Genomic DNA, 57,671 nt, shown 5'->3' on the forward strand with positions numbered 1-57,671 from the left:
GTATAACGAGCTTTTTGACGACCGGGAGAACCGGCTGGAGGACTTTTTCTTCCTGCCGGGCAGGTCATGAAAGCAGCCGCGGAACGGCCCCCTCACCGTTCCGCGGCTGCTTTTTTATATTTTGATCGGCAAGAGCGGCCTTCGAGCAAATGTTACCCGGCAAGTCTTGCTACCGGCTGCGTTTCTCCGGGTGCTCAATGGCCGCCGTCGGTGCAATTTTTTATTATTATCTCTCATTTTTATTAGCGTTGGCTGGTTCCCAGTACCTCTGCAATATCAGCATAAAGTAAATCCCTGTCTTCACGCAAAGTACGAAGCCCATAAAATATATGTTATTATTTCCCAACCAACGCAAAGGCTTCAAACACCTTGTTTAAAATATCTTTTGCAATTTTAAATTGTTCTGGCGCTAAGCGTTTCATGCGTCCAGCAAGTAATTCTGCCTCACTGTTCTCATCCGGAGATTCAAAAAGTATCCTATCGCTCGAAATAGATAAGGTCTCGCATATTTTTTGTAGTGTGGTCAGGGAAATGCCAACCGCACCGCGCTCAATTGCAGAGATGTTTTTTGCGCTCAACGAGAGCAATTCCGCAAATTTTTCCTGTGTCAGTCCCGCCTTCTCCCTGGCATTTTTGATTCGTTCTCCAACCTTTATATTTATATCCTTTTTCTCTTTCATTCAACAACACCACCTTTTAGCATTAGTTTATGTAATGCTGATAGAAAGGGGTTGGTAAATAATGAGGACTTGGGACGATCTTTTGCAGGATATGGGCTATGCCCGCAGGCGTGCGCAGAGATTCTGGCGCGGGCGGAGACCTTCGCGGATGGAGCTGCGCTCATTTCACTTCCTGTTCCAGATCATTAAACTCAGAAGTATTAAAAAACTCTCCGAGTGTAATCCCTAGTCCATCACAGATCATTTTAATCGTCAATAACTTGGGATTCTGGCTTTTCCCATAAAGAATGTTTTTCACAGAGGAAGGAGGTAATGCCGAAACTGTTGCAAGGGCGTTAATTGTGAGACCATGTTCCTCACATAATCTTAGAATACGATTTTTAACAGCCTGTATCGTGTCCATTACACGCACCTTTTTATTTTCTTCTCTCATGTTTATGGGGTCGCTGGTCACCTTCTCCTATTCGTCATCCTCAGCTGAATCTTCCTCAAAAGTCATTTCATTCATCTCTTTAAAATCAAGGAATTCCGATACTGTCATATTAAGTCCATAGGCAATCTTGTGTAGTGTCATAATACGAGGATTTCTTGAAACTCCACGGACGATATTATCGACCGTGGACTGATTGACGCCACTCATACTCGCAAGTTTATTAATTGCAATACCACGTGCATTGCACAAATCCAAAATGCGCTTAGCAATCACTTCATTATACGTCATAACCGCCCCTGCCCGCTTTCTCTATTTTTATCATCGTAACAGAGAAAACAGGCCAGATTACCCATATATAGGTTGACTTATCACCCAAAGGCTGGTAGTTTGTAATTACCCATATATAGGTTATCCAGTTTAATGCCTTTTACAGGCATAGGGGGTAAAAACGTGGAAAAAACCTGGGACGATCTTTTGCAGGATATGGGCTATGCCCGCAGGCGTGCGCAGAGATTCTGGCGCGGGCGGAGGCCCTCGCGGAGCGAGGGCGCATCATGCGCAACCGGCGCTGTGAGGAGGCGGGATTCACCGCCCTCCTGGGCGCAGAGACGGGGCAGGCGGATTTGGAGGAGGCCTTGGAGCGCGCCCTGCGGGAGACCGCCGGAGACTATTACTGCCCCGCTCCGGGCGGGTTCTGATTCTGGCCGACCGCCTGTACGCCCAGGCTCTGGCCCTGCAGTATTTTCTGTTCCGCTGTACAGCCCTGGACGTGGCCGGGGTGGCATGGGACGGGAACAGCGCGGAGCGTCTTCTTGCCGGGGGACCGGCGGGCCTGCTGATTATGGCGGGTCTGCAGGAGGACGACGGCAGCTATGACCTCATCCCCGACCTGCAGAGCAGATTCGGCGCCCGCTCCCTGCTGTGGGCCGGTCAGGACCGTTCCACGGCCCTCGTCTGCACAGAGAAGAAGATTACCTGCCGCTGCGACCGCCACGCCCCCTTCCCGCTCCTGGTCTCTTTCATCATCAGAACGCTCCCACGGCCGGCCCGCAGGATATGAGGTGGGGGCGAAAAAACGCGGCGCATACGGCAGAGCTGCCGTATGCGCCGCGGGGGTTATTCCAGGGTCAGGGTGTCCGGCCCCTCCAGGTCCATCCGCCGCTTGCGCCCGGCGGAGTGGGCCAGCTTGTCCGAGAGGGCCTTGACATCCCCGGAGGCCAGGGCCTCCCGGTAGGCGTGGAGGTTCTCCTCCAGGCGGTCCACCGCCGAGAGCAGGGCGGGGGAATTCATGGAGAAGAGCTCGGTCCAGAGGGACACGTCCAGCGCCGCCACCCGGGTGCAGCCCCGGAAGGAGCTGCCCTCAAAGCCCTTGCAGGCAAAGAGCTGCTCGTCGTCGCAGACCGAGAGGGCGATGATGTGCATCATCTGGCTGGTGTAGGCCAGGATGGCGTCGTGCTCCTCCGGGGTGGTCTTCACCACGTCCTTACAGCCGATGTACGCCCCCATGCGCTCCATGAGGGAAACGTGCTCCGGGGTGCTGGACGGGCGGGGTGTGAGAATCAGGTGGGACTTCTGAAACATCTCGGCGAAGGCGTGCTCAATGCCGGAGAACTCGGTGCCCGCCATGGGGTGACAGCCGATGAAGTCCACGCCCTCCGGCAGAATCTCCGCCCCGGCCATGATGGAGGTCTTCACACCGCAGACGTCGGTGACCAGGCTGCCGGGCTTGAACACGTCCCGGTACTCCCCCAGAAAACGGACGATGCCCCGGGGGTGGAGACAGAGGACGGTCACGTCGGCCCGGGGGACGACCTCCATGGCGTCGGCGGTAACGGCGTCACCCACGCCGTGCTCTGCTGCGAAGCGCAGGGTGGGCTGGGACACATCCACGCCCACAATCTCAAAATCCTCAAAGCCCTTCAGCGCCAGGGCCAGCGACCCGCCGATGAGACCCAGGCCCACGACGGCGATGGTTTTTTTCATGGTGATGACCTCCAGACGAAAAATGCTGCGGGTTGACTTCGGCGGGGCAGGCCCCCATCCAGCGGGGGGCCTGGTTCCCGCCCGGCCTCTTCCTACACGCTCCGGCCCACGCAGGCGGCGATGGTGCCCACCTTGCCCATCAGGTCCCCGAACTGGGCGGGCGTGATGGACTGGGCGCCGTCGCACAGGGCGTTCTTGGGGTCGTTGTGGACCTCCACAATGAGGCCGTCGGCCCCGGCGGCGATGGCCGCCAGGCTCATCCGCTCCACCATCCAGGCCTTGCCGCAGGCGTGGGAGGGGTCCACCACCACGGGGAGGTGGCACATCTGCTTCACCGCCAGCACGGCGGAGAGGTCCAGGGTGTTGCGGGTGTAGGTCTCAAAGGTGCGGATGCCCCGCTCGCAGAGGATCACGTTGGGGTTGCCCCCGGCCAGAATGTACTCGGCGGACATGATCCACTCCTCAATGGTGGAGGAGAGGCCCCGCTTCAGCAGGATGGGCTTGCTGGTCCTGCCCACCTTTTTCAAAAGGTCGAAGTTCTGCATATTCCGCGCGCCTATTTGAATCACGTCCACGCACTCCTCGAAGAGGGGGAGCTGGTCGGCGCTCATCAATTCCGTGACGATGGGCAGGCCGGTGGCCTCCCGGGCCTCCATCAGGAAGTCGATGCCCTTGGTGCCCATGCCCTGAAAGGCGTAGGGCGAGGTGCGGGGCTTGTAGGCCCCGCCCCGGAGGGCGGAGGCCCCGGCGGTCTTCACGTCCCGGGCCACGCCGGTGATCTGCTCCTGGCTCTCCACCGAGCAGGGGCCGGCGATGACGGCCAGCTTCTGCCCGCCCACGCGCACGCCCGGGCCTATTTCAATCACCGAGTCATCGGGGTGGAACTTGCGGTTGGCCTTCTTGAAGGGCTCGCTGACCCGCATCACCCGCTCCACGCCGGGGAGTTGGGAGAGAAACTCCTCATCCAGACGGCTGGCGTCGCCCTCGGCGCCCAGAATCGTGGTCTCGCTGCCCCTGGACACCATCACCTTGACGCCGCCCGCCTCCATGCTGCGGACAGCCTCCTCCATCTGCTCCAGGGTGAAATTCTGCTTTAAAATGACTACCATATTGACGCTCCCTTTCTGTCGAACGATTTCCTTCGCCCTGCAAGCCCCGCTCCGGTCCAAGCTCCCCTGTTCGGCGGCTCGGCGCTTCTGCAAACAAAAAACCACGGCGGCCCAACAGGCCGCCGTGGTTTACGTCCGCTCATATCAAATATGAGGACCGCTCCCTGGCAAACCGGTTATGGGCAGGCAAAGTAACCGCTAAAGTAATAGCGGTAATAGCCGTATCCATAACCGAAGTTTCTGCACATAGGATGAGGTCCTCCCTCTGCTTGGTTGTTCGTACTTTACTACTTTTTGGCGCTAAAGTCAAGCACTTTTTTAACCCGCCTTCAGGTCCAGCATGCCGTTGGAGGCGTCGGAGAGCTCCGGCACCGGACATCTTCTGTCGCACCGTCATGTCTGCCGCTCCATTCTCCGGACATTCATTTAACTTGTCAAGCGCATTCTCCAGGTTTTTTAGCTTGAATCCCTAGAAAACCCGTGGTATTATAATATATAACCCAAAAGACACTTCCTGAGCGGAGGAATGCGGATATGAAAATTTCCACCAAGGGGCGCTATGCCCTTCGGCTCATGCTGGACCTGGCCATCCACGCCAAGGGCACGGCCGTCCCCCTGCGGGACGTGGCGGAGCGGCAGGAGATCTCCGACAAGTACTTAGAGCAGATCGTCACCCAATTGGCCCGGGGCGGACTGGTGCGCAGCGTCCGGGGCGCGGGTGGCGGCTATCTGCTGACCCGGGAGCCCGTGGACTACACCGTGGGCGAGATCCTGCGGCAGCTGGAGGGCAACCTCGCCCCGGTGAGCTGCGTCTCCGGCGGGGACTGCTGCCAGCGGGCGGACCAATGCGTTACGCTGGAGGTCTGGCAGAAGATCCAGGCCGCCGTGGACGGTGTGGTGGACCACATCACTCTGGAGGATCTGGTGGCGCGCTACCATGAGAAATGCCCCAACGGGGATTGATGGGACGGGAAACAAAAACCCCTTGGCCGCGGCGGACGCGCGGCCAGGGGGTTTTTGCCGGGATGGGGCGCGGCTTTTGGGCGCGCCGTCTGCCGTTTTATCGCAATGCCTTAGAATCCCAGGCGGACGGCAATCCGGTCGGGCAGGGTGTCGCGGTTAAGCCGATTCACCTCTATGATCTCCACCTTGGGGTGCTCCGCCACGGCGCGTGTCCAGCCGGGGAAGCCCTCCCGAACCACGCCCAGCACGGGGACCTCCCCCGCCAGCGTGTCCAGGACCGCCCGCTGAAACGCCAGGGCGTCCCGCTCCAGCCGTCCGCACTCGTCCATGATGATGAGCTGCGGGGGCCGGTCGAAGGCGAGGCAGGCCGTGCCCAGGGCATCAAACCGCCCGGGCAGGGGCGTGGGACGGCAGGCCGCTATCCGGGCCACTGCCCGGGACTCGTCATAGACGGGCGGCTCCCCGGCCCGCCAGAGATAGAGCAGCCGGTCCGGCTCCCCGCGGTCCGGGCCGAAACCGGTGCGGAAGCCGCCCACGGACGGCTTGACACGCTCCAATACCTTATCGACAACTGTGCTCTTACCGCACTGAACGGCCCCGGTGAGAAAAAGATGCATTCCCCGCACCTCCAAAAAGATTGACAGTTGGACTGAAACCTAGTATGATGCTACCAGTATAATCCTGAACAGCCAACAATTCAATTCTTTCTCCGAGCCCGCGCGCCTAAGGGTCACTAGGGTGCGCCGGCCGGGACCGTCCAGAACGGTCCTTCGGGTCCACGCCGGAAACGGCGGGGCCTTCCGTGTTTGAAAAGGAGAGGTTACGAGGGTACCGTGCCGCTTTGACGGCAGGGTGCTTCCGTTCCGTACCTCCGCCTTTTCGGCGGGGGTATTTTTCTTTCCATTTTTCGTGAGAGGAGGCGGCGCTTACGGGCAGTCTGATCCAGAGCAACCGCAAAAAGGCAGGGCTGATCTGGGGGATGGCCGCTACGCTTCTGGCTGCGGTGGTCTTTTCCTTCTCGCTGGGGCGCTATTCCATCTCCCCGGCCGAGCTGTTCGGCATCGTATGTTCCAAAGTCTTTCCCATCGAGCCCTACTGGGTGCCCAATATGGAGACCATCCTCTTCAACGTCCGCCTTCCCCGCATCCTCCTCTCGTGCATGGTGGGCTGCTCCCTGTCGGCGGCGGGCGCCGCCTATCAGGGGATTTTTCAGAACCCCATGGCCTCTCCGGACATTCTGGGGGCTACCAAGGGTTCGGCCTTCGGCGCCTCCCTGGCCATCATCGCCGGCATGGGCACCCGGGCCACCATGGTCTCCGCCTTTTTGTTCGGCGTCGTGACCGTGGCCCTGGTGTGGCTGGTGAGCAGCCGGGCCAAGGGCAAGCGGGTGATGAGCCTCATCCTGGCAGGCATCGTCGTCAGCTCCATTTTCGAGGCCGGGACCTCCTATCTCAAGCTGGTGGCCGATCCCAATGAGGCCCTGCCGAAAATCACCTACTGGCTCATGGGCAGCCTGTCGGGGGCCAAAATGGACGCGGTGGTCTTCGCCTGCGTGCCCATGCTGGCGGGGCTTCTGGTCCTCTTTCTCCTGCGCTGGCAGCTGGGGGTCCTCACCATGGGGGACGAGGAGGCCAGGGCCATGGGCGTCAACGCCAAGGCGGTGCGGCTCATCGTCATTCTGGCCGCCACCCTCATCACCGCCGCGGGCGTGGCGGTGTGCGGGGCCATCGGCTGGGTGGGGCTGGTGATCCCCCACCTGTGCCGTAAGCTGGTGGGCAGCAACTACCGCTATCTCATGCCCGCGTCCATGGTGCTGGGGGCCCTCTTCCTCCTCATTGTGGACAATATCTCCCGCAACCTCTACGCCACCGAGCTGCCCATCGGCATCCTCACCGCCTTCGTGGGCGCGCCCTTCTTCCTCTACCTGATGATGAAGGGAGGGGACGTGACATGATTGAGGTGCAGAACCTCTCCTTCTCCTATGGGGAGCGGCCCGTCCTCCGGGATGTGAGCTTCGCCCTGGATCGGGGCACCCTGCTCTCCGTCCTGGGCCCCAACGGCGTGGGCAAGAGCACCCTGTTCCGCTGCATTCTGGGGCTTCTCAAGGGCTACACCGGCTCCATCACGGTGGACGGCCGGAGCGTAAGGGACCTGGGGGCCAGGGAGCTTGCCAAGCGGGTGGCCTACATTCCCCAGTCCAACTACCCAGCCTTTAACTACAGCGTGTTCGACATGGTGCTCATGGGCACCACCTCCCAGACCGGGGCGCTCACCCCGCCGGGGAAAAAGGAGGAGCGCGCTGCCCACGAGGCCCTGGAGCGGCTGGGCATTGAGGCCCTCGCCCAGCGGTCCTATACGCAGCTCTCCGGGGGAGAGCGGCAGCTGGTCCTCATCGCCCGGGCCCTCGCGCAGCGCTCGCCGGTGCTCCTCATGGACGAACCCACCGCCAACCTGGACTACGGCAACCAGCTCCGGGTCCTCACAAAGGTCCGTGCCCTGGCCGGGGAGGGGTACGCCATCATCCAGTCCACCCATAACCCCGAGCAGTCCTACCTCTTCTCCCACCGGATTCTCGCTATGCGGGACGGGCAGGTACTGGCCCACGGCGCGCCCCGTGAGGTGCTCACCGCCGGGCTGGTACGAAGCCTCTACGGCGTGGACGTGGAGGTGGAGTCCCTCCGCGGCGATCAGATGCGGGTGTGTATCCCAAAGGATATCTTGGAATAGCAACTCCCGGCGAACCGCCTTCCCTTCCGCCACGCACCATTTTGTAAGGAGGAATTACAATGCAAAAGAAAGCCCTGTCTCTGCTCCTCGCTCTGGCCATGGTATTCTCCCTGGCCGCCTGCGCCCAGACCCCCGCCCAGCCCGGCACAGATCCCACCCCGTCCGCTTCCGGCTCCCCCTCCCCCAGCGCGGCCCCCTCCGCCGAGCCCTCGGTGGAACCCACCGCCGCCGGCACCCGTTCCTTTACCGACTCCTGCGGCCGCACGGTGGAGATCCCCGCCGACATCAGCCGCATCGCCCCCTCCGGCCCCATGGCCCAGATTGTTCTCTTCGCCCTGGCCCCGGACAAGTTCGTGGGCATCGCCTCCAAGTGGTCCAAGGAGACGGAAAGCTTCATCGACGGGAGCTACTATAATCTCCCCGTCCTGGGCCAGCTCTACGGCTCCAGCGCGGGCGAGCTGAATCTGGAGACCCTGGCCGCCGCCGATCCCCAGGTCATCATCGACATCGGCGAGCCAAAGAAGACCATCGCGGAGGACATGGACGCCATGAGCGAGCAGCTCGGCATCCCCGCCGTCCACATCGACGCCTACACCGCCACCATGGGCGACACCTACCGCCTGCTGGGCGAGCTGCTGGGCCTGGAGGAGGAGGCCGCCGTCCTCGCCGACTACTGCGACGAAATTTATGCAAATACCCTCTCCCTCATGGAGAAGGTGGGCGACAACAGGGCCAACGTCCTCTACTGCCTGGGCGACGAGGGGCTGAACGTCATCGCCAAAGACTCCTACCACGGCGAGGTGCTCGACCTCATGACCAACAATCTGGCCGTGGTGGACGCCCCCTCCTCCAAGGGCACCGGCAACGAGTCCGATATGGAGCAGCTGATTCTGTGGGACCCGGACGTCATCCTCTTCGCACCGCAGAGCATCTACGCCACCGTGGACGGTGACGCCACCTGGCAGAGCCTCAAGGCCATCCGGAACGGCGACTACTACGAGGTCCCCTTCGGGCCCTACAACTGGATGGGCTTCCCCCCCTCCGTCAACCGCTATCTGGGTATGCTCTGGATGGGCAGCCTCCTCTACCCCGCATATGTGGACTACGACCTCTACACCGAGGTCGCCCGCTACTACAAGCTCTTCTACCACTGCGACCTCACCCAGGAGCAGTTCGACGCGCTCACGGCGAACTCTACCGGGAAGAAGTAAAAAACGCAAAAAAGCCGCACCCGGTTTTCCGGGTGCGGCTCTTCGCTTGGACCGGCGGCGGCCAGACAATTTATGAATCGCCTGCCGGACTCTCCTACTCTCCCTTGAAGAGGTCGGTGGAGAGATACCGCTCGCCGGTATCGGGCAGGACGGCGACAATGTTCTTCCCGGCGAACTCCGGCCGTCTGGAGAGGGCCAGGGCGGCTGCCGCCGCCGCGCCGGAGGAGACGCCCACCAGCAGCCCCTCTGTCTTGGAGAGGAGCCTGGCGGCGGCGCAGGCCTCCGCGCCGGTCACCCGCACCACCTCGTCCACCACCTCGCTCTCCAGCACGCCGGGGACGAAGCCCGCGCCGATGCCCTGGATTTTGTGGGGACCGGGCTTGCCGCCGGAGAGGACAGGGGACTCGGCGGGCTCAACGGCAATGACCCTGACATTGGGATTTTGCTCCTTCAGGTACCGCCCCGCGCCGGAAACCGTGCCGCCGGAGCCCACCCCCGCCACCAGAACGTCCACCGTGCCGTCGGTATCCCGCCAAATCTCGGGGCCGGTGGTCTCATAGTGGGCCCTGGCGTTGGCCTTGTTGTCAAACTGTCCGGGCATCCAGGCCGAGGGCAGGGTCTCCAGAAGCTCCCTGGCCTTGGCAATGGCCCCCTTCATGCCCTCGCCGCCGGGGGTCAGGACCAGCTCGGCCCCCAGAGCCGCCAGAAGACTGCGCCTCTCCGTGGTCATGGTCTCGGGCATGGTGAGAATCACCCGGTACCCCCGGATGGCGGCGATGTACGACAAGCCCACGCCGGTGTTGCCGCTGGTGGGCTCCACGATGACGGTCTCCGGCTTGAGGACGCCCTTCTCCTCCGCGTCCAGAATCATGTAGTAAGCCGCCCGGTCCTTGGCGGAGCTGAGGGGGTTGAAGCACTCCAGCTTGGCAAGAATCCGGGCCTCCGCGCCCGCCCGGGCGCCATAGCGCTCCAGGTCCAGCAGGGGCGTATTGCCGATGAGGTCGGTGAGGGAATGGGCGACCTTCATATTTATTCCTCCTTATTCACTATGAATACTATGATTTCGACCTTAAGAGAAACCCCGGCTTCGGGGTTTCTCTTAGTTTATGTCAGTTTTGCCGCTGTGTCAAGACCCAGAACCTGCTTCCATCGCCGCTTCACTGCCAATCTCCGGCAATCGGCACAGGTCCTTAAAAGACGGGAACGACGGCGCCGCCGTAGGTCTCCTCCATGAAGGTCTTGACCGCGTCGGACTCCAGTGCGGCCACCAGGGCCTGGATGGCGGGGTCCTCCTCCCGGCCCTCGGCCACGGCCAGCACGTTGACGTAGGCGGTGCCCGCGGTCCCGTCGGCGGCCTCGATGGCCAGGGCGTCGGCCACGTTCAGGCCGGCCTGGATGGCATAGTTGCCGTTGATGACGGCCAGGTCCAGGCTGTCCAGAGAGCGGGGCAGCTGGGCGGCCTCCATCTCCACGATCTCAAAGCCCCGGGGATTGTCTTTGATGTCCAGCCTGGTGGGCTCCAGGCCCGCGCCGTCCTCCAGGGTGATGAGGCCCTGCTCCTGGAGGAGCAGGAGGGCGCGGCCGCCGTTGGTGGGGTCGTTGGGAACGCCGATCTGGGCGCCGTCCTTCAGGTCGGCCAGGGCGGCGGTCCTGCCGGCGTAGATGCCGAAAGGCTCGTAGTGCAGGTCGGCCACGCTCACCAGATGGGTGGCCTGCTCGGCGTTGAAGTTGTTGAGATAGGTGATGTGCTGGAAGTAGTTGGCGTCCACCTGGCCATCCTCGGTGACCAGATTGGGCTGGATGTAGTCGGTGAACTCAATGATGTCCAGGGTGATGCCCTGCTCAGCCAGGATGTCCTTGGCCACCGCCAGTATTTCGGCGTGGGGCGTGGGGGAGGCGGCCACCTTGATGGTGACGTTCTCGGTGGGTGCGGCGCTGGGCTGGGCGGAGGCCGCAGTGCTGGGGGAGGCGCCGGGGGTCTGGGTGTCGCCGCCGGCAGGGGCGCTGGAGCACCCGGCCAGAAGGCCCAGGGTCAGCGCGCCGGAGAGGAGCAAAGTGACAAGCTTTTTCATATCGCGTATCTCCTTTTCATTGCATCGGTTTTGTTATGTGATCCGCCCCGGGGTACCTTCCGCGGCGGTGTTCACCCAAACTGGGTACAAAAAAACGCCCTTGAACCATGTCAAGGACGAGAGCTTTCGCTTCGTGGTACCACCTTGCTTCACCCGTTCCTCACGGACCACGGGCCTTACAGAGTGCGGGACGGGGATTCCCCTCCGATACTCCTGCGCTGTTACGGGCGCCCCCGTCGCAGCCTAATGCCCAGGGCACTCGGTGCGCGGCTCTGAGACCATGTTCGGCGAAGCCTTCCGTACCCGTTCCCACCAATCCGGGCTCTCTGTGACGTATCTCTCCGCTTACTCTTCTCTTCCTTGCCTTTAGGTAAGCGTTATTCGGTTTTCTTGGGTTGCACCTAGTTTACTACCGTACCACTGCAAATGTCAATGCGGCATTATGCACAAAAGCGGCGGGGACAAGCGCCCGCGACTTGTCCCCGCCTACGAAATTACCCTTTTTTCCGCGCAGGAGCAACCGCTTGTCCCCGCGGGCGCCTGCATGTTACATTGCACCCGGCGCATGCCGGTTTTTCCGCATCTCTTTGCGCAGCTCCGCCGCTCTGCTCCGCCTGTTCGTGCGTGCGATACGCTTGTCGCAGCGGGCGGCCACCCGGGTGCCGATGGTCTGGAAAATCTGCACCAGCACCACGATAAGGACCACAGCCACGAACATGACGCCGTAATTATACTTGTTGTACCCGTAGTTGATGGCGATCTTACCCAGGCCCCCGCCGCCGATGAAGCCGGCCATGGACCCATACCCCAGAATGGTGATGAGGGCGGTAGTGAAGCCCCCTATGAGGGCGGGCTTGCTCTCGGGCAGGATGACCTTACAGATGATCTGCATGGTGGAGCAGCCCATGGACTGCGCCGCCTCAATGACGCCCTTGTCCACCTCCCGAAGGGAGGTCTCCACCAGCCGGGCCACAAAGGGGGCCGCCGCCGCGGTCAGGGGCAGGATGGCGGCGGGGGTGCCGATGGTGGTCTTGATAATGGGCTTGAAGACGGGCAGGAGCATCATCATCAAAATCAGGAAGGGCACCGAGCGCAGGATGTTGACAATGAAGTTGAGCACCTTCATCAAGGGCGAGGGCAGAGGGCGTATGCCGTCCTTCCCGCCGGTGACCAGAACCACGCCCAGCACCAGGCCCAGCACGCAGGCCAGGAGGGTGGCGAGGAAGGTAGAATAGATGGTCTCCCAGGTGCCGCTGAGAAACTCCTGCTGCATTTTGGGGTTGGTGAGGGCCTCCGTCACGCCGCTGATAAATTTATCCATGGTAGTCGTGCACCTCCTCCGCCGTTACGTCCCGCTGGGCGCGGATATAGCTCAGGGCCCTGGCGGCCTCCGCGCTGTCCTCGGGCAGGCCCAGCAGCATGGAGCCAAAGGCCTTGCCGTCAATATTCCGGGTGTCCGCCCCGAGTATGTTCACCCTCACGCCGCAGTCGATGGCCAGGGAGGCGATGAGCGGCTCGTAGGAGGAGCCGCCGTTGAAGACCACTCGGACCACATGGTGGACGGGGAATTGGTCGATGGCCGCCCCGTCGGGGTAGACCAGCCTGCGGCCCGCCTCGGTCTTGGGGTTGGAGAAGACCTCCTCCACGGTGCCGGTCTCCATGACGCGGCCGTGCTCCAGCACCGCCACATGGGAGCAGATCTCCTCCACCACCGTCATCTCATGGGTGATGACAATCACGGTGATGCCCAGGCGCTTGTTGATGTCCTGGACCAGGCGGAGGATGGAGCGGGTGGTAGTGGGGTCCAGGGCGGAGGTCGCCTCGTCGCACAGCAGGACCTTGGGGTCGCTGGCCAGGGCACGGGCGATGGCGATGCGCTGCTTCTGGCCGCCGGAGAGCTGGGCGGGATAGGAATCCGCCTTGTCGGGCAGATCCACGATGTCCAAAAGCTCCAGCGCCCGCTTCCGCGCCGCCTCCTTGGGGACGCCCGCGATCTCCATGGGAAAGCAGATGTTCTTGAGGCAGGTGCGCTGCATGAGCAGGTTAAACTGCTGGAAGATCATGCTGATGGAGCGGCGCCTCTCCCGCAGGGCCCGGGTGCTGAGGGCCATCATGTCCTCGCCGTCGATGACCACCTGGCCCGAGGTGGGCCGCTCCAGCAGATTGATGCAGCGCACCAGGGTGGATTTGCCCGCGCCGGACATACCCACGATGCCGTAGATATCCCCGTCGGAAATCGTCAGGTTCACGTCGTCCAAAGCGGTAAAGGTACCCTCCGCCGTGGGAAAGGTCTTCGATAGGCGTTTTATCTCAATCACAGCAAAGTCTCCTTCGTCTAGTTCGCTTCATATACAAAACGGCGGAGCTTCACATTCGCTCACCGGAGGGATAGTAGGTCCTGCATAAGGTTTTTGTCACGGTCCATCCCTCCTTACAGTCAGATTGTGCAGGAATACAGGCATATCAATACAGATTAGATTGTATGACAAGGATTGGGGGTTGTCAACCGGCAAATTTGCGGTATATATGAAAAGGGACATGGCATGCCATGTCCCTTTTCATATATAGAAATCTTAGTGCCCGCCGCCGCAGCAGCCCACGCAGCCCTCTCCCACAATGGGGGACGGGTCGATATCCCCGCCCGGACAGGCCGGCGGGGACCCCGGTATTTCTATCTGCCTGGGCGGAGTGAATCCGCCCGGCATCAAGGTTTTGGCCCGCGGCAGAGGCCAAAACGCTTGGGACGGGCATCGACCCGCCCCTTTTCAGTGCTCGTGTCCGCAGCAGTCGCAGCAGCCCACGCAGCCCTCTCCCACAATGGGGGACGGGTCGATGCCCTGGCGGGTGTAGTAGTCGGCGATGGCGGCCTTGATGGCCTCCTCCGCCAAAACGGAGCAGTGGAGCTTCTGGGGGGGCAGTCCGTCCAGCGCCTCGGCCACGGCGGCGTTGGTGAGGGTGAGGGCCTCCTCGATGGTCCTGCCCTTCACCAGCTCGGTGGCCATGGAGCTGGTGGCCACGGCGGCGCCGCAGCCAAAGGTCTTGAACTTCACATCCACGATGACCCCATCCTCAATGCGCATGGTCATCTTCATAATATCGCCGCATTTCTGATTGCCCACCTGGCCCTCGGCGTTGGGGTTTTCCACCTCGCCCACATTGCGGGGGTTGGAGAAGTGATCCATTACCTTTTCAGAGTACATAAGCCGTTCCTTTCTCGGCGGACGGCCAATGGCCGCCCCTACAGTTTGATCTCAGTCCTCCCAAATTGGGGACATGGCCCGCAGGCCTGCGATTACTTCCGGTATGACCTTGAGCATATAATCCACATCTTCACCCGTGTTCTCCCGGCCCAGAGAGAGGCGCACCGAGCCGTGGGCGATCTCGTGGGGCAGGCCGATGCCCAGCAGCACATGGGACGGGTCCAGGGACGCGGAGGAGCACGCGGAGCCGGAGGAGGACTGAATGCCCATTGCGTCCAGCCGCAGGAGAATGGACTCCCCCTCCACGCACTCGAAGACCAGGGAGGCGGTGCCGGGAAGCCGGTTCTCCCGGGGCCCGGTGATTTTGCAGCGGGGCACGGCGGACAGCAGCCCGTCCATCAGGCGGTCACGGAGGGCGGTCAGGCGCGCCCCCTCCCCGTCCAGATGGGCGGCGGCCTCCTTCAGCGCGGCGGCCAGCCCTACGGCGCCGGCCACGTTCTCCGTGCCGGAGCGGCGGCCCTTCTCCTGTCCGCCGCCGTGGATCAGGGGCGGCAGGCGCAGGGGCTTTCTCACATAGAGAACGCCCACGCCCCGGGGGCCGTGGAACTTGTGGCCCGAGAGGGACAGCAGATCCACGTTCCACCTGTCCACATTCACGGGAATATGGCCCACGGCCTGGACGGCGTCGGTATGGAAGAGGACCCCCGCCTCCCGGGCGATGGCACCAATCTCGGTGACGGGCTCAATGGTGCCAATCTCGTTGTTGGCGGACATGATGGAGATGAGAATGGTGTCGGGCCGGATAGCGGCCTTCACATCCGCCGGATTCACAAAGCCCTCGCTGTCCACGCCCAGATAGGTCACCTGGAAGCCCTCGTACTTCTCCAGATACCGAAGGGTGTGGAGGATGGCGTGGTGCTCGATGGTGGAGGTGATGATGTGCCTGCCCTTCCCTCCCCGGGCCTCGGCCACGCCCCGGAGGGCCCAGTTATCGGCCTCAGTGCCGCCGGAGGTGAAGAAGATCTCGTCTGGCTTGGCGCCCAGGCACGCGGCCACCTCCGCCCGGGCGGCGTCCAAATCGGCCTTGGCCGCCTGTCCGAAGCCGTAGAGGCTTGACGGGTTGCCGAACTTCTCCTGAAAATAGGGCAGCATGGCGTTAAGAGCGGTATCGGAAAGGGCCGTGGTGGCCGCGTGGTCTGCATAGACATTTCTCTTCATGGATATACTCCTTTCAGACTGTGGTGCGCAATCCCCTTAATTCCTATTAGTTTACTATGATTATAGATTCCTGCTCCAAGATTGTCAAGGGTTTATCCGGTTTTTTTCGTCAGTGGAATCCAAAAATTTTCCTCAGCCAAAATACTTAATGGGATTTTAATTGACTTGCCCAAGTCCTCAATGATATATATAGTAGGAAACAATCTGCAAAATATTACCGACAGGAGCGGTCATATGGACAAAAAGCTCTTCCGCAGCATTCTGTGGATTATCACCTACGCGGTGGTGCTGGTGCTGGTCATCGTGAAATTCGACGATCTGCGCGGTCTCTTCGGCACGGTGCTGGGCCTCTTCCAGCCCCTCTTCATCGGCTTTGCCATCGCCTTCGTACTCAACCGGCCCTGCCACGCCTTCTGCAGGCTCTACAGCAGGGGCCTGGATCGCACCAGGGCCAAGGGGCTCGCCCGTCCGCTGGCAGTGGCCACCTCCTACCTTCTGCTCATCGTCCTCATCGGCGCCTTCTTCTCCATCGTCCTGCCCAAGCTGGTGGAGAGCATCCAGCTCTTCCTGGGCAGCATGAACGGCTATATGCAGAATGTCCAGGGCTGGCTCAACGCGCTGCTCTCCACCCTCCACCTGGAGACCCTGGACCTGTCCAATTTCTCCGAGCTCATCAAGACCGCCCTCAGCGGCGTGGTCAACACCCTCACCACCGCCGTGCCCCAGCTGGTCACCATCACGGGCAACATCATCTCCGTGGTGGTCACCGGTTTCCTGTCCATCATCTTCTCGGCCTATATGCTCTCGGGAAAAGATAAGCTTCTCTCCCAGTGCCGCCGGGTGCTCAAGGCCTACGCCCCCAAGCGGGCGGCCGCCTGGGTCACCGACGTGGTCCATCTCACGTCCGACACCTTCACTGCTTTCGTCACCGGCCAGCTGATTGAGGCCTGTATTCTGGGCGGCATGACCACCCTGGGGATGCTCTTCATCCAAGCCGACTACGCCCCCCTAATCGGCATCATCATCGGCGTGTCCGCCCTCATCCCCATGGTGGGCGCCTTCGTGGGCGGGGCGCTGTCCGCCATTCTGCTGGTTATGGTCTCCCCCGTGCGGACCCTCATCTTCCTCATCTTCCTCCTCTGCCTCCAGCAGTTCGAGGGCAACGTCATCTACCCCAGGGTGGTGGGCTCCTCCATCGGCCTGCCCGCCATCTGGGTACTCACCGCCGTCACCGTGGGCGGCGGACTGTTCCAGTTCGTTGGCATCCTGGTCAGCGTGCCCATCGCGTCGGTGCTGTATACCCTGCTGCGGCGGAATGTCCACAAGCGGCTGGGCGAGGCATAATTATCTATGAAAAGGGCCTCCCTGCCGACGGCAGGGAGGCCCTTTTCTCTCGGCTGTTCCCTATGAATGCAAGGGCCCGTAGGGGCCGTTATTATCGGGCACCTCACATCCGGAACAGGATACCGGCCACGGCGGACGCGGCAATGAAGACCACTGGATGGAGCTTTTTCAGCGGCCTGATTTGCAGGCAAATGAAGACGGCGGCGGCCAGCGCCACGGCTTTCCAGCTTACCACGGCTGTCAGGGCGGCAAAGCCCGTCCAGGCCGCACCGGTGAGGAGGGCGATTTTCGCCACGCCCACTCCGGCGGCGGCAATCAGCCCCGTGGAGGCGGGACGCAGGCCATAGAACACGCCGTCCACAAGCTTGCTCTGCCGGAACTTCTGCAAAAACTTTGCGATTATCAGAATGACGATTATGGACGGCGCAATCAGCCCCAGCGTGGCCGTCACGCTGCCCAGCACCTGTCCCATGGGAATCCCGGCGCGGCCCCCCACGGTGAAGCCCACATAGGTGGCCATATTCACCCCCATGGCCCCGGGAGTGGACTCGGAGACGGCGATCATGTTCGCCAGGTCCCCCGCGCCGAACCACCCGGTGGCTTCCCCCATGTGCTGGAGAAAGGGGATAGTGGCAAGGCCCCCGCCCACAGAGAAGAGGCCGACCTTAAAAAACTCGTAAAAAAGCCGCAGGAAAATCACGCCTTCCACCCCCTCGCCGCGCGGACCGAAAGTCCGCACACCCCGGCCACCACCACCAGAAACACGGGGGACACCAGGAAGGAGGCCGCCGGAGCCGCCGCAGAGATAGGCCCGGAGCAGATCGACAGCAGCAGAATTATGAGGAACAGCATCACCGTGGGCAGGTCCTTCACGGTGGTTTTCATCAGCTTCAGCACGCTGGAGAGGATGAGGGCCGCCACGCAGGCCCGGACCCCGGCAAAGGCGTGAACCACCAGGGGGATGTCGGCAAAATTCTGCAAGAAGGCGGCGATGGCCGCAATGATGATAATGGATGGAAAGACCACGCCCAGCGTCGCCAGAATACCGCCGAACATGCCGGCCTCGGTGTACCCCACAAAGGTGGCGGTATTCACAGCGATAATGCCCGGGGTACACTGGCCCACGGCGTAGTAGTCGGCGAGCTGGTCCTCGGTGGCCCAGCCCTTTTTCTCCACCACCTCCCGCTGGAGGATGGGGAGCATGGCATACCCGCCGCCGAACGTACACACGCCGACGCGGGCGAAGGTTAAAAACAGGTCCAGATATCGATTCATGCCCAGCAGTCCACCAGCTTTCCCGCGTGTGTACGTTCTCCAAGCGTTTCGCCACCGGCGAAACCTTGATGCGGGGGGCAATTCACTCGCCCCCCGCAGATAAAATCAGCCCCCGGGGTCCCAGCGGGCTCCCGGCCCGCAGGGATACACACGCCGATGCGGGCGAAGGTTAAAAACAGGTCCGGATATCGATTCATGCCCAGCAGTCCACCAGCTTTCCCGCGTGTGTACGTTCTCCAAGCGTTTCGCCACCGGCGAAACCTTGATGCGGGGGGCAATTCACTCGCCCCCCGCAGATAAAATCAGCCCCGGGATTCCCAGAGGACCGGCTTTTGCACCTTTCACTTTTCCTTTTTTCTTACTCCAGGCCCTCCAGTTCCTCCAGCCACAGCCGGGCCGACGCGTCGCTGGGCATTCGCCAGTCGCCCCTGGGGGAGAGGGTGACGGAGCCCACCTTGGGGCCGTCGGGCAGGCAGGAGCGCTTGAACTGCTGGGAGAAGAACCGGCGGTAGAAGGTCCGCAGCCACTTGAGGATGGTGGCCCGGTCGTACCGCCGGCCGAAGGCCTGCTCGGCCAGACGGAGGACCTTTCGGGGCGGAAAGGCCCAGCGGACGATATAGTAGAGGAAGAAGTCGTGGAGCTCGTAGGGCCCCACCAGGTCCTCGGTCCTCTGGGAGATCCTGCCCTCGATGGCGGGGAGCAGTTCCGGGGAGACGGGGGTGTCCAGAATGTCCTCCAGCACGTCGGAGAGGCGCTTGTCCTCCTCGGCCTTGTCCCCCGCCACATAGGACACCAAATGGCGCACCAGGGTTTTGGGGATGGACGCGTTGACGCCGTACATGGACATATGATCGCCGTTGTAGGTGGCCCAGCCCAGGGCCAGCTCGGAGAGGTCGCCGGTGCCCACCACCAGGCCGCCGTTCTGGTTGGCGATGTCCATGAGGACCTGGGTCCGCTCCCGGGCCTGGCCGTTCTCAAAGGTCACGTCGTGGTTCTCCATGGACTGGCCGATATCCTTAAAGTGCTGCTTTACCGCCTCGCCGATATCGATGCGCCGGAGGGTGGCGCCCAGGCGGCCCGCCAGCTCCACGGCGTTGTCCCGGGTGCGGTCGGTGGTACCGAAGCAGGGCATGGTGACGGCGATAATATCGCTGGCGGGACGGCTGAGCAGCTTCATCGCCACGGCGGTGATCAGAATGGCCAGGGTGGAGTCCAGCCCGCCGGAGAGTCCCACCACGGCAGTTTTGGCCCCGGTGTGCTCCAGCCGCTGCTTGAGACCCAGGGCGGCGATCTTGATGATCTCCTCGCAGCGCTCGGCCCGCTCGCCGCCGTTCTCAGGGATGAAGGGCGTGGCGGAGATATGACGGGTCAGGGTCGTGGTGCCCGGCTCCAGGGAGAAATCCCTGGCGGAGGTCTCCCGGCCCGCGGCGGGGAACGTGTTCATCCGCCGCCGCTCATAGGCCAGCGCGTCCACATCCAGCTCGGAGACGGTGAGGCCGGTGGCAAAGCGCCGCTCGGCCAGCAGCCTCCCGTTCTCCGCAATCAGGTTGTGGCCGGTGAATACCATGTCAGTGGTGGACTCCCCCTCCCCCGCGTCGGCGTACACATAGCCGCAGCAGAGCCGGGCGGACTGTCCGGCGGCCAGTTCCCGGCGGTAAGCGGCCTTGCCCACCGTCTCGTCGCTGGCGGAGAGATTCAAAATCAACGTGGCTCCCTCCGCCGCCAGGCGCAGGGAGGGCGGCTGGGCGGCCCAGAGATCCTCGCAGATCTCCACGCCGATGGTGAGAGCCGGCATCTCCGTGCAGCGGAACACCAGACCGGCGGAGAGGTCCACCGCCGCCTGTCCCGCGAAGGGGATGGCGCAGCCCGGCCCCCCCAGGTCCTGCCCGGAGGCAAACCAGCGGGCCTCGTGGAACTCACCGTAGTTGGGGATATGGGTCTTGGGCACCAGGCCGAGGAGCTCCCCCCTGCTGATTACCGCGGCGCAGTTGTAGAGCTTGTTCCGGTGCCGCACGGGCAGGCCCAGAGCCGTCACCATGTCCAGGTTCTTGGTGGCCTCCAGTACGGTGGCGAGGGCCTCCTCGGCGCCCCGGAGCAGGGCGTCCTGCAAAAACAGATCGCCGCAGGTGTACCCGGTGAGGCAGAGCTCGGGCAGGGCCAGCACCCGCACTCCCTGTGCCGCCGCCTCCCGCATCAGGTTGAAGCAGGCCTCGGCGTTGTGCCGGCAGTCCGCCACTTTGATTCTCGGCGTGCCCGCCGCCGCCTTGATAAAGCCGTCTCGCATGAATCAAGACCTCCTTTGAGGTTAGGAACCTGAAGATGCGCAGATACAGGTTCTAAAAATGTGTCTTTATGATAACCCGATTTGCCTGAAAAAGCAACATCCCCCGGTCACAGACCGGGGGATGTTCAAGAAAACCGGCGGGCGGCGCGAAGGCCGCCCACCGCCCGCAGACATGCGGGCCCATCACTCCCGGGCGGCCTCCCGCCGGGTGATTGCCCGCCTACCTTGCCAGATAGTCCAGCGCGGCCTGGAGCGCGTCCTCCCCCACGGCGGTCTCTACGTCGGGGACCAGCGTCTCCTGGTCGGCATTGGTATCGGGCCGCTGCCACCGGACATGGGAGACGGTGCCCTGGGCGGCGATATTGTCCAGCATGAAATAGAGGATGTCCCCGTAGCTGCTGGGCGCATTGGAACTGGGACGGCCGATGACGGTGCCCAGCTTCCCGTCCTGAACCCACACGCCCAGCATTGTGGCCGAGCTGTAGGTGTTCTCGTCGGTGAGGACCACCAGCTTGATTTTGGGGTTCGCCTTGGCGGTGGAGAGGTCGGGTGCCTGGACGTCGGACCCCTCGGTCTTGGCATACCCCCGCTTGTAGGGCTGGTACTGGTCCAGGGCAAGCTCGGAGTAGCGCACAAACCCGCCGTACGCCGGGGCCTCCATGTCCATGGCGTGGAGCAGCTGGAGACAGGCGTCGGAGCTGCCGCCGCCGTTGCCCCGCACGTCGATGATGACCTTGCTGGTGCCGCTCTTCACGGCCTGGGCCAGCTCCGCCGCCGCGGCGTCCACCGCTTCGCCCAGCACACACTGGTTGAGGTCCACGTAGAACACGCCGCCCTTCCGCTCGGTGGAGACTACGCCGCCCTCCGCAGCAGAGGCGGTGTCGGGCACGGCGAAGGCCACCGTTCGGTCCTCGCCGTCCACGGTGACCGCCATGCCGGAGAAGTCCTCGCTGAACGCCGCCCCTGCCTTGAAGAGCAGGTTTTTGTTGGCCGCCCAGTAGGCGTGGTTCAGGTCCCGGGCGGACTGGTTCTCCGCCGCGAAGTATTTATCCACGGCGGCGAAGACGCCGGACACGGGAAGACCGCCGATGGCGGTGACTTCCGTCTCGGTGACGGCGCCGGTCTCATCGGTGAGGTAGAGATGGCCGCCGTCCGCCGCCCAGCCGATGTCCAGAAGGGCCTGAGCGCCGTTTCCAAACGGGTTGATGGAGGTGTGCCCGTCCCGGAGGGAGGCGGTGTAGGCCAGGGCGCTCCAGGCGAAGTCGGCGGCGGTGCTGGCGGGATCGCCCGCCGTGTCCAGCATGGCCTGCCTGGCGGCGGCATAGCCCTCCGGCACCCGGTTCAGGAGGAAGGCGGGGTGGGAGCCCTCCACGGCGCTGATGAGGGTCTCCGCGTCCTCCATCAGCGGCGCCTTGCCCACGGAGACGGTGTGGGTCGAGGCGTCCCAGAGCACTTCCTTGCCCAGGATGTCCCCCAGGGCCCGGGCGGGGATGTAGACCGTCCCGTCCACGGCGAAGGGTTCCACCGGATTCCCCTTCGCGTCGGTGAGGGTGATTTTCTGCCCGCTCACCTCCAGCGAGATGTCCGCGTACTGGGCCTGGAGGGTGCGGGTGGTGATGGTGCTGGCCGCCACTGCGCTTCCCGCTGCCAGGGCCAGGGCGCAGAGGACGGTGAGTCCCCGCCTCATATGCCTGTTCAATCTGATCGCTTCCTTTCCTCTATTGGTCTTGCATTTGACTCTACACCGGGTGGGAAGGGAAGTCAATTTAAAATAGCTTAAAAGGCATTCCCGGACGCCCTCTCCGCCCTCCTGATGTGAGGTATCTGAGGGGGCGGCGAGGAGGCGTCTCCCGCGGGTCGTCATGAAAATAGGGCCTGGTGCGGCATCGCAGCACCGGGCCCTATTTTCAACATCCAATTTTACCGCGCGAGACGCTGGGCGACTTCCTCACCCAGAATCTCCACGAACTCCTCCAGGCTCATGACGCCCTGGTCGCCCCCGGAGCGGCTGCGCACCGCCACGGTGACCCCCTCGGCCTCCTTGTCGCCCAGGACCAGCATATAGGGCACCTTGTCCAGCTGGGCCTCGCGGATCTTCTTGCCGATTTTCTCGTTTCGGTGATCCACCTCCACGCGGAAGCCGTGCTTATCCAGCACGTCCCGGACCTGGTCGGCATACTCCGCGGTGCGGTCGGTAATCGGGAGAATCTTGACCTGCACGGGGGAGAGCCAGGCGGGGAACGCCCCGGCGAAATGCTCGGTGATGACGCCGATGAACCGCTCGATGGAGCCCAGCACCACGCGGTGGATCATGACGGGGCGGTGCTTCCCGCCGTCCTCGCCCACGTACTCCAGGTCGAAGCGCTCGGGCATCTGCATATCCAGCTGGATGGTGCCGCACTGCCAGGTCCGGCCCAGGGAGTCGGCCAGGTGGAAATCCAGCTTGGGCCCGTAGAACGCGCCGTCGCCCTCGTTGATGATGAAGTCCTTGCCCATGGCGCTGATGGCCTTTTTCAGGGTCTCGGTGGCCATGTCCCAGGTCTCCTTCTCGCCGATGTGGTCCTCGGGCATGGTGGAGACCTCGATCTGGTAGGAGAGGCCGAAGACGGAGTACACCTCGTCGAAGAGGCGCACCACGTTTTGAATCTCGCTCTCCATCTGGTCCCAGGTCATGAAGATATGAGCGTCGTCCTGGGTGAAGCAGCGCACACGGAACAGGCCGTGGAGCGCGCCGGAGAGCTCATGCCGGTGCACCAGGCCCAGCTCGGCCATGCGCAGGGGCAGATCCCGGTAGGAGTGGGGCTCGGTCTTATAGACCAGCATACCGCCGGGGCAGTTCATGGGCTTGACGGCGTAATCCTCCCCGTCGATGACGGTGGTGTACATATTGTCCTTGTAGTGGTCCCAGTGGCCGGAGCGGTGCCAGAGGGCCTGGTTGAGGATGATGGGAGTGGAAATCTCCACGTAGCCGTACTTCTTGTGGACCTCCCGCCAGTAGTCCAGCAGGGTGTTGCGCAGAACCATGCCCTTGGGCAGGAAGAAGGGGAAGCCGGGGCCCTCATCCATCAGGGTAAAGAGGCCCAGCTCCTTCCCCAGCCTGCGGTGGTCCCGCTTCCTGGCCTCCTCCAGCTTGGCCAGGTACTCGTCCAGCTCCTCCTTCTTGGGGAAGGCGATGCCGTAAATCCGCTGGAGGGTCTGGCGGCTGGAGTCGCCCCGCCAGTAGGCGGCGTTGCAGGCGGTGAGCTTGATGGCGTTGCCCTTTACCCGGCCGGTGGAGTCCAGGTGGGGGCCCGCGCACAGGTCGGTGAAGTCGCCCTGCTTATAGAAGGAGATGACCGCGTCCTCGGGCAGGTCGTTGATAAGCTCCACCTTGTAGGGCTCGCCCTTCTCCTCCATGAGCTTGAGGGCCTCGGCCCGGGGCAGCTCAAAGCGCTCCAGCTTCAGCTTCTCCTTGCAGATCTTGCGCATCTCGGCCTCCAGCTCGGCGAGCTGATCCTCGGTGAAGGGCTGGGGGGTGTCGAAGTCGTAGTAAAAGCCGTTTTCAATTGCGGGGCCGATGGCCAGCTTCACCTCGGGGTGGAGCCGCTTCATGGCCTGGGCCAGGATGTGGCTGGTGGTGTGCCAGTAGGTCTTGCGGTACTCCGGGTTTTCAAAGGTAAACTGGTTGTTTTCTTCACTCATGATGATAACTCCTTTCACGGACACGGCAGTCCGTGTCCCTGCGCCTTCTGCTCGGTGTCGTAGGGCCAAAAACTTCTTGGTCCCTCGGGGCAAAACAAAACGCCTCACCCCTGATGTGTTCAGGGGTGAGGCGCAAACATACGTCCCACGGTTCCACCCTGCTTACGGCCGTCAGGCCGTCGCTCGCCACGCTGCGCCCGCCTTTTACGGACAGGGCGGATCAGCGCTGTTGTGACCTCTGTAACGGGAGGACCCGGCCCAGCCTAGCCGACAGCGGGATCGGTGGGCGGCTCGGAGGTGGTTATTCTCTGTCCGTGTCCCAGGAACGCTTTCAGCCGATGGCGCTCCCTCTCTGTGGGCCGGAAACAGGGCGTTTTCCCCGTCATTGCCTTCTTGGGTGACACTATAACACCGAACAGGGTGGTTGTCAAGGGGGAGACGGCCGGCAAAAAACGCCGCCCGGACCGACTGGCGGTCCGGGCGGCGTTCTCAATTCAACTTACTGGATGGAATCCTTCAGGGCCTTGCCGGCCTTGAACACGGGGGCCTTGCTGGCGGGGATGGTGATGGCCTCCTTGGTCTTGGGGTTGCGGCCGGTGCGCTCGGCACGGGCGCGAACCTCAAAGCTGCCGAAGCCCACCAGCTGGACCTTGTCGCCATCCTTCAGGGCCTTCTCAACCTGAGCGGTAAACGCGTTCAGGACGGTCTCGCAATCCTTCTTGGAGAGGCCGGTCTCTTCAGCCATGCCGGCGATCAGTTCGGTCTTGTTCATAAATATGGTTCCTCCTGTCAAATCGTTGGTAAAACTAGCTGCGTAGGCTATTATACCGTCTCTTGTTCCAGGATGCAACCACCAAAACCCTGATTTTTCCGCGTTTTGGTGGATTCTTAACAGATTTCCGGCCTTTATAGGAAAATTTTAGCTCCGCCGGCTTCTCAAAACCCGAGGACCGGGGCCGGCCGGGAGGCGGGCGCCCGGAAGCGCACAGCGGCAAACTCCGCCTGGACCGCAGCCAGCCGCTCATTGTTCTCCCGGCGGGAGCCGTTACAGCGGGGGATTTGATAGCGGAAGTCCCCCGGCATCAGGGCGGACATATGATTTGAACGGCGACGGCAAGCTGTCCTGTTGGAACTATGACGCAGTGGAGACAAGCTGCCGGGATGATCCCCTGAAGGACGGGACGATGGTACGGCAGTATGATGTCGGCACCGGACCAAACCGCTATTCCCACCTCTATACCCTGTACCGCTGTCAGGCCGGGGGAGAGATGACGGAGCTCTCCCATATGTTCATCCATGAGTATACCTATTGCGACGGCGCAGCCCCCTCTACCATCTACGGAATCGATGGAGAGGAAGTGGATGAAGCCGTCTTCAGCGCCCGCTTTGAGGCGCTGGTCACCAGCCAGCTCCCGGACCGTTCGGCCTGGACCAGGGTCCAGACAGGCGCCGATATGGGTTAGGCGGCGGCCCCGCTATTTGGATGCACTGCGGGACGGCAGCATCCTGCAAACGCACAAAAGGCAAGAAAACCACGTCATTTATGAGAGGACGGGCCGCAAGCTGCGGCCCGTCCTCTCGGCAATCCGTCCCTCTTCACAGAGGAAACGCATTGCCGCACCAGTCCTGGGACTGGCTCCCAATGACATGGTTGTCTTGTCTTTCTAATTGCAGCGGGCCCTTGCTATATATGCTTTTTAACCGCGTCGCGGACAGTCTTCCAAAGCTGGATGACCACCGTGGGGGCAAAGGCCAGGAGGGCCACCAGCCCCAGCTGGGGGGCGGAGGGCAGAGTCACCTGGAAGAGGCGGTTCAGGCCCGGCACGAAGAGCACGGCCGCCAGAAGCGCCACCCCCGCGGCGAAGGCGCCGAGGCTGGCCTTGTTGCTGGTAAGGCCCAGGGCGAAAATGGACTTCTCACCCCGGCAGTTGAAGCCGTGGAAGAGCCGGGCCAGGGTGAGGGTGGCGAAAGCCATCGTCATGGCGAGACCGGCCCCGCCGGCGTTCAGGCCGATGAAGAACGCCCCCATGGTGGCGGCGGCGATGAGCGCGCCGTAGACCAGAATGCCCAGGAGGAGGGAGCGGTTCAAAATGGGCTCCCCGGGGTCCCGGGGGCGCTGGTCCAGAAGGCCGTCTCCGGCGGGCTCCACGCCGATGGCGATGGCTGGGAGGGAGTCGGTGAGGAGGTTGATAAACAGCAGATGGACCGCCGCAAAGGGCATGGGCAGATTGGCGAGGGAGGTGAAGAGCACGCAGAGAATGCCCGCCATATTGCCGGATAGCAGGAAGTTGATGGCGTTTTTGATATTGGTATATACGCCCCGGCCGTTAACCACAGCCTTGACGATGGTGGCAAAATTGTCGTCCGCGAGAATCATGGAGGCGGCGTCCTTGCTGACCTCTGTGCCGGTGATGCCCATGGCCACGCCGATGTCGGCGGCCTTGAGGGCGGGGGCGTCGTTCACGCCGTCGCCGGTCATGGAGACAATTTTGCCCTTGCGCTGCCATGCGCCTACAATGCGTATTTTATTCTCCGGAGATACCCGAGCGTATACGGAAATCTTCTCCAGCCGCTGGTCCAGGTCGGCGTCGGACAGGGCGTCCAGCTCCACGCCGGAGAGGGCCTGGTCCCCGTCCCGGAAAATGCCCAGCTGTTTTGCGATGGCGGCGGCCGTGACCTTGTGGTCGCCGGTAATCATGATGGTGCGGATGCCCGCCCGCTTGGCGTCGGCCACCGCCCGGACCGCCTCGGGCCGGGGCGGGTCTATCATGGAGATGAGGCCGATGAAGGTGAAGCCGTTCTCATCCTCCAGGGTGGGCGGGCGGAAGTCGGGCAGCTCCCGGTAGGCGAAGGAGAGCACCCGCAGGCCCTGCATGGACAGATCCATATTCACCCTGGAGATCTCCTCCCTGCGCTCGGGGGTCATCTCCACGGGGCCGTTTCGGGTGAGGAGGAAGCTTGAGCGCTCCAGGAGTGTGTCGATGGCGCCCTTGGTATAGAGGGTGGGAACGCCGTCAATATCGTGGAGGGTGGACATGAGCTTGCGGTCGGAGTCGAAGGCCAGCTCCCCACGCCGGGGGTGCTGGGCGCGGTAGGCGATCTCATCAATGCCGATGCGATCCCCCAGCATCACCAGGGCCACCTCCGTGGGGTCGCCGATGTCGCCGGTCTCACGGTCTGTGGTGGCGTCGCTGGCAAGGAGGGCGGCCTTCAGCAGGAGGCGCTGCACGTCGTTGACCAAGTCCAGATCGTGGCCCTCCAGCAGAGAGCCGTCGGCGTAGATCTTCTGGGGGGTCATCTTGTTCTGGGTGAGGGTGCCTGTCTTGTCAGAACAGATGACCGATACCGCGCCCAGGGTCTCCACGGCCTTGAGGTCCTTCATGATGGCGTTCTGCTTCGCCATCTTCTGGGTGCCCATGGCCTGGACGATGGTGACGATGGAACTGAGGGCCTCCGGGATGGCGGCCACCGCCAGAGCCACGGCAAACATGAGTGCGCTGAGGATGCCGTCCTTGGTGAAGAGGGGGAGCTGGTGGTAGAGGTTCAGGGCGAAGACACCGGCGCAGATGACCATGATGATGACGGCCAGCTTCTTGGAGAAATTGTCCAGACTCTGCTGCAGGGGGGTCTTGCGCTGCTGGGTCTGGTTCATCAGGGCGGCCACCTTGCCAAGCTCGGTTTCCATGCCCGTGCCGGTGACCACCAGGGACGCCCGCCCATAGGTGACAAGGCTGCCGGAGAAGACCATGTTCTTCCGGTCGCCCAGGGCGGTCTCAGCCTGGGCAATGGCGTCGGTAAATTTCTCCACCGCCTCGCTCTCGCCGGTGAGGGAGCTCTCGTTCACCTTCAGAGAGAAATTCTCCAGGATGCGGCCGTCGGCCACCACCATATCGCCGGCCTCCAGCTCCACGATATCGCCGGGGACCACTTCGGTGGAGGGGACCACGGTGCGGGAGCCGTCCCGGAGGACCTTGGCGCTGGGCGCCGACATGGCCTTTAGGCTGGCCAGTGATTTCTCCGCCTTGAAGTGCTGGACCGTTCCCAAAATGGCGTTGAGGAGCAGCACCGAGAAGATGACGATGGTGCTCTCCACCTCGCCGGTTGCCATGGAGATCAGCGCGGCAATGATGAGGATAATCACCATCAGGTCCTTGAACTGCTCCAGGAAGACCTGCAGCACCGTCTTCTTCTTCCCCTCGGCCAGGGCGTTGGGGCCGTACTGCTCCAGCCGGGCGGCGGCGGTCTTGGCGCTCAGACCCCGGCGGGGATCGGTATCCAGCCGCTGGGCCGCCTCCCTGGGGTTAAGCGTATGCCAGTGGGTCTTTTCTCCATCCATGTAACTGGTCATTCCTTTCTGCTGTCAATCATCCGCAGAATGGTCATAGCCGGGAATGACCATTCGTACATCATCTGCAGTAACGCAAGGGGGTAAACGGCACATTGGCGGGATGGCTTGCTCCGGGCTTCAGCCCATCCTGCCCCGCTCTCCGCGGCACGTGGAGGTAAATCGCATTTCCTTGGGTAAATTATACTACCGCGCAGAAACCTTGTCAATCAGAGCACTTGGAGAAAACCAACGAATTTTACAGCAATTCTGCCCTGTTTTCAGCCTTTCCGTGCAGTTTACAGATTATTCACAAAGCCTTCACGATTTAGCCATCATTGTCGGTTATTCTAATCATGGATTCAGGAAGAGCGAATCAAACAAAATCCTCCCAACACAACCAATCCCTCTCCAACACCTTTGCAGAACAACACACACACCCAAAAAGCCCCGGCCGAAAGGCCGGGGCTTTTTGGGCCTTTTTTGGTCAGAGCCGCGGCGGCTTCATCCGCCGCGGCTCTGACCAAACTGCATTCCGGCATCCAAACGCTCCCGCCGCAATAAAGCCTTATTTTTCTTCCTCACCCGGCGCCTCGGGCAGGACCACGACCTTGATCTCCATCACCCGGCGGTGGTCCACCTGGGTGACCGTCACGTCCAGGCCGTCGGCGGTAAAGCGGTCCCCCTCCTCCGGGATACGGCCGATCTGCTCCATCACCCAGCCGGAGACGGTATTGGCGTCGCAGTCGCCGCGGATGGAGAAGAGATCGTAGAGGTCGGTAAGGTCGGCGTTGCAGGAGATGAGGTAGCTGCCGTCCTCTTGCTTTTTGAATTCCTCGATGATCTCGTCGTGTTCGTCCCAGATCTCGCCCACCAGCTCCTCCACAATGTCCTCCATGGTGGCCAGGCCTTCGGTCCCGCCGTACTCGTCCACCACGATGACCATATGGGCCTTCTCCCGCTGGAGAATCCGCAGAAGCTCGGAAATTTTGGTGTTGCCGGTGGTATAGAGAACGCTGCTGGTGATGGCCGACACGTCACACATGCCGTGATAGCGGGCGGCGTGGAAGTCCTTCTCGTGGATGACGCCGATGATATCGTCGATATCCTCATGGTAGACGGGCAGGCGGGAGTAGCCGTTCTCGGCGAAGAGCTTGGCGATCTCGTCCATGGTGGCGGTATCCTCCACGGCCACGATGTCCACCCGCGGGGTGAGAATCTCCTCCACCTCCATGTCGCCGAACTCAATGGCGGAACGGATGAGCTCGCTCTCATGCCGGTCCAGGCCGCCCTCGTCCTCGGCCTGGTCCACCATGGTGATGAGCTCCTCCTCCGTAATGCCCTCCTCCCCCGACTTGTGGAAGACCTTCGTCAGCAGCTTCTTCCACTGGGTAAAGAGAAAGTTCACGGGCCGCAGGAGGGCCAGGAAGAACCTCAGGATGGGGGCGGAGAACATGGCGAAGGCCTCGGGCGACTCCTTTGCCAGGCTCTTGGGGGAGATCTCGCCGAAGATCAGAATGACAATCGTAAGTACCACAGTGGAGACGGTGGGACCTGAGCGGTTCCCCAGGAGCTTGACGAAAAGCAGGGTGGCGATGGTGGTGGCGGTGATATTGACGATGTTGTTGCCGATCAGGATGGTGGAGAGCAGCCGGTCGTAGTCCTCCTCCAGTTCGAGGGCCAGGGCGGCCCGCTTGTCGCCGTTCTCCGCCTTGCTCTTCAATCGGACCCGGTTGAGGGAGGAAAAGGCGGTCTCCGTGGCGGAGAAATAGGCCGACATGGCAACCAGGAGCACGAGAACTGCGAGCATGATGATACTGGCACTGTCCATAAGGGAACTAATCACTCCTAATTATTCGTTTCTCTCAATTTTGCGCGCAAAAGGACAGCATTACTCTCTCAAAGTAACGCTGTCCTCACACTTCTTTGGCACTGTACAGTTGGGTAAGGGAGGTTCGTCCACGAGGGCTCACCGGCTCCTTTTCAGTATAGTGGAATGTATTGTAGCATACGCGGCGGAAAAATGCAAGGGGGCCGCGGCGCGCCCTGGAGGGTCGCGCCGAAGGGCGCAAGGGAGCTGCCGCCGGGAGAGCCTTCTCCGTGGGAGGGTCGGGCATACTCCGCATCAGCCCCTTTTTGAAAAAGAGCGCCGGGGCGAGGCCCCGGCGCTCTTCTGTCCTTATTTCGCTGCCGGGGGCGCCTTCTTCTCGTCTTCAAAGACCGCCTTGGCGCTGGCGCAGAGGCCCGCCAGACCCTGGATCTCGGAGGGAATGATAATCTTGGTGGCCTTGCCGTCGGCGGCGGCCTGGAAGGCCTCCAGCGCCTTGATTTTCACCACCTGCTCGTTGGGGTTGGCGGCGTTCAGGAGCTTGAGTGCCTCGGCGGTGGCCTGTTGGACCTTCATAATGGCCTCGGCCTCGCCCTCGGCCCGCATGATGGCTGCCTGCTTGGCGGCGTCGGCCCGGAGGATGGTGGACTGCTTCTCGCCCTCAGCTACCAGAATTTGGCTGGCCTTCTGGCCCTCGGCCTGAAGGATGGACTCGCGGCGCTCGCGCTCCGCCTTCATCTGCTTCTCCATGGCGTCCTGGATCTCACGGGGCGGAATAATGTTCTTCAGCTCCACGCGGTTGACCTTAATGCCCCAGGGGTCGGTGGCCTCGTCCAGAATGGCGCGCATCTTGGAGTTGATGATGTCGCGGCTGGTGAGGGATTGATCCAGCTCCAGATCGCCGATGATATTTCGCAGGGTGGTGGCGGTCAGGTTCTCGATGGCGCTCATTGGGTGCTCCACACCGTAAGTATAGAGCTTGGGGTCGGTGATCTGGAAGTAGAGCACCGTGTCGATCTGCATGGTGACGTTGTCCTTGGTGATGACGGGCTGGGGCGCGAAGTCCACCACCTGCTCCTTCAGCGAGACGATTTTCGCAATGCGCTGGAAGAAGGGGACCTTGACGTGGAAGCCCACGCCCCAGACGGTATGGAACGCGCCCAGCTGTTCGATGACATAGGCCTTGGACTGCTGGACCACCTTGACGTTGGCGACCAGGATACCCAGGATGATGGCGACCACAACCGCGATGGTTATAATGATGACAGGCATAGTTTTTCCTCCCTTATTCTTTCCCGGCGTCTATCTCTCCGCGCGCACAGCCGCGGGCTGTGCGCTGGGGGTGACAATAACCTTGACGCCCTCAATGCGCAGAACCCGCACCTTGGCGCCCCTGGGGACAACCTCGTCCCCGTCGGCCCGGGCGGTCCAGACCACGCCGGCAACCGTAACCTGACCCTGGGCCTTCAGGTTGTCGATCTCCTCGGTCACCACGCCCTCGGCGCCGATGGCGCGGTCGGCGTTGGTGGCCACCCGGCGCGTCTCCGTGGCCCGGCGGGCCATGGGCCGGATGATCAGCAGCGCCACCAGGGACACCGCCAGGAAAACGATGACCTGCACCAGCAGATTGTCTGTAAAGACCGACGTGATCAGCGCGGCCAGCGAGCCGATGGCAAACCAGATGGACACGAGGCCCACGGTGACGCCCTCCACCACGGCAAACACAATCAGGGCCGCGGCCCAGCAGATGCTCGGCAGGTATTGGGTCCACTCCATAAGTATCCCTTCTTTCCAAATTGGAGTTCAGTATGATTCCACGCAATCATATTACCACAGGCGAAACAAATAATCCAGTAAAATAACTGGGAGCGACTCCGCAGGGATTGACAGGAAAAACAGGAAAAGGATTTGCCAATGGCGGAGAAATCAGATATACTTTATTTAATATGTCGTAATGAGAGCGATAATGACCGGATGGTATTTTTCCGGCTGAAGGAGAATTCATGGATCAGTTGCAATTTGTCGTACCCACCCTGTTCGGACTGGAGGGGCTCGTCGCCGAGGAGCTGCGGCGGCTGGGCCTGCCCGATGTGCGTGCGGAGAACGGGCGGGTCCTCTGCGGCGGGACCGCGGCGGACATTCCCCGCCTGAATCTGAACCTGCGCACCGGCGAGCGGGTTCTCATCGCTCTGGGGAGCTTCCCCGCCGGAGATTTCGACGCCCTCTTTGAGGGCACCAGGGCCCTCCCCTGGGAGGACTTCATCCCCAAAAGCGGCGTGTTCCCCGTGAAGGGCCACAGCCTCAATTCCGCCCTCCACTCCCTCCCCGCATGTCAGTCCATCGTGAAAAAGGCGGCCGCCGCCCGTCTGGGCGGGGCTTACGGACTGGAGACCCTGCCGGAGAACGGCGCGCTCTATCAGATTCAGTTTTCCATCATGAAGGACAACGCCACGCTGATGCTGAACACCTCCGGCCCCGGCCTTCACAAACGGGGCTACCGTGCGGTGGGCGTGGTCGCCCCCCTGCGGGAGACCCTGGCCGCCGCCATGGTCATCCTGTCCCAGTACAAGGGCCGGGACCCCTTCTGCGACCCCTTCTGCGGCTCCGGCACCATCGCCATTGAGGCCGCCATGATCGCTAAAAACCGCGCCCCCGGCCTGGACCGCTCCTTCTCCGCGCAGAAGTGGCCCTGGCTCCCCTCCCAGGCCTGGCTGGACGCCGCCGGGGAGGCCATGGACAAGGAATTTGACGGCGAGTACGACATCTGGGGCGGTGACATCGACCCTCAGGCCGTGGCCATCGCCAAATCCAACGCCGAGAAGGCGGGGGTAGAGGATCTGGTGCGGTTCGAGGCGGCGGACGCCGTCGCCTTCCACCGCGCCGCGCCCTACGGGCGCATCGTCACCAATCCGCCCTACGGGGAGCGCATCATGGAGAAGCGGGAGGCTGAGGCGCTCTACGCGGGCTTCGGCCAGGCCTTTCGGGGCCTGCCCCCCGGCTGGCGGCTCTCACTTCTCTCCTCACACACCGAGTTCGAGCGCACCTTCGGCCGCACGGCGGACAAAAAGCGCAAGCTCTACAACGGCATGATCAAGTGCGATCTGTTTCAGTACAACAAGCGGTGAGTTCCGCTGTCCTCTTACACGTTTCCGCCTATTTCCAAAGGAGTCTGAAATGAAACAAAAACTGCTGCGTCCCATAGCCACAGTACTCGTCCTCGCCCTCCTCGCCTCCCCGGCCCTGGCCTGGGAGAAGTCCGGTGAGTACAGCGAGGGTATGGTTCTGGTTACCGAGGGTGATAAATGGGGCTACGCCAACTCCTCCGGCACCCTTGCCATCTCACCCCGCTTCGACGAGGCCGAGCCCTTCGACTTGGGCGCCGCCCTGGTAAAGGAGAATGGCAAATACGGCCTGCTGCGGCAGGACGGGGCCTGGCTGCTGGAGCCCCTCTACGGCTCCCTCACCAGCCTGGGCAGCGGGATTTATATCGGCGAGCAGAACGGGGCCTGGAAGCTCCTCTCCACCGTGCCCATCCCCGACGGCCAGGGCGGGAGCACCAACCAGTTTTTTGAGGACGCCTCCTCCATCACCGTGGAGACTGTGGACGGCGTGCGCACCCTGGTGTTCCGCCGGGGCGCCCCTCCCGCCGAGGGCGAGGAGGACAACGCCGACCGGCTGGCCGTATCCGGCCTTTCAAAGCTGCTCAAGGAGCGGCAGGTGCCCGGCTGGGCCTTTCCCCTGAAAACCGGCCGCACCGCGCTCTTCAGCGACGTCAGCGGCAAGGACTGGTTCGACCTCTGGGTGGATTTGAGCTATAACCTGGGCCTCATGGAGGGGCCGGGCGACGGCAAATTCTGGCCCTACCGCACCCTCACCGTTGGCGAGGCGCTGAAGCTGGCCGCTGTGCTGGACAGCCGCCAGAAGAGTCAGACCTTCCAGAGCGGCGGCAGCCCCTGGTATCAAAACGCGGTGGACTACTGCGTCAAAAACGGCATTATCACAAGCAGTACCTTCGACGACTACGCCCGCCCCATCACCCGGGCTGAGATGGCCCTGGTTTTCGCCGCTACCGCCCCCCTGAAGGATGCCCTGGACCTCAACGATGCCCGCAGGGTCCAGTCCTCCATCCCCGACGTGGCGGCAGGCGATTTCGCTGCCTCTTCCATCTTCGCGCTCTACTCCAAGGGTATTGTGAGCGGCAGCGACAAGCAACTCACCTTCCGGCCGGACGCAGTCATCACCCGCAGCGAGGTGGCCGCCATCGTGGCCCGGCTGGCCCGGCCCGAACAGCGCCTCTCCCTCTGGCCCACCAGCATCAGCTACTACCGAAGCGCCGCGTCGGAGCGCTGAGCCCCCGCAATGTTCTGTACCTTATCAACTCAAGAGGAGAGGGCGCAATGAAGCACCTGTTCATCGTCAATCCCGCCGCCGGAAAAAAGGGCAGCACGGACGATCTGGTCCACCGGATCGAGGCTGCCTTTGAGGGCCGGGACTACGAGATCGCCTATACCCGAAAGTGCGGGGACGCCGAGCATCTCACCCGCGCCGCCGCCCAGGCCGGCGGGGAGATCCGGGTCTACGCCTGCGGTGGGGACGGCACCCTGAACGAGGCGGTGAACGGCGCGGCAGGCTATGAACACGTCGCCATCACCAACGTGCCCAAGGGCACGGGGAACGATTTTCTGCGCATCTTCGGCAGGGGCTACCGTGAGGGGTTCTCCAATCTGGCCGCCCTGGCGGACGGGCCCCAGGCGGCGCTGGACCTGATGGACTGCAACGGCAAGCTGGGCCTTGGGGTCATCTGTGCCGGAGTGGACGCCCGGGTGGCCGCCGACGTACATAAATATAAGGCCCTCCCCCTGGTTACCGGCACGGGGGCCTACGTGCTCTCCCTGGTGGTCAACGTCCTCTTCAAAGGCATCGCCCGGCCCACCACCGTGGACATGGGAGACGTCCACCTGGACGGGGACACCTCCATCATCTGCATCTGCAACGGACGGTACTACGGCGGCGGCTTCATGCCCGTGGGCGAGGCCCAGCCGGATGACGGCGTGCTGGACATGCTGGTGGTGCCCAAGGTCAGCCGGACCACCTTTTTCCGTCTGGTGGGCAAATACGCGAAGGGCCGATACAGGGAGTGCCCCGATGTGATTTTCGACCACCACGGAGACACAATTACCTTTTCCTCACCGGCGGATATTGTAGCGGTGGTGGACGGCGAGGTTATGATCGACAGGGCGTTCACCGTGCGCCTCTCCGAGCGGAAAGTCAACTTCTTCTATCCTCCGGACATGTTCTGGCGTGAAAGTTTACAGACTGCTAACATTTCAAAAGGGTCCATTTTAGAAAACGCGAGATAATTAAAGAAAATTCGAGCTTACAGTATTATCAGCGAGCTATTTTAGATTCCATCGGATTTTTACCTGAATTCAAGGGGAAATCCGGTGGATTTTTACTTGCACATTTGGCTCGTCGACGCTATTATTATAAGTGCGTTAGCACTCCTACAAAATGAGTGCTAATCCATGAAACAGTTTTCAAAATATACTCATATATGAAGGAGGAACCTCACATGAAACTTAAACCCCTGGCCGATCGTGTGATCATCAAGATGGTGGAGGCCGAGGAGACCACCAAGAGCGGCATCATCCTCACCGGCGCAGCGAAGGAGAAGCCCGAGGTGGCTGAGGTCGTCGCTGTAGGCCCCGGCGGCATGGTGGACGGCAAGGAGATCGTCATGACCGTCAAGGCTGGCGATAAAGTTATCACCAGCAAGTACTCCGGCACCCAGGTCAAGGTGGACGGCGAGGAGTACACCATTGTCAAGCAGGGCGATATTCTCGCGGTTGTGGAGTAATTGCTCCCTGCGCGATAACCTGCAGGGCGGAGTCTCTGCGCCCCGCAGGCGGCACCCGATTTATCCCAAAAAATCGGGGCGGCACGGAGCCGCCCCTAAAAGATTCTCAAATATGGAGGTAATTGATATGGCCAAAATCATCTGCTACGGCGAAGAGGCCCGCCACGCTCTGGAGCGCGGCGTGAACCAGCTCGCCGATACCGTTAAGATCACCATGGGTCCCAAGGGCCGCAACGTCGTTCTGGACAAGAAGTTCGGCTCTCCCCTGGTCACCAACGACGGCGTTACCATTGCCAAGGAGATCGAGCTGGAGGACCCCTTTGAGAACATGGGCGCCCAGCTCGTGAAGGAGGTCTCCACCAAGACCAACGATGTGGCCGGCGACGGCACCACCACCGCTACCCTGCTGGCTCAGGCCATCATCCGGGAGGGCCTGAAGAACCTGGCCGCCGGCGCCAACCCCATGATCATGAAGAAGGGCATCGCCAAGGCCACCGAGGCCGCCATCGAGGAGATCAAGAAGAACTCCAAGAAGGTCAAGGGCAGCGAGGACATCGCCCGCGTGGGCGCCGTCTCCTCCGGCGACGACACCATCGGCAAGCTGATTGCCGAGGCCATGGAGAAGGTCAGCCACGACGGCGTTATCACCGTCGAGGAGTCCAAGACCGCCGAGACCTACAGCGAGGTTGTCGAGGGCATGCAGTTCGACCGCGGCTATATCACCCCCTATATGTGCACCGACACTGAGAAGATGGAGGCCGTTCTGGACGACGCCCTCATCCTCATCACCGACAAGAAGATCTCCAACATCCAGGATATGCTGCCCGTCCTGGAGCAGGTGCTCCAGAGCGGCAAGAAGCTGCTGGTCATCGCCGAGGACGTGGAGGGCGACGCCCTGAGCACCCTCATCGTCAACAAGCTGCGCGGCACCCTGAACGTGGTCTGCGTCAAGGCCCCCGGCTTCGGCGACCGCCGCAAGGAGATGCTGCAGGATATCGCCATCCTCACCGGCGGCACCGTCATCTCCTCCGACATGGGTATGGAGCTGAAGGAGGCCACCCTGGATATGCTGGGCAAGGCCCGCCAGGTGAAGGTCCAGAAGGAGAATACCATCATCGTGGACGGCGCCGGCAAGGCGGCCGACATCAAGGCCCGCGTCGGCCAGATCCGCGCCCAGATTGAGACCACTACCTCCGACTACGACCGCGAGAAGCTCCAGGAGCGCCTGGCCAAGCTGGCCGGCGGCGTGGCCATCATCCGTGTGGGCGCCGCCACCGAGGCCGAGATGAAGGAGAAGAAGCTCCGCATCGAGGACGCTCTGAACGCCACCCGCGCCGCCGTGGAAGAGGGCATCGTGGCCGGCGGCGGCACCGCCTACGTCAACGCCATTCCCGCCGTGGAGAAGCTCCTCAAGAGCTCTGAGGGCGACGAGAAGACCGGCATCCAGATTGTTGCCCGCGCGCTGACCGAGCCCATGCGCCAGATCGCCGCCAACGCCGGCATCGACGGCAGCGTGGTGCTGGAGAACGTCAAGAACGCCAAGAAGACCGGCTACGGCTTCAACGCCCTCCGGGAGGAGTACTGCGACATGATTACCGCGGGCATCGTGGACCCCACCAAGGTCACCCGCTCCGCACTGGAGAACGCCGCCTCCGTCTCCGCCCTGCTGCTGACCACCGAGTCCCTGGTTGCCGACAAGCCCCAGCCCCCCGCGCCCCCCGCGCCCGCACCCGACATGGGCGGCATGTATTAAAAAACCGCTCAACCCATTGCAATCCCTGGGGTCTCAATTGAGTAAGTCCTTGATTCACACCAAACTTACACCATTTGGGATTGCATTTGATATGGACAAAGTAGCTCCTACCAATTGCGGTAGGAGCTACTTTTGTGTCTGTAATCTTAACTTGATTAATTTGTCATGGTACCATCTTTTATATGGTAGTTAACACCCCGCTGAGTACAAAAATCAATTATATGCTTTGCTTGTTATATGAAATCTTTTTATGGCCTGCATATGCAGATGCTTCCTTGCAGCAGTTGGTTCGCCGGAAAATCATTTTATCTGTAAATAAGACTGCTTCAAGTAACTCATCTAAGTCTTGCTCAATTAATTAGGCGTTGGGTATGGCTCCATACTAGCCCAAGTTTTGCACACCCTTTCATGTAGCACACGCAGTGCTTCAAGGCGCCCCTTATATGGGACCGCTCCCGGTTCAATGCGCTCACGGTACTCCTCATTAAGAGATAGTTTACTTCTTTATTATTTTAATGCTTGTTGCGGCTACATCTTCGTATCCGTACATAAACGGAGCTGTCGCGAAACAAAGGTGCAATAATTTAATTTTATCTTTATACTTTGGAATTTCCTTGTCCAACCGCTCAATAGTTTGGAGGTTTTCCTTGAAACTTTCATAAATTAAAAGACCCGACAAAAAGATATGCTTTCGCTATGACCAGGAAACCGATCAGTGGAATATGTATGAGGATGAGGATGGCAGGCAGAATGCTGTGTATAACATCCAAGTTGATAGTTGGGTTCCAGTACGCGGCAACCCGGTATACGCAGATCAGTGATAAGAATGTCCGGGTGGTGCTGACGCACCATGTCCAGCGCGGACGGGCCGTTGGAAACCATACCCCGGACGTCCCAGTCGGGCAGAAGCTGGTTTAGCCCGCACAACCGCGCCTTGTCATCCGCGATAATTACCTTGAACATAGTCGATCCACACCTCTCCCAAGGGTGCCACGCCCATGACCTGACGCACGGCACAAAAAGCACGCGATATGCATTGCTGCATATCGCGTGCTTTTTGCTGGGGCACCCCCTTTGGAGAAGAAGGCATTAGTATTGCAGCTCCAGCGCTGCAAAGGCATCCTCAGCCGCTGCCAAGGCCCGACTCGCCGTTTCCACAGAAAACAGGTCCAAGAGGGCATAAGCGGCTGTCCGGTCTATCGGCCAAAGAGCGGACAGCGCATCTTCCATCGTGCTCATCCGCTGTGCTGCATCCGTCTCAAAGGTCTGCTGTATCTGTGAGAGCAGCGTCATATTGGGGCGGTACCTGCGCGAGGTCAGCAGTCCTACGTCTTTAAATACCCACCATGCCGACTTGTCCTCCCCCTTCCTCGTTTTCGTCTGAGAGAAGCGGGCGGGCAGGCGGCCTGCTCCGGCGGGGATGGGAAAATAGAAGCTGGTGTGCGGGTTGGAAAGCGCTACCCACATAATACCGCCGAAGGCATCGGGCAGCCATGAGCGCAGATGAGCCACCATGCTGGCGACTGTACCGACTTGAGCCAGACTGTAGCAGCACGGCCCGTCGTGAAATGGATCCCCAAATGGCCCCGCTTCCGGGACGGTGGTAAGATCGTGGCAGGTACCGGCATACACATCGCGAAGGACTGCCTTCACATCGTCTACATTCAGCTTTTTTGCCGGGCGAACCTGGTAAATCAGCTCATTCTCCGGCAAATCACGCCTAGCATAGAGGGACATTGCCCGCCAGCGGCGGTACATATTAAGCTTGTCCAACTCCGGCCCCCACTCATTGATGCTCTTGTCCCGTCCATAAAGACCGGAAAAATCGAAATGTGCCGGCTCTCCACCCCAGCCCCGGGCTGCGGCATACTCTGCCAAACCTCTGGAACAGAGGACATTTTCCCGGTCGTTCAAGTCTGCGTCATGGATTCCCAGGCAATTTACCCGGACGGAGGCCATGTCATCAGGCACTCGCTGAGCCACCCAATGGTGTCCGGGGGCCAGTTCCAGCCACCAGCCTTCCTTGGGGTCGGCAACGGCGAAGACCGCGACCCCTTCGGCCCCTTCCCAAGAGGACGTATTGAAGCCGTATTGGGCTACAAGTTCCCCCACCAACTCAATAGCCTGCCGGGCAGAGGCCGCCCGTTCCAGGATTATCCAAGGGATATCGTCCGCCTCCAGAGCGGCGCCGGAAGCGTCGATGGGCTGGAATGCGTGAACTCCCGTCTGAGCTACGGCCACCTGATACTCGTTCATTCCCTCAGCCCAGGCGTCGGACCGGTGTCCGATGGGGTAGACGCAGCAGGTATAGTGATAAGCAAAGGTAATCTCCGCCTGGGGGATCTCAAATCCTCGGACTGTTCGAAACGACTCGTCCCGCCCATGCTCCATGCGGGGCACATACCGCAGCCGGCCGGGTGTCCGGTCCCAGTCGTTATTGGCGCCCAGAAGGACGGAGCCATCCTCCGTAGCGTCCCTCCCTATAATGGTACAGGTACACATAGCGCCGGCCCTCAATCGTTTCCGGTGCGGAACGTGTCCACGCTCCTGATGTACCCGCTCCGCTTTCCAATGGTACAGAGAAGGGCATAGACGACGGCTGTTGCGATCATGGAGTAGGCTACGGCCCCCAGAGTGTCCATCATCCAGCCGATCCTGCCGAATACGAAATAGATAACGGCGCCGAAGATGAGGGCGAGCATACCGCACCAGTTGATTCCGTTGCTGTACCAGTAGGGGCCGTTGCGCTTGCTCAGGAAGCGGATATCGTACTCGCCCCGCCGCATAATGAAGTAGTCCACAATTATGATGGTACCGATAGGCGGGAATACTGCGCCCAGATATCCCAGGAACACCTGGAACGCATCCAGAAAGCTGCCGGTCACCATAGGGATAAGGGAAATCAGAACCATCAGGGCCGACAAAACGCCAGTGACCACTTTTCCCCTGGCTTTGGGCGCGATATTTTCAAAGGCCTGCACGCCCACAAAGAGATTAATGACGTTGGTGGTAACGGTCGTCAGAATCAGCACAACCAGAGCAATCCAGCCAAAGCCCAGCTGGGTAACCACAGTGGAGGGATCCGAGGCATTGGGATCGAACATACCGGTGCTGACGGCAACGGCGATAGTGGAGACCGTGCCAACCAAGGTGAACCAAACCATGGAGAAGGTGGCTCCCAACACCGGGGACGCCACAGCAGTGGACGGCTTCCTGGTATAACGGGTAAACTCTGCCAGGCAGGTCACCCAAGCCAGGCTAAAGGCCAGGATATTGTCGATACCCAGTCCCAGCGGCATTGATACCTCCGCAGGGGGCTTCCAGGATATGATATCCGCCACATTGAACGTGGTAAAGACCACAAAGGTAATGATAATGGTCAGGGCCACCAGCAGGATGCCGCTGACACGTTCAAAAATCTTGACGGACCGTGAGCCGCCGATGATAACTGCGCCGATGGTCATGGCGCTCTGTAAAAAGATTCCAATGAGCATGGTAATGGTATCGCCCTCCATACCGTAGGCAGGCATACCAGTGACCGCGTTGAGGATATAGCTGATAGAGATGGCTGCGATGTAGGTGTTGCACGCGCACCAGCCCAAATAGGGAAACAGGAGGGCTACAGACGGGACCTTGCTGCCCCGAATGCCCAACGGCACACGGGCCAGGCCCATAGATGTGGTGCCAATTTTATATCCCATATACCCCAGGGCGCCCATGCAGAGATAAGCGATTGGGTTGGCGATGAGGGATACACCCAGCGCCCCCATGAAGCCTAACGATGCGATACAGCCGCCTACATACCAGGTAGACGCATTGGCGTTGCCGCCGATAAAGGTTAGAAACAGATCCCAAAAACCGTAATGCCGCGCTTCCGGCGGTGGACATTCATCGACTGCATACTCACGTACGACAGCTTCTTCCTGCTGATTTTTACTCATAAGCTTGAACCTCCCCGTAATTGATGATACGTTCTCCGGGCCTCATACATGGTCAGGATACTGGGGAAGAGGTGTGCTCCTTCGATGTGCTACCGCCGGATATAACTCGGCCTGCGGTCGGGTCCCGGACAGTTCTTACAAGAATCCATGACTACCTGTCCATCGATCATCACGCACCCAATCGCGGGCATATCGCCGGCCTTTAATGTGGCGTTGAGATCTGTGGCCGGATAGGCCGCCTGGAGGAAGAGCAGATCGGCCCTGTAGCCTACCTTGACTTTGCCGTAGTCCAGGCCGTAGCAGTCTGCCACGTTGCCAGTACCCATACAGATACAGAGCGCCGGGTCCAGATCGCGTTTGCCGTTGCATACGGCCGCAAGCCCCATCCAGATGCCCATGGGCGAGTAGCCCGCTGCGGAGGGCGTATTCGTGCCGATCATCAGCCTGCCCAGCTTTCCCGCCGAGGAGCACTCCTCCACAATATTGACCAACGTGCGCATATTGCCATCTGCGGTCAGGTCATAATAGAAGTCCCCTGCACGGATGACCCGGAAGATATCGCCGTCGCTCATGGGCGTGGGGCCGCCGTTCAAGTGGCAGATGACATCCGGGCCGATTGCAAACAGGGCGTCGGCATCGTATCCGGCGCAATCACGCGAGGATGGGCCGCCGGAGTGGGCGGGCACGATAAAGCCGTTGGCCTTGGCCATACGGGTGAGTCTTGCGGCTTGTTGTATATCCTTGACAGGACCATGCCCCACCTCCGCAATCATATTAACGCCTGCAGCGGCCATCTGCGCAAAGTCATGATCCTCCAGACCGTCCACCAGCATCAGGGCGCCGCCCTGAATCCTTGCCCCACGGACCCGGTGGTTTTCCCACATCTCCTTGCCCAGAATGGCCAGCGCCTTGCTCCCATCTACTGTGGAAGGCAGACCCGGCATCCTGGCGCCCAGAGAGAGCATGCTGGTGATGCCGCCGCCCATATAGTCCTCCACGATGTCGCAGGCCTTATACTGGGGCAGATAGTCGTTGATGGGCATATGGCTGTGTGCGTCAATCATACTCGGGGAGACGAATAGGCCTTTGGCATCCAGGATCTCGTCGGCGGTGTGAATCAATTCGGTCCGTGCCGCGCCGATATACCGTATGACGCCGTCCTCCGCCCAAATGACCTCTCCGGATGCTATCGGGCAGGCGATGTCGCCTGTCATGATGGGACCGCAGTTGGTGATGAGAACCTTTTTCATATCTTCCCCTCCCCTCATACCTGTATGCGGACTGCTGCGCGCTTGGGCGGGGCAGTATTGACTGCAGCCCCCTCGTGCATGACAGCTCCGTCAATCAGCACCATGCTGACGCCGGGAACGGTCCCCTCGGCAATCGAGGCCCCGGCGTCGTCCCCGGTGCCGCCCAGAGGAGCGTCGCAGATAATGAGATCTGCGCACTTCCCCTCCGCCAGGGTGCCTACATCCTTTAGCCCGATGGCGCGGGCTGTGTTTCCCGTAGCACAGGCCACAGCCTGTGGGGGAGGCAGCTTGGCCGTGCCGGAGAGAAGGCAGACCATCTCCCAAATTCCCCTGGGAAAGACCCCTAGTCCCGAGGGGGCGTCGTTGCCAAGCATGAGGCGGTGCAGCTCGTTTCGTTCGCGGGCCTTATTCACCACCTCCACGGTATTCTTCAGGTTCGGGCACTGGGTGCGGCAGAACTCAATCGAAGCGCCGGTGTCCCGAAAGAAACGCTCAATGGTCTCCGCGCTCAGGTCCGCATAGGTTACATGACATATGACATCGGGGTTAAGCCCCACCACGGTGTCTGGGTCCATAACGGCAGATCCATACAGGTAGGTGGAGCCGCTGTGGCACAAGAATTTTATACCGTACTTATGGCCCCAATCGATCATGTGCTTGGTGTTGTGGACACGGTTGGCACTGCCCAGACCGATCTCCCCTGTGTGAGTAATGCCTAACTCGGCCAGTTCTCGAAAATCCTCCTCTGTGGTGTCTGCCATGAGGATAAAGGCGCCCGCGTAGACCTTCATACCGGAAGGCCTCAGATTGTTATATGTCTTGAACGAAAGCGTCGCCATGGCCTTCTGTCCGGCGGCGTCCTTCGGTTTGCCCGGGATATGCGTCTCCCCGGCGGAGACCAGACCGGTGACGCCCGCCCGGACATAATTGTCGATCCAGCCAAGGGCTGTCTGACGCGGGGTCCATTCTCCCAGGACAACATGACAGTGGCTGTCCAGCAGGCCCGGCATAACGGTGGTCCCCATGGTGTCTATTACCTCAGCGCCTGCTGGAGCGGCAAGCCCTTCTCCAATGGCGGCGATCTTTCCATTCTCAATGATGAGGGAATCCCTATTAAGAACAGGTTGATAGATGTCCCCTGAATACATTGTGCCGATGTTTCGTATCAGAGTTTTGCTCATTTCTGATTCATCCCCCTTATGATCAAGACGCCCGGCGGTGCTCTATCCCTCCTGCCGGGTAGTTGCCTCTTGAGCAAGCCGCGCCAGATAGTCGGCCATACCCTTGCCGCCGATGCGGGGATGGGGTCGGCCGCCGTCAGTCAGCGCCACAATAACCACCAGTTCGTCCGCTCTGGGCGCGTCAAAGACGCCCGCCTCCGGAATGGTATCATAGTGGCTTCGCAGGGCCGCTTCATCCCGGAAGCCCAGGGGAATGTCAATTTTTCCACCGGGATTGCCCACCTTTTTGTTTCCGGGAATCAACGCCCGGCAGGGCAGTCCTATGGCCTTGCGCATTGCGTAGCCCAGTTTGGGGTGGAGGATCGCTCCGCCGTGTTCCAGCTCGCCGTCCATACCCACAATACAGGCCTTTCCGTAACTCTCCACCGCCCCGCCCAGCTCCTCCATACCAATGCGGCAGAGTCTGTCACCCAGTTCCTCGCCGATGTCAAAGATAGGCGACAAATTCTCCTCATACCGCCCTGCCATAGGATTTTTTATGACCGCCGCCACGGTAACGCGGCGTATGGTCTTTTCCGTACTTTTAAAGCCCTCGAAGTCCACGTCTTCTCTTGTCACCACAAGTTTCCTAATCTCAACCGGCATATCTCCGTCTTCCTTTCTTTCATTACGATAGGTGCTGGTAAGCCAGGCAAGAAAATTTAGTCGGTGCTTGCTTAAATATATTTCAGCAGAGGAATTTTACGCAGGCGCACACCGGTTGCGTCATAATAGGCGTTCAGAATGGCAGGCTGTATCGGCAGCAGCCCCAACTCCCCGATTCCCTTGGCGCCAAAGGGGCCGGAGGGGTCATAATTGTCCACAAACGCCACTTCAATTTCAGGCGTGTCCGCCATTTGGGGAATCTGGTACTTGACCATGCTGTCGGTCTTAATAAAGCCGTCTTCCAGTTCAAACTCCTCCCGCAGGCCCTGTCCCATGCCCATCAGGAGTCCGCCCTCGCCCTGCCGCTTGGTTGCTTCAGGGTTAATGGGGGTACCCACATCAAAAGCGGCGTACATTTTTATCACCCTGACCGTATTCTTCTCCGGGTCCGCCTTTAACGCGACCAATGCGGAGACATAGGAGTTGGTATGGTGGGTGCGATACTCTTCCGCCGGAATTGCTCTGGAGCGGTTGGCGTCCTCCAGCGGATAATAGGTCCTGGGCATCCTTGCCTTCTCCACCACCTCAAAGCTGCCCCCAACCCGCTCCTTAAATTCTTTCAGGCCGCAAAGCGTCCAACCCGTGCCCTCATCTACGATCTTTCCGTCCCGAAACACGGCATTGCCCCCGATGAGTCGTTTTGCCGCCTCTGTGACTCTGCGGGCGAAGGTTTTGGCGGCGGCCTCCAGTGCCGTACCCCACAGTATCAGTCCTCGGGAGGCCATAACATGGGCGCTCCACGGGGTAAGGTCCGTCTGCAAGTCAGAGAGAATATCGATGTCCTCATACCGCAGCCCCAGACTGGCGGCGGTGATTTGGGCCAGCCCTACCAGCGTCTCGTTACCCATCTGGGCGCAGCACGCCTTCATCTGTACCCGTCCGTCATCCAGCAGCTCCAGCCCCACCCGTGTCTCCTCAGCCGGACCAACCCCGCCCAGGATATGCCGCCAGCCGCTGGCAACACCAATGCCGATGGCAGGGTCCTGCTCCTTGAGCGGGAGGAACTCCTCATAATACTTTTTTTCCACGGCGTCCAGTGTTTTCAGATAGGCATGGCCCTCAGGAATAATCATCCCGGTAGCCGCCTCGGAGCCGGTGCGCAGGCCATTGATACGCCGGATGGTAAAGGGGTCCATCTTCAATTTGCGGGCCAGCTCGTCCAGAGCCACCTCTATGGCAAAGATGGTCTGAGGCGAGCCGTAGCCCCGCATAGCGCCGGAGGTCAGATTGTTGGTGTAGTACACCTTGCCATCAAGAGACATGTTTAATATTTCATAGGGTCCGGTGGCATAGGAGACACCCTGGGGCAGCACACGGGGTGAAAAGGATTTATATGCCCCGCCGTCGGACACCATGTCGTTCTTCAAAGCCGTGATGCGCCCCTCTTTGTCTGCCGCCAGCTTGATGCGGCAGGTCCAGGGGTGGCGCTTTGTGGAAAAGCGGTAGGAGTCCTTCCGGCTGACGGCGACGGACGCGGGACGTCCCAGCTTCATGGCCGCATAGGAGACCAGTACGGGGAGAGGGTGTCCATCCTTTCCGCCAAAGGACCCCCCCAGCGGAGTCTGATGGACATTAATCCTGCATTCGTCGATGCCCAGATAGGCCGCTGTTGAGGCCCGTTCGCCAAAGGGCCCCTGGGAGACGGTATAGATATCCATCCCGCCCCGATCATTGGGCACGGCGGTGGAGCATTCGGTCTCAATGTAGTTGTGTTCAATACGCTGGCTGTAGTACTCCCCCTGCACTACAGCCGCCGCATCCCGAAACGCGGTATCTACATCACCCTTTCGAATCGTACAGCGGACGGAGACATTGCCATCGCAGTCTTCATGGACCAGCGGGGCTCCGGAAATCCGGGCCTGTTCCACGCTGAGGACATTCTGTAAGAGCTCGTAGGTTACCTTCAGTCGGCTAGCGGCATATTCAGCCTGTTCCTGCGTATCGGCGTAGACAATGGCCACCACCTCACCCACATGACGCACTTTGCCGTACGCGATGATAGGCATATCCTTTTGGAGAGGGCCAACCATGGTTATTGGCGTAGTCTTGTAGCACTGGACGTACTGCACACCGGGCAAAGCCATACAGGTGTCCACGTCGATGTCCACCAGCTTGGCATGGGGGTACTCGGCAAAGACCAGCTTTCCATATACCTGGTTTTCAAAATAGTAGTCGCTGCAGAATTTGAGTCTGCCGGTAATCTTGTCCACCGCATCCGGCATATTGTAGGAGTTGCCGATCACCCGGTCCGGATCGTTACCGTTCTCATCCGTCCAACGCTCGCCCCGCAGGATGGCAGCGGCACGCTCAATGGCCTTGAGTACCCGCACATAGGACCCGCAACGGCATAGAACACCCTTGAACGCCTTATCTATTTCCTCTCTGGTGGGAGTCGGATTAGCCTCCAGCAGAGCGACCACGGTCAGGACCTGCGCAGGGGTGCAAAAGCCGCACTGCATAACGCCGCAGGCCAGAAAGCTCTCCTGAACCGGGTGGAGTTTTTCTCCCCTTGCCAGACCCTCAATGGTGGTAATCCTTTTCCCCAGGAGGGTTTTGCACTTTAACACGCAGGAGCGGCGGACCTTGCCATCCACAATCACGTTGCAGCTCCCGCACTGACCCACATTACAGCCGCACTTGGTCCCGGTCAGTCCATGCCTCTCCCTCAGCCAGCGGAGCAGGGTCATTTCATAGTCCTGTTCCTCCAGGGCATACGGCGTTTCATTGATCAAAAGATGTTCCATTTTGCTCCCTCCTTTCACATGGTTGCCTAGCCCTACAGTTGAACGACCTTGGAGCGGGTGGTTTTTCGGATTTCATCAACCCATCTGACCGCATCCAGGTATCCTCCCATCTCGGCGTAGTGTGCCCTGGTGGTGGTCATCTCTATGGGAAATACCGTGGCGGGGGTTGCTACCCAGGCGAATGCCCCCTCCGGCATATCGGCGATACTGCTCTCCACAGTAATGCCGCCGCCGGGCAGGATGTGGCCGGGTTGACCGCAGATGGAGAACATCACCTTTTTATCCCGTAGGGCCTGGTTTACTTTTAGCGGTCCCTGTTTTGAGAGGACGTTTCTCACACCACCGCCGATACAGGCCACCGCCGTAATATTGGTACAGCAGTCCTCGCAGTTATCCCGGATAAACCGGAGTACTCCTTTCACATCGTCAGGAACGGCCTTTTCCACCAGTTTAAGGTTCTCGTCCAGTTCAAAGTAAGCCGCCCGCTCGGCATTGGTCTCAGTGACCACCAGCCGGGTCCCTGGTCGGGCCTGGGTCTGTTCCACCCGAGCGACTGCTTCCCGGGCGTTCATGATGCTGGATCCGCCCCAGCCTGTGCCCGGAGTACCAAAATACCGACCGGGAGAGCTGTAAATTCCCGCCGGGATAATGCCGGAGGGCCGCATTCCATACCGCACACCGCAGGTGGTATGGGTGGAAAGTGCGGCCGTCACGTCGAAGTCGCAGGCGATAACCTCGTCCACATGGATGTCCATCCACTGCCTGGCGAACCCCTCCACAATCATGGACCCGCAACCCACACGCATTTTGGGCGGACATCTGCCGTCCACGACGGGGGGCCGTCCCTGCTGGACAGTCAGTTCTTTAACGGCCTCCGTCCGTAATGTCACCGCCTTTTTATTGAGCAAATCAATAATTGTTTTGGCGGTGATAAAGCCATCCGGCCCAGTCACCAGCTCAGAGCCTCCGATATAGAGCATACGGGACCCATACTCGGAAGGGGCTATGAATCCTACAATCTTTCCCTCCCGACGGACGGCGCTGCCTGCCGGACCAATCTCCTCATCGGTATCAATTTTGACCTTGGCGCCGCTGAACGACAGCACCGCCTCGGTTACGGCGGTGACAATTTCGACGCCGTCCACCATATCCATGCCGATATAGCGTGCAGGCACGTCGGCGGAGTATAGATTGGAGCCGGCTCCCAGACCCAGCATGAGGGGAGCGGAGGGCAGGCCTGTCACCTCATCAAATCGAATGCAGGACTTATCTACAATGTGCAGGGGCTCCTTCCGCATCAAGGTCCCCTCCTCATTGACATAGCGCAGGCAGGCCCCGGTCTGCCCCGGCGCAATATTACAGTGGATTGGGCAGCAGTCGCAGACTGCTGTGGCCTCCTCCCGGTCACAGATCTCAATTGCACTGTTTCTGCATACCCGGTAACAGATACCGCAGCAGGAACAGGATCGGCTGATTACCGCCCTTCCATTTTCCAAGCTTACGGCGCCGGTAGGGCAGCGCCTAACACATTGTCCGCAGCCTACGCATAAATGCGTCGCACGATATGCCTTGCCCATGGCATTCCCTCATTTCACAGGATATTAGGCTTTCTCCTTTGAGCTCTTTGGGTGGCGGATATCATAAAACCGTTCCGTCCCCTCCTCCAGCGCCGCGTAAAATTCCTCAGACTCTGCGGGGTTGTCGGGCTTGTCCCACAAGCTGATGACAGGCATCAGAATTGCGTTGACGGCCAGGCCGATGGCCCCATACCAGGTGCCGCCGATATTCCAGACGAAGTAGGTCATCAGGACCACCACGGTGCCGACAATACTGCAGATGAGGGCTGCTTTTTTTGTGGCGCGCCTCCAGTAAATTCCGTACAGCAGAATGGGAAACAGCGGCATTACGATGGCAATGGAGAACATAATAAGCGTATAGATAAGCTCCGGGGGATTGAGCGCAAAGAGGACTGCTATCGCGCCGATGCACAGGATGACGATTCGGCCGATACGCTCCTTCTGTCGAACCGTGAGCTCTTTACGAAAGGCGTGGATGATGAAATCGTCGGAGATGACGGAAGCGCCCACCAGTAGGAAGGAGTCCGCCGTTGAGATTCCAACACCAGCGGCACCCACAAAGAACATAATCATCAGCCCCACCGCCAAGCCGCTATTTGCGGGATTGATAATGTTCTCCACGATATAGGGAATTATCATTTCCGTCACGCCGGCATCCATGCCGGGTAGGGCCGCAATGCCCACTGCCCCGATGAGGAAGGTGAAGGACCAGACCAGCGCCTGCAGCAATGGTGTAATAGACATGACCTTTCGCTGAGTGCGAAGGTCCATACCCGAATATGCGGAACGGACGAAGACATGGGGCAGCATAATGGTGTAGCCGATCATGCAGGAGAAGGGGTAGCCGAAACGGGCGCCATAGGAGGTCCACTCATAAGTACCGGGATAGGAGAACCAGGAATCCCCTACGTTTTCATAGATCATATGAAAGCAGGCGGTCAGGGAACCGCCGCAGCAGTACATCAAGGCAGCAATGCCGATAAACACCAGACACCCCATGAAGACCAATCCCTGGATTGTATCTGTCCACGCGACAGATTTAAAGCCGCCCACCGTGGTAAAGACCACCATGGCAAGACCGATCACGAGCACCACAGCCGTATAGTTCATTGCGCCGCCGGTAGCCACTGACGCTGCCTGGGCGATGGAGACCATGACCGAGGTGACATATGGAATGGACGCGGCAAGAAAAATTATCCCCGTCACAATCCGCAACATTGGGCTGCGGAAGCGATCGTAAAAGCAGTCGGAGGGGGTGACATAATTTCGTCGGGCATTGACCACCCAAATTTTGTTGGTGGAAAAATACATGGCAACCACAAACATGGGGAAATAGGTCATTTCGGAAAACCAGTAAGTAAGCCCGCCCCGGTAATACCCGCCGGGCCCCGCAAAAAATACCCAAACCGACATTAGGGACGCAATATAGGTCATAACAAGCAAAGGCCAGGGCAGCGTCGCCTTAAATACGTTGAAATGTCCTTCCCTGCGTCTCTGATTCCAAGAGATAAATCGGGAAATTCCCATGACGATGAGCAGATAACCAATGATGCAGATCCACATAACGCTTGGCTTAAGCAAGGTCATTCACCCCTCTCTTCTCCGTACGGTCAATCCTGCCGCGGTTTCTTCAATCGGTATATTCTGTTTATTATGAAAAAGCCTATGTAATTCGCAGCCCAGACCCAGACCATGGACACTACCCCGTGGATGACCGCTGCCCTCATATCACCGTATTGGGGAAAACCAGGTATGTTATAAAAGAGATACCCCATGATGCAAACGGCCAGCCAGATTTTCTCCGCTTTTACGAGTTTCATTGTATTTTACCTCCCTTCTAATTATTTCCAAAATTTATTCTATATTTTAGACTGCGTTCTAGTTCTTTATTTCCTTTTTACTACTTTCGACTGGTTTCGTCAATGATAAAATTGCTCTTTTTATTATTTTTATAATAAACGTAAATTAGAATCGATAGTTCTTGTATAGTTTCCATATAACATTTCCTCCACCCTCCTACGATTGGACATATAAAATGCCCTGCGGGACGACCGCTATCGCAGCCACCCCGCAGGGCATTTTCTTCTTTTATTATGGTTCGTGCACCGCATTGCCCGGGAACGCAAAACGCCGGCCTTGAATACTGCCCTCCATACGGATCAGCAGCCCCGCACTGTACTGGCGGCCCGCCTCTTCTAAAACCTGAGTAATTGCACGGTGCAGCTCCTCCTCCGGCAGGATGTCTGTCGCCGTGACCACCTCCAGCTCCGGGATATCTGTCTGGGGATCCAGGTTCACCGCCAGAGTAGATGCCACCCGGGGGGAATCGATAAAGGAACAGTTGGCCAAATGGGTGGCAAGCGCATCCGCCACGTTGGCCCGTGCGGCAAAGACCGTGACGCTCTCCGCTATCCCCCTGGTAAAGCTGCGTCCCCCCAGCCCACTGGTGCATATACCGCCAATTCCTGCTCCCGCTTGAATCAGGGCAGGCTGCGAAGTTTCTCCCGTGTGCAGATCGATTACCGTCCTCAGCCGAAGGCTTTGGCCCGGCGCCAGACGAAGCGCTACGTCCCCGCCGTTGTTTGCCACCGCCACAGCGGCGCCCTGGTCGGCCAGCCAATCCGCCACCGTATCCGCCAAGGAACCCGCCACCGCCGCCATAGGCGTGAGCGTGGGTTCCCCGGTGAGACGCACCGCCCGGCACATCGCAAGCGGCAGTCCCTGGAGCTGGCTTTCAGTTACCGCATCCGGCCTTCTCCGCAGCAGGGGCAGGGCCTCGGCAATCTGCGCCAAGCCGGTTCGCAGTACTTTGAATGCATTCCGGCACAGGGCGGTAAGGGGCTTACCTTCTTCATTATACGCCGCTACCAGCATGGCCGTCGGTCCGTATTCAATATATACCTGTCCTTCCGGCATAATCCGGATATGTTCATCCTTCAGCATAATCGCCCGCTCCGTCGTCACCCTGCAAATACAGGAGTTATTTCTTATCGCCGGAGATTCCTTTGCAAAATATTTCAATGGTGTCCTTATTTCGTTCGATAATATTATATTTACCCTTTTTATAGCACCACTCAAGTAGCAGAGAGCGGTTGAAAACATGGATTGCCCGCAGAATTTCGTCGCAGTTCATGTCGTCCCGAATTTCACCGTTCTGCTGTCCTCCGAGGATGATGGCGCTGACAATTAAATCAGTCTGGTGCTGTTCATAGAAATTCATGGCGTCCTCCGGAGGGTCGTTCATCACACTGATAAACATCTGGCTGAGGAAGGCAACATTGCTGCTGGATGTAGATGTATCTATCGTAATGATAATCAAATCCCGAATTTTGTCCACTGCATTTTTCATCCTATAACCCGGCTCCGAGGAGAGCTTGGCATAGCTCTTCAGAATATCCTCCCCGAGGACCTCGCTGCGATAGATTATCAGGTCGCTTTTGCTGCGGAATAGATTATAAAAGGAACCTTTGGACATATTTACATTTTTGACGATATCGTCTACGGTAACCTGGCTGTATCCATAGCGGTCAAACAAGTCCAAGGCGCTTTTCAGCAAGGTTTTGCGGTTGGTTTCCGATTTTAACTGTCTGTTGGACGGCGTGATCGACATATCTGTTACCCCCCATGGAAAAAATTTGACTATAATTAAGTCCGTAGTTTATTTTCGATTCTTCTTTACCTATATTACCCTATTTAGCTTGTCTTTGCAATACATATCCTGAGCTTAACTTTATATGGCCTGCATATGCAGATACTTTCATACAATAGTTGATTTGCCCGAAAATTGTTTCACGTTGTAGCAAAGATAGAGCCAAGGGATAGAGTACTGAATAAAGGAATACGGACAAAAATGTCCGTAACCGCTTAAGCCAGCTAGCACAGGGGACTAGAGTTTATAGGTAAAAAAATAAGCAAAACTCAAATTGATTACGCCGCAAACACGATGGGGCCTCCCTACAGACATAAAATAATAGAGGTGGAATGCCACCCTATTGGATTTTATACCTTAATTTCTTTATAAAAGGCTTATAAGAGATTAAAGGTATTTATTTGCTTTTGCAGAGATCATTACTGGCACCACATTGGGTTTCTAGCTTCTTAAGCCCACTGAACTCAGAGGCCGGAAGCCTGTTCTCCCTGGGAGAGAAGTATTTGACTGGGGTTTGAGAGAGGGAGATGCCTCTTAGTCTTCGACTAATGCTCCAGAGGAATGTCGCCGTCGAAGCCAAAGAGTGCCCATACCGGCTGACGCCGGCACGCTTGCTAGGGCGCGCTATTGGCTCCACCAGGGGCGGGCTTGAAGTATCCTACCCACCTTTTGGGGTGGAAAGCTTTAATGGCCCTACTGTGCTATGCTACTACTTTGAGCTGAGAAAAGCCTTTTGCTTGTACTGGTATCTCATGTATCCCCCAGCACATACAGGTTCATTTGGAGCATTTTCAAGCAGCCTACATAACGTTTTATAGCAAAGAATCCTCCCGCTCGTCATTGTGACAATGTGACAAGTAGGAGGGCTTAATAATTTTCTTGCTTTAATAATAACTGGGGCTTATGCCGTGTTTGTAATAAGAAGCATAGGGCTGAGACTCATGCTTAGTACTCCTAATAAATAAATTGGGGCCGCCCGCCATTAGTAGACGGACGACCCCGAAGGAAGAAAGGAAGCTTATTTAAGGGTGTTCTCAATGAAGCGCTGGAGCATTGTAGCCACTTCTGCGCGGGAGGCGAGGCCGGAGGGGTCCAGCTTTCCGCCAGACTTCCCGGTGATGATGCCCTCAGCGACCGCCCAGTTCATAGCATCCGACGCCCAATCGGAGATGCTGCCGCTGTCGGCAAATCCGCTCAGGTCGGCCTGGGTCTTCTCCGCTCCGGCATATCGATAGAGCATCACCGCCAGCTGCTCGCGGGTAATGCCGACTTCGGCATTGGTGCCGTCAGTGATACCGTTCTCCACACCCCAGTCCATGGCTTTACTGTACCACGTCTCGCCACCCTCAGTGTCCTGACCGTCCAAGCGGGCAAGAACAGTAACCAGCATGGCGCGGGTCATGTCACCCATGGGGTCAAAGACATCGTTGCCGGTGCCGGTAAAGAGCTCACGGCTGGCGACGAACTGGACGGAGTCGGCGGCCCAGTGGCTTACAGCCACATCGGCAAAGGTCTTGCTGTTGTCGATGACCTTCACCTTGATATTGCCCTCGGCGATAAAGCTGAGCCCATCCCCAGTGACCACAGAGGTCCTGATGATTCTCTCGGTACCGTCCTCGTTCACTGCCACAGCAACAATACCGGGGGCGGCATCCTTCACAGGTACAGTGATTTTGGCACTCTCAACGTCCTTGGGCAGGGTCACGCTGGCAGTAATCTCACCTTTGGCGGTGGCGGCAGTCTCTGTCTTCACGCCGCCGGCATCGGTCACGCTGCTGGTAAAAGAGCCGTCGGGCTTAGTAACGGTCTCGCTCTTATAGCCGTCCTTCCTGGTGACGGTCTCAGTCACGTTGCCGTCCTTTTTGGTCTCCACCACGGTCTTGTCGCCGTTGGGATAGGTGGTGGTCTCAGTCACCGTGCCGGTGGTCTTATTGGTGACGGTCTTGGTGGTGGAACCGTCCTCGTTTTTCACAGTCTCGGTGGTGCTGCCGCCGCCCGTGGGGGGAACGTAGGGGGGCGTGTAATTTGTCACAGTCACTTCACAGGTGGCGGTAAAGCCTCCGTCTTCAGTGGTAACGGTAATGGTCGCGTTGCCCTCTTCCACTGCGGTGACAAGACCGTTCTCGTCAACAGCGGCAACCTCATCAGCGCTGCTCTCCCAGACAACATTCCGGTTGGTAGCGGTGTCGGGCATTACGGCGGCGGTAAGTGTGCCGCTGTTGCCCACTGTCAGGCTCAGTTCGGTCTTGTCCAGGGTGATGCCGGTGACGGGAGTTGCTGCGGCTTGTTCTACATACAATGTCACCGGGGTGCCAACCGCCGTTGTGGGTGCCTTGCCGTCCTCGGTATTGGTTACCTCACAGCGGTATTGCCAGCCGCTGTTCTCCAAGGTGATATCGGCGGCGGGAATCGTGTAGACAATGCCGGTCTCATTTTCCAGATTGGTCCAATCGCTTTCGGTTTTGCGCTGCCACTGATAGGTATAGGTCCCACCGGCGGTCACGGTCAGTTCGATACCCTCGCCCTCGTAGGGGAGAATAATTTTTGCGGGCATCCCGGAGACCGTGGCATCAGGTGCGGCAGATGTGTCCAAATTTCTCCAATGGGCATAGAGCGTATGGTCTGCGGTGGTTGTGACTATGGTTGCTTCAGTTACCTGTTCGCCGCCCACGGCGGCGGTATACCAGCCATCAAACGCCACGCTATCGTCATAAGCGGTGGGTTCTGGCAGCTCACCATAGGGCTGACCGTAGGTGACGGTGACGCTGTTACTCCCCAGCTCTCCGCCGTTAGCGTCCAGGGTCACAGTGTAGGTCTGTGCGGTATAAATTGCCGTGACAGTTTTGTTTTCGGTGATGTTCACGAGGTCTTCGGCTACATCCCATACGCCGTTGTGGCCGGTCTTGGTGGGCACGGCGGGGAACTTAGAGACGGGCAGAGTGCCGCCTTCCTCCACGGTCTCTGTACCAACGATCTTGTCATCGGCGAAGAAGGTAACTGTGTAGTCCTTGGGGACCGGCGGCTGATAGCCCTCAATGATAAGCGTAACGCTCTCGCTGGCCAGGACAGTACCCTCACCAGCCACACGCACTTCATAAGAGGCGGGAGAGAGACCTGTGACCGTGGTTGTAAGGCACTTGGTCCAGCCTGCAGCTGTGCTGTCCCTATACTCCATGGCAGAGGTCACACCCGTGATGGTTCCGTCATTGTTTTCCGCCGTTGTGCAGTCGGTTTTACCAACGCTGATGGGGGTGGATGCCTGTGTCAGTGTGATAGTCTGGACTGCGGATTCCACAGTGGTACTGCCGTCGCCCAGCTGTTTTACCCGAATGCCATCGGCTACTGTAAGCTTTGCTTCGGACAGGTCTATAGGCGTCTCTTCCACGGCCATCCAATTGATGCCGCCGTCCACGGAGTACTTCATTTCGCTGGTCACGTTGCTCAGTGTCATGGTCGCGGCATCGAAGACAGCAGTGGGAGTTACGGCAATCTGCTTATCTGCCAGCTCTGCAATTGCAGCTGCAGTTAGGGGTGCTGAAAAAATCTTAACTTCGTCGATAGCACCGTGGAACGGATAGGAGAGACCGCCGCCCGACTTCTGACTGCCGCCGATCCGGAAGGGCACCCGTGTCTCTACGCCGAACTGCACATCGTCACAGCCGATGAGTTCGCCATCCAGGTAGACCTGTGCACTTCCATTTCCCTTGACAAATGCCACATGGTGCCAAGCATTGGCGGTTACAGGCTTATCCTTGCTGCCAATCACTGCACAAGCATTGGAGTTGGTACGGAGCACACCATTGCTGCCGTCTACAAAGAAGATGATACCGCGGCTTTGGGCGTCGCCAGAGATGTCGTTACCTACGACAGCATTGACACCACTGCTTCCGTCCCAGTTAATCCATGCGGAAACAGTGAACTCATCACTGGCGTAAAGCGCATCACTGTCCACGTCGATATAGCCGTCGCCGCTGAACTTAGCAGCGTTATTGTTCTTGCCCGAAGTAGAACCAACATTTGCAGATTTAACACCGTTGGTCTTGCCAAGCTCATCAATTGCCTCGACGTCGGCAGCCTCGTCCAGCTTGAAGTAGTGCTCAACAATTGTGAGTGTGAAAGTCTTCTCGGCGATGGTCCCAAGCCCAGACGCGTCCTTTACATTTACAACCTTCAGTGTAGCTCTGTCCAAGAGCGTCATACCATCCAGCGTCAGGCTAACGGTTCTACCGTCCGCACTCAGAGCAGCTGAAGTAATGGATGCATTGGCCACGCCGGTCAGGACATAGTTCGTCAAAGCCTCAGCAGTGGTCTTATCCATCGCCTTATTGAAAGTCACGACGGCATCTGTGCTGCTGTTGAGGATCGCTTTCATAACCACAGGGGGGAGAACCTTGGTGGTGACCACCACTGCGGTAGACTTGACACTTTTCATATCAGCCGCGTTGACTGCACAGACTTCATAGGTGTATTCTGTCTCGTCCTCGGTATTACGGTCGATATACGTAGTCACATTGCCGAGGGTAGTCAACACCTCGCCGTCACGGTAGACAATATAGCCCTTGATACGCCCATCACTGTCGACAGCATCGTCCCATGTGAGCCTTACTGCATTGTCATCATCCAGTGCGGTGGCAGTCAGGTTTGCGGGTGCTTCGGGGGCAGTATCGTCCTCTGCAAGCCAG

General features: G+C 59.8%; 48 protein-coding genes, 1 pseudogene and 1 riboswitch (2 of these 50 cut by a window edge). Of the genes and pseudogenes, 14 read left to right on the plus strand and 35 right to left on the minus strand.

Annotation, left to right across the window (positions count from 1 at the left end; all coding sequences use genetic code 11):
• Positions 1 to 70 carry the 3' end of an LTA synthase family protein gene (locus tag H8S62_RS01810; protein ID WP_186918290.1) on the plus strand. The gene continues 1,949 nt to the left of window position 1, outside the view, so only the last 70 of its 2,019 coding nucleotides appear in the window; its start codon lies off the left edge, out of view; the stop codon is at positions 68 to 70.
• A 265-nt stretch (positions 71 to 335) separates the two neighbouring features.
• Here the strand turns inward: H8S62_RS01810 and H8S62_RS01815 are convergent, their stop codons facing one another.
• The 3 genes from H8S62_RS01815 to H8S62_RS01825 all read right to left on the minus strand — a co-directional run bounded on the left by H8S62_RS01815 (position 336) and on the right by H8S62_RS01825 (position 1,401).
• Positions 336 to 680 carry a helix-turn-helix domain-containing protein gene (locus H8S62_RS01815; protein WP_155147005.1) on the minus strand — a complete coding sequence of 115 codons (345 nt, stop codon included), beginning with the start codon at positions 678 to 680 and terminating at the stop codon, positions 336 to 338.
• Between the two features lie 160 nt (positions 681 to 840).
• Positions 841 to 1,134, minus strand: coding sequence for a helix-turn-helix domain-containing protein (locus H8S62_RS01820; protein WP_341480998.1), 294 nt, complete (start codon positions 1,132 to 1,134; stop codon positions 841 to 843).
• Positions 1,135 to 1,140: 6 nt separating this feature from the next.
• Positions 1,141 to 1,401: a helix-turn-helix domain-containing protein gene (locus tag H8S62_RS01825; RefSeq protein ID WP_186918291.1), complete on the minus strand. Its 261-nt coding sequence runs from the start codon at positions 1,399 to 1,401 to the stop codon at positions 1,141 to 1,143.
• Between the two features lie 266 nt (positions 1,402 to 1,667).
• Here H8S62_RS01825 and H8S62_RS01830 point away from each other — a divergent pair, with 266 nt between their 5' ends.
• Positions 1,668 to 1,811 (plus strand): hypothetical protein, encoded by a 144-nt coding sequence (locus H8S62_RS01830; protein ID WP_186918292.1) that lies wholly within the window; start codon positions 1,668 to 1,670, stop codon positions 1,809 to 1,811.
• Positions 1,812 to 1,891: 80 nt separating this feature from the next.
• Positions 1,892 to 2,173, plus strand: a complete 282-nt coding sequence (locus H8S62_RS01835) for a hypothetical protein (protein WP_186918293.1) — start codon at positions 1,892 to 1,894, stop codon at positions 2,171 to 2,173.
• A gap of 56 nt (positions 2,174 to 2,229) precedes the next feature.
• On the opposite strand, the gene H8S62_RS01840 is transcribed toward H8S62_RS01835, so the two are convergent.
• Together H8S62_RS01840 and aroF are read right to left on the minus strand one after the other, a co-directional pair.
• Positions 2,230 to 3,096 carry a prephenate dehydrogenase gene (locus H8S62_RS01840; RefSeq protein ID WP_155147001.1) on the minus strand — a complete coding sequence of 289 codons (867 nt, stop codon included), beginning with the start codon at positions 3,094 to 3,096 and terminating at the stop codon, positions 2,230 to 2,232.
• Between the two features lie 92 nt (positions 3,097 to 3,188).
• Positions 3,189 to 4,205, minus strand: coding sequence for a 3-deoxy-7-phosphoheptulonate synthase (gene aroF, locus H8S62_RS01845; RefSeq protein ID WP_155146999.1), 1,017 nt, complete (start codon positions 4,203 to 4,205; stop codon positions 3,189 to 3,191).
• Between the two features lie 534 nt (positions 4,206 to 4,739).
• Here aroF and H8S62_RS01850 point away from each other — a divergent pair.
• A complete protein-coding gene (locus H8S62_RS01850) occupies positions 4,740 to 5,168 on the plus strand; it encodes an RrF2 family transcriptional regulator (RefSeq protein ID WP_155146997.1) in 429 nt (142 codons plus the stop codon).
• A 110-nt stretch (positions 5,169 to 5,278) separates the two neighbouring features.
• Here the strand turns inward: H8S62_RS01850 and H8S62_RS01855 are convergent, their stop codons facing one another.
• Positions 5,279 to 5,785 (minus strand): nucleoside-triphosphatase, encoded by a 507-nt coding sequence (locus H8S62_RS01855; RefSeq protein WP_186918294.1) that lies wholly within the window; start codon positions 5,783 to 5,785, stop codon positions 5,279 to 5,281.
• A gap of 78 nt (positions 5,786 to 5,863) precedes the next feature.
• A riboswitch (molybdenum cofactor riboswitch) is annotated at positions 5,864 to 6,000 on the plus strand.
• Between the two features lie 147 nt (positions 6,001 to 6,147).
• Here H8S62_RS01855 and H8S62_RS01860 point away from each other — a divergent pair.
• From H8S62_RS01860 to H8S62_RS01870, 3 genes are read left to right on the plus strand one after another with little or no spacing between them, the layout of a single operon-like run.
• Positions 6,148 to 7,122, plus strand: coding sequence for a FecCD family ABC transporter permease (locus tag H8S62_RS01860; RefSeq protein ID WP_186918295.1), 975 nt, complete (start codon positions 6,148 to 6,150; stop codon positions 7,120 to 7,122).
• Entirely contained in the window at positions 7,119 to 7,895 is a 777-nt protein-coding gene (locus H8S62_RS01865) for an ABC transporter ATP-binding protein (protein ID WP_186918296.1), read from the plus strand. Before H8S62_RS01860 ends, H8S62_RS01865 begins: the two co-directional genes overlap by 4 nt.
• A 59-nt stretch (positions 7,896 to 7,954) precedes the next feature.
• On the plus strand, positions 7,955 to 9,106 hold the full coding sequence (locus H8S62_RS01870; protein ID WP_186918297.1) for an ABC transporter substrate-binding protein: 1,152 nt from the start codon (positions 7,955 to 7,957) through the stop codon (positions 9,104 to 9,106).
• A 94-nt stretch (positions 9,107 to 9,200) separates the two neighbouring features.
• On the opposite strand, the gene cysK is transcribed toward H8S62_RS01870, so the two are convergent.
• The 6 genes from cysK to nifS form a co-directional block, all read right to left on the minus strand.
• Entirely contained in the window at positions 9,201 to 10,133 is a 933-nt protein-coding gene (gene cysK / locus H8S62_RS01875) for a cysteine synthase A (RefSeq protein ID WP_186918298.1), read from the minus strand.
• Positions 10,134 to 10,296: 163 nt separating this feature from the next.
• Positions 10,297 to 11,178 (minus strand): MetQ/NlpA family ABC transporter substrate-binding protein, encoded by an 882-nt coding sequence (locus H8S62_RS01880; protein ID WP_186918299.1) that lies wholly within the window; start codon positions 11,176 to 11,178, stop codon positions 10,297 to 10,299.
• A gap of 547 nt (positions 11,179 to 11,725) precedes the next feature.
• Complete coding sequence (locus tag H8S62_RS01885) at positions 11,726 to 12,499, minus strand: methionine ABC transporter permease (RefSeq protein WP_186918300.1); 774 nt, start codon at positions 12,497 to 12,499, stop codon at positions 11,726 to 11,728.
• Positions 12,492 to 13,496, minus strand: coding sequence for an ATP-binding cassette domain-containing protein (locus H8S62_RS01890; RefSeq protein ID WP_186918301.1), 1,005 nt, complete (start codon positions 13,494 to 13,496; stop codon positions 12,492 to 12,494). Before H8S62_RS01890 ends, H8S62_RS01885 begins: the two co-directional genes overlap by 8 nt.
• 447 nt (positions 13,497 to 13,943) lie before the next feature.
• Entirely contained in the window at positions 13,944 to 14,378 is a 435-nt protein-coding gene (gene nifU, locus H8S62_RS01895) for a Fe-S cluster assembly scaffold protein NifU (RefSeq protein WP_155146980.1), read from the minus strand.
• A 51-nt stretch (positions 14,379 to 14,429) separates the two neighbouring features.
• Positions 14,430 to 15,596: a cysteine desulfurase NifS gene (nifS, locus tag H8S62_RS01900; protein ID WP_155146979.1), complete on the minus strand. Its 1,167-nt coding sequence runs from the start codon at positions 15,594 to 15,596 to the stop codon at positions 14,430 to 14,432.
• 234 nt (positions 15,597 to 15,830) lie between these two features.
• Between nifS and H8S62_RS01905 the strand changes: the two genes are divergently transcribed.
• Positions 15,831 to 16,940: an AI-2E family transporter gene (locus H8S62_RS01905; RefSeq protein ID WP_155146976.1), complete on the plus strand. Its 1,110-nt coding sequence runs from the start codon at positions 15,831 to 15,833 to the stop codon at positions 16,938 to 16,940.
• Between the two features lie 103 nt (positions 16,941 to 17,043).
• Here H8S62_RS01905 and H8S62_RS01910 read toward each other — a convergent pair whose 3' ends face one another.
• The 6 genes from H8S62_RS01910 to H8S62_RS01935 all read right to left on the minus strand — a co-directional run bounded on the left by H8S62_RS01910 (position 17,044) and on the right by H8S62_RS01935 (position 24,952).
• Positions 17,044 to 17,640, minus strand: coding sequence for a chromate transporter (locus tag H8S62_RS01910; protein ID WP_173023823.1), 597 nt, complete (start codon positions 17,638 to 17,640; stop codon positions 17,044 to 17,046).
• A complete protein-coding gene (locus tag H8S62_RS01915; protein ID WP_186918302.1) occupies positions 17,637 to 18,215 on the minus strand; it encodes a chromate transporter in 579 nt (192 codons plus the stop codon). Before H8S62_RS01915 ends, H8S62_RS01910 begins: the two co-directional genes overlap by 4 nt.
• A 358-nt stretch (positions 18,216 to 18,573) precedes the next feature.
• Positions 18,574 to 20,499 (minus strand): NAD(+) synthase, encoded by a 1,926-nt coding sequence (locus H8S62_RS01920; RefSeq protein WP_155146973.1) that lies wholly within the window; start codon positions 20,497 to 20,499, stop codon positions 18,574 to 18,576.
• A gap of 220 nt (positions 20,500 to 20,719) precedes the next feature.
• Positions 20,720 to 22,198: a S41 family peptidase gene (locus tag H8S62_RS01925; protein ID WP_186918303.1), complete on the minus strand. Its 1,479-nt coding sequence runs from the start codon at positions 22,196 to 22,198 to the stop codon at positions 20,720 to 20,722.
• Positions 22,199 to 22,419: 221 nt separating this feature from the next.
• On the minus strand, positions 22,420 to 24,180 hold the full coding sequence (gene thrS / locus H8S62_RS01930) for a threonine--tRNA ligase (RefSeq protein WP_186918304.1): 1,761 nt from the start codon (positions 24,178 to 24,180) through the stop codon (positions 22,420 to 22,422).
• A 499-nt stretch (positions 24,181 to 24,679) separates the two neighbouring features.
• Positions 24,680 to 24,952, minus strand: coding sequence for an HU family DNA-binding protein (locus H8S62_RS01935; RefSeq protein WP_155146966.1), 273 nt, complete (start codon positions 24,950 to 24,952; stop codon positions 24,680 to 24,682).
• 328 nt (positions 24,953 to 25,280) lie between these two features.
• Between H8S62_RS01935 and H8S62_RS01940 the strand changes: the two genes are divergently transcribed.
• Positions 25,281 to 25,643 carry a hypothetical protein gene (locus tag H8S62_RS01940; RefSeq protein ID WP_186918305.1) on the plus strand — a complete coding sequence of 121 codons (363 nt, stop codon included), beginning with the start codon at positions 25,281 to 25,283 and terminating at the stop codon, positions 25,641 to 25,643.
• A gap of 221 nt (positions 25,644 to 25,864) precedes the next feature.
• Here the strand turns inward: H8S62_RS01940 and H8S62_RS01945 are convergent, their stop codons facing one another.
• From H8S62_RS01945 to H8S62_RS01960, 4 genes are all read right to left on the minus strand, one after another.
• A complete protein-coding gene (locus H8S62_RS01945) occupies positions 25,865 to 28,516 on the minus strand; it encodes a cation-translocating P-type ATPase (protein ID WP_186918306.1) in 2,652 nt (883 codons plus the stop codon).
• Between the two features lie 556 nt (positions 28,517 to 29,072).
• Entirely contained in the window at positions 29,073 to 30,335 is a 1,263-nt protein-coding gene (locus H8S62_RS01950) for an HlyC/CorC family transporter (RefSeq protein ID WP_186918307.1), read from the minus strand.
• 348 nt (positions 30,336 to 30,683) lie between these two features.
• The gene (locus H8S62_RS01955; RefSeq protein WP_155146952.1) at positions 30,684 to 31,604 is read right to left on the minus strand and encodes an SPFH domain-containing protein; all 921 of its coding nucleotides are present in this window, start codon (positions 31,602 to 31,604) and stop codon (positions 30,684 to 30,686) included.
• Between the two features lie 30 nt (positions 31,605 to 31,634).
• Positions 31,635 to 32,108 carry an NfeD family protein gene (locus H8S62_RS01960; RefSeq protein ID WP_186918308.1) on the minus strand — a complete coding sequence of 158 codons (474 nt, stop codon included), beginning with the start codon at positions 32,106 to 32,108 and terminating at the stop codon, positions 31,635 to 31,637.
• A gap of 227 nt (positions 32,109 to 32,335) precedes the next feature.
• Between H8S62_RS01960 and H8S62_RS01965 the strand changes: the two genes are divergently transcribed.
• From H8S62_RS01965 to groL, 5 genes are all read left to right on the plus strand, one after another.
• Positions 32,336 to 33,457, plus strand: coding sequence for a THUMP domain-containing class I SAM-dependent RNA methyltransferase (locus H8S62_RS01965; protein ID WP_186918309.1), 1,122 nt, complete (start codon positions 32,336 to 32,338; stop codon positions 33,455 to 33,457).
• Positions 33,458 to 33,506: 49 nt separating this feature from the next.
• Positions 33,507 to 34,682, plus strand: coding sequence for an S-layer homology domain-containing protein (locus tag H8S62_RS01970; protein ID WP_186918310.1), 1,176 nt, complete (start codon positions 33,507 to 33,509; stop codon positions 34,680 to 34,682).
• Between the two features lie 47 nt (positions 34,683 to 34,729).
• The gene (locus tag H8S62_RS01975) at positions 34,730 to 35,692 is read left to right on the plus strand and encodes a diacylglycerol/lipid kinase family protein (protein ID WP_186918311.1); all 963 of its coding nucleotides are present in this window, start codon (positions 34,730 to 34,732) and stop codon (positions 35,690 to 35,692) included.
• Positions 35,693 to 35,904: 212 nt separating this feature from the next.
• Positions 35,905 to 36,189, plus strand: a complete 285-nt coding sequence (locus tag H8S62_RS01980) for a co-chaperone GroES (RefSeq protein ID WP_155146940.1) — start codon at positions 35,905 to 35,907, stop codon at positions 36,187 to 36,189.
• Positions 36,190 to 36,316: 127 nt separating this feature from the next.
• The gene (gene groL, locus H8S62_RS01985; RefSeq protein WP_186918312.1) at positions 36,317 to 37,942 is read left to right on the plus strand and encodes a chaperonin GroEL; all 1,626 of its coding nucleotides are present in this window, start codon (positions 36,317 to 36,319) and stop codon (positions 37,940 to 37,942) included.
• Between the two features lie 1,089 nt (positions 37,943 to 39,031).
• Here the strand turns inward: groL and H8S62_RS01990 are convergent.
• The 13 genes and pseudogenes from H8S62_RS01990 to H8S62_RS02045 all read right to left on the minus strand — a co-directional run.
• A complete protein-coding gene (locus tag H8S62_RS01990) occupies positions 39,032 to 40,444 on the minus strand; it encodes a C69 family dipeptidase (protein WP_186918313.1) in 1,413 nt (470 codons plus the stop codon).
• Between the two features lie 11 nt (positions 40,445 to 40,455).
• The gene (locus H8S62_RS01995) at positions 40,456 to 41,883 is read right to left on the minus strand and encodes a cytosine permease (RefSeq protein WP_186918314.1); all 1,428 of its coding nucleotides are present in this window, start codon (positions 41,881 to 41,883) and stop codon (positions 40,456 to 40,458) included.
• Between the two features lie 89 nt (positions 41,884 to 41,972).
• On the minus strand, positions 41,973 to 43,133 hold the full coding sequence (locus H8S62_RS02000; RefSeq protein WP_186918315.1) for an amidohydrolase family protein: 1,161 nt from the start codon (positions 43,131 to 43,133) through the stop codon (positions 41,973 to 41,975).
• A gap of 14 nt (positions 43,134 to 43,147) precedes the next feature.
• Positions 43,148 to 44,314 (minus strand): amidohydrolase family protein, encoded by a 1,167-nt coding sequence (locus H8S62_RS02005; RefSeq protein WP_186918316.1) that lies wholly within the window; start codon positions 44,312 to 44,314, stop codon positions 43,148 to 43,150.
• Between the two features lie 42 nt (positions 44,315 to 44,356).
• A complete protein-coding gene (locus tag H8S62_RS02010) occupies positions 44,357 to 44,959 on the minus strand; it encodes an amino acid synthesis family protein (RefSeq protein WP_186918317.1) in 603 nt (200 codons plus the stop codon).
• Positions 44,960 to 45,030: 71 nt separating this feature from the next.
• Positions 45,031 to 47,763, minus strand: a complete 2,733-nt coding sequence (locus tag H8S62_RS02015) for a molybdopterin-dependent oxidoreductase (RefSeq protein ID WP_186918318.1) — start codon at positions 47,761 to 47,763, stop codon at positions 45,031 to 45,033.
• Positions 47,764 to 47,795: 32 nt separating this feature from the next.
• Entirely contained in the window at positions 47,796 to 49,061 is a 1,266-nt protein-coding gene (locus H8S62_RS02020) for a 6-hydroxynicotinate reductase (protein ID WP_243255239.1), read from the minus strand.
• A gap of 201 nt (positions 49,062 to 49,262) precedes the next feature.
• Positions 49,263 to 49,340, minus strand: a pseudogene (locus tag H8S62_RS18615) (4Fe-4S binding protein); the annotation flags it as partial.
• A 24-nt stretch (positions 49,341 to 49,364) separates the two neighbouring features.
• A complete protein-coding gene (locus tag H8S62_RS02025; RefSeq protein WP_243141674.1) occupies positions 49,365 to 50,927 on the minus strand; it encodes a sodium:solute symporter family protein in 1,563 nt (520 codons plus the stop codon).
• A 23-nt stretch (positions 50,928 to 50,950) separates the two neighbouring features.
• Positions 50,951 to 51,160, minus strand: a complete 210-nt coding sequence (locus tag H8S62_RS02030; protein ID WP_155146920.1) for a hypothetical protein — start codon at positions 51,158 to 51,160, stop codon at positions 50,951 to 50,953.
• 271 nt (positions 51,161 to 51,431) lie between these two features.
• Positions 51,432 to 52,283 carry a hypothetical protein gene (locus H8S62_RS02035; RefSeq protein ID WP_186918320.1) on the minus strand — a complete coding sequence of 284 codons (852 nt, stop codon included), beginning with the start codon at positions 52,281 to 52,283 and terminating at the stop codon, positions 51,432 to 51,434.
• Positions 52,284 to 52,320: 37 nt separating this feature from the next.
• Positions 52,321 to 52,950 carry a TetR/AcrR family transcriptional regulator gene (locus H8S62_RS02040; protein WP_155146916.1) on the minus strand — a complete coding sequence of 210 codons (630 nt, stop codon included), beginning with the start codon at positions 52,948 to 52,950 and terminating at the stop codon, positions 52,321 to 52,323.
• Between the two features lie 1,057 nt (positions 52,951 to 54,007).
• Positions 54,008 to 57,671: the final stretch of an endo-alpha-N-acetylgalactosaminidase family protein gene (locus H8S62_RS02045; RefSeq protein WP_186918321.1), read on the minus strand. Its footprint extends 5,471 nt past the window's final position; only the last 3,664 of its 9,135 coding nucleotides appear in the window; the start codon falls outside the window, past its right edge — the gene reads right to left on this strand; it ends in the stop codon at positions 54,008 to 54,010.

The sequence above is a fragment of the Lawsonibacter faecis genome (genome assembly GCF_014287675.1).
GTDB lineage: Bacteria > Bacillota > Clostridia > Oscillospirales > Oscillospiraceae > Pseudoflavonifractor > Pseudoflavonifractor faecis.

What these genes read in the sequence shown, in the direction of transcription:
- H8S62_RS01815 (WP_155147005.1), bottom strand. Translation starts at nt 680, where the DNA reads ATGAAAGAGAAAAAGGATATAAATATAAAGGTTGGAGAACGAATCAAA.
- H8S62_RS01825 (WP_186918291.1), bottom strand. Translation starts at nt 1,401, where the DNA reads ATGACGTATAATGAAGTGATTGCTAAGCGCATTTTGGATTTGTGCAAT.
- H8S62_RS01830 (WP_186918292.1), top strand. Translation starts at nt 1,668, where the DNA reads ATGCGCAACCGGCGCTGTGAGGAGGCGGGATTCACCGCCCTCCTGGGC.
- H8S62_RS01840 (WP_155147001.1), bottom strand. Translation starts at nt 3,096, where the DNA reads ATGAAAAAAACCATCGCCGTCGTGGGCCTGGGTCTCATCGGCGGGTCG.
- aroF (WP_155146999.1), bottom strand. Translation starts at nt 4,205, where the DNA reads ATGGTAGTCATTTTAAAGCAGAATTTCACCCTGGAGCAGATGGAGGAG.
- H8S62_RS01850 (WP_155146997.1), top strand. Translation starts at nt 4,740, where the DNA reads ATGAAAATTTCCACCAAGGGGCGCTATGCCCTTCGGCTCATGCTGGAC.
- H8S62_RS01855 (WP_186918294.1), bottom strand. Translation starts at nt 5,785, where the DNA reads ATGCATCTTTTTCTCACCGGGGCCGTTCAGTGCGGTAAGAGCACAGTT.
- H8S62_RS01860 (WP_186918295.1), top strand. Translation starts at nt 6,148, where the DNA reads ATGGCCGCTACGCTTCTGGCTGCGGTGGTCTTTTCCTTCTCGCTGGGG.
- H8S62_RS01865 (WP_186918296.1), top strand. Translation starts at nt 7,119, where the DNA reads ATGATTGAGGTGCAGAACCTCTCCTTCTCCTATGGGGAGCGGCCCGTC.
- H8S62_RS01870 (WP_186918297.1), top strand. Translation starts at nt 7,955, where the DNA reads ATGCAAAAGAAAGCCCTGTCTCTGCTCCTCGCTCTGGCCATGGTATTC.
- cysK (WP_186918298.1), bottom strand. Translation starts at nt 10,133, where the DNA reads ATGAAGGTCGCCCATTCCCTCACCGACCTCATCGGCAATACGCCCCTG.
- H8S62_RS01880 (WP_186918299.1), bottom strand. Translation starts at nt 11,178, where the DNA reads ATGAAAAAGCTTGTCACTTTGCTCCTCTCCGGCGCGCTGACCCTGGGC.
- H8S62_RS01885 (WP_186918300.1), bottom strand. Translation starts at nt 12,499, where the DNA reads ATGGATAAATTTATCAGCGGCGTGACGGAGGCCCTCACCAACCCCAAA.
- nifU (WP_155146980.1), bottom strand. Translation starts at nt 14,378, where the DNA reads ATGTACTCTGAAAAGGTAATGGATCACTTCTCCAACCCCCGCAATGTG.
- nifS (WP_155146979.1), bottom strand. Translation starts at nt 15,596, where the DNA reads ATGAAGAGAAATGTCTATGCAGACCACGCGGCCACCACGGCCCTTTCC.
- H8S62_RS01905 (WP_155146976.1), top strand. Translation starts at nt 15,831, where the DNA reads ATGGACAAAAAGCTCTTCCGCAGCATTCTGTGGATTATCACCTACGCG.
- H8S62_RS01915 (WP_186918302.1), bottom strand. Translation starts at nt 18,215, where the DNA reads ATGAATCGATATCTGGACCTGTTTTTAACCTTCGCCCGCGTCGGCGTG.
- H8S62_RS01920 (WP_155146973.1), bottom strand. Translation starts at nt 20,499, where the DNA reads ATGCGAGACGGCTTTATCAAGGCGGCGGCGGGCACGCCGAGAATCAAA.
- thrS (WP_186918304.1), bottom strand. Translation starts at nt 24,180, where the DNA reads ATGAGTGAAGAAAACAACCAGTTTACCTTTGAAAACCCGGAGTACCGC.
- H8S62_RS01935 (WP_155146966.1), bottom strand. Translation starts at nt 24,952, where the DNA reads ATGAACAAGACCGAACTGATCGCCGGCATGGCTGAAGAGACCGGCCTC.
- H8S62_RS01945 (WP_186918306.1), bottom strand. Translation starts at nt 28,516, where the DNA reads ATGGATGGAGAAAAGACCCACTGGCATACGCTTAACCCCAGGGAGGCG.
- H8S62_RS01950 (WP_186918307.1), bottom strand. Translation starts at nt 30,335, where the DNA reads ATGGACAGTGCCAGTATCATCATGCTCGCAGTTCTCGTGCTCCTGGTT.
- H8S62_RS01955 (WP_155146952.1), bottom strand. Translation starts at nt 31,604, where the DNA reads ATGCCTGTCATCATTATAACCATCGCGGTTGTGGTCGCCATCATCCTG.
- H8S62_RS01960 (WP_186918308.1), bottom strand. Translation starts at nt 32,108, where the DNA reads ATGGAGTGGACCCAATACCTGCCGAGCATCTGCTGGGCCGCGGCCCTG.
- H8S62_RS01965 (WP_186918309.1), top strand. Translation starts at nt 32,336, where the DNA reads ATGGATCAGTTGCAATTTGTCGTACCCACCCTGTTCGGACTGGAGGGG.
- H8S62_RS01970 (WP_186918310.1), top strand. Translation starts at nt 33,507, where the DNA reads ATGAAACAAAAACTGCTGCGTCCCATAGCCACAGTACTCGTCCTCGCC.
- H8S62_RS01975 (WP_186918311.1), top strand. Translation starts at nt 34,730, where the DNA reads ATGAAGCACCTGTTCATCGTCAATCCCGCCGCCGGAAAAAAGGGCAGC.
- H8S62_RS01980 (WP_155146940.1), top strand. Translation starts at nt 35,905, where the DNA reads ATGAAACTTAAACCCCTGGCCGATCGTGTGATCATCAAGATGGTGGAG.
- groL (WP_186918312.1), top strand. Translation starts at nt 36,317, where the DNA reads ATGGCCAAAATCATCTGCTACGGCGAAGAGGCCCGCCACGCTCTGGAG.
- H8S62_RS01990 (WP_186918313.1), bottom strand. Translation starts at nt 40,444, where the DNA reads ATGTGTACCTGTACCATTATAGGGAGGGACGCTACGGAGGATGGCTCC.
- H8S62_RS01995 (WP_186918314.1), bottom strand. Translation starts at nt 41,883, where the DNA reads ATGAGTAAAAATCAGCAGGAAGAAGCTGTCGTACGTGAGTATGCAGTC.
- H8S62_RS02000 (WP_186918315.1), bottom strand. Translation starts at nt 43,133, where the DNA reads ATGAAAAAGGTTCTCATCACCAACTGCGGTCCCATCATGACAGGCGAC.
- H8S62_RS02005 (WP_186918316.1), bottom strand. Translation starts at nt 44,314, where the DNA reads ATGAGCAAAACTCTGATACGAAACATCGGCACAATGTATTCAGGGGAC.
- H8S62_RS02010 (WP_186918317.1), bottom strand. Translation starts at nt 44,959, where the DNA reads ATGCCGGTTGAGATTAGGAAACTTGTGGTGACAAGAGAAGACGTGGAC.
- H8S62_RS02015 (WP_186918318.1), bottom strand. Translation starts at nt 47,763, where the DNA reads ATGGAACATCTTTTGATCAATGAAACGCCGTATGCCCTGGAGGAACAG.
- H8S62_RS02020 (WP_243255239.1), bottom strand. Translation starts at nt 49,061, where the DNA reads ATGCGGAAGGAGCCCCTGCACATTGTAGATAAGTCCTGCATTCGATTT.
- H8S62_RS02025 (WP_243141674.1), bottom strand. Translation starts at nt 50,927, where the DNA reads ATGACCTTGCTTAAGCCAAGCGTTATGTGGATCTGCATCATTGGTTAT.
- H8S62_RS02030 (WP_155146920.1), bottom strand. Translation starts at nt 51,160, where the DNA reads ATGAAACTCGTAAAAGCGGAGAAAATCTGGCTGGCCGTTTGCATCATG.
- H8S62_RS02035 (WP_186918320.1), bottom strand. Translation starts at nt 52,283, where the DNA reads ATGCTGAAGGATGAACATATCCGGATTATGCCGGAAGGACAGGTATAT.
- H8S62_RS02040 (WP_155146916.1), bottom strand. Translation starts at nt 52,950, where the DNA reads ATGTCGATCACGCCGTCCAACAGACAGTTAAAATCGGAAACCAACCGC.